The sequence below is a fragment of the Kitasatospora sp. NPDC088351 genome (assembly GCF_040685575.1).
Lineage (GTDB): Bacteria > Actinomycetota > Actinomycetes > Streptomycetales > Streptomycetaceae > Kitasatospora.
The window spans coordinates 1-46,152 of sequence record NZ_JBFBIL010000060.1 but is presented as its reverse complement, the minus strand read 5'-3'; the positions used below and the strand labels follow the sequence as shown (position 1 = coordinate 46,152).

Here is a 46,152-nt window from a genome sequence, read left to right as displayed (position 1 = left end):
TCGGGCCGGTCGAGGAGGTCGAGCACGATCTCGATCGCGCTCTGGCTCGCACCGACCACCACCACCCGCAGCCCCTTGCCGGTCTGGCGCCGCAGCCCGGACAGTCACTGTCCGGGCATCGCCCCGCTCGTCGTTGGCGAGACCGGGTGCAGGGCGCCGCCGGGTTCAGGGGGTTCTCGCAGCCGGTTCCTGGCGCGCAGTAGGGTCCGTTCCGGGAAGGGGATCAGGTGGAACGGATGCGGGTCCTGCTGTTGGACGCGGCTCCGGGCGAGTTGCTCGACCGGGAGCTGGAGCGTCTGCTGGGCCACGGGCTGGCCGTCACGCTGGACCTCCGGCGGGTGGCCGACCGGGCCGGGGCGCGGGCCGCCTGGTCGGGCCGGGTGGACTTCACCGACGTCGACGCCTTCGACGAGTCGGCGCTGATCGCCGAGACCGCCCGGGACGGACGTGGCTACCACGCGGTCAAGTCCCGCGCGGGCGTGCCGCTGCGGGCGGCCTTCCTCGCGGCGGCGACCGATCCCGCGCTGGACCACCGACTACGGGTGATCGGCCGGGCGGAGCTGGCACTGATGCGGCCCGGGTCGATCCTGCTGAACACCGCCCGGGGCGGGATCGTCGACGAGCAGGCGCTGGCCGACGCGCTGAGCGACCCGGCGCACCCGCTTGCGGCGGCGGCCGTCGACACCTTCGAACACGAGCACGCCGCCTTCGCCTCACCGCTCTTCGGCCTGCCGAACGCGCTGCTGACCCCGCATGTCGCCGGGATGACCAGGAGCGCCATGGCCACGGCCGCGATCCGCTGTGCGGATCACATCGCCGCCCTGCTCGCCGACCGCCCGGACGGTGTGCCTGTGGTGACCGGCTGACACCTGCGGTCCACCGGCGTGTCCCGGATGGTGATCGCACGGCGAGCGTGTCCCGGTGCGGGGTCGGGTGGACCGGCCGTCCGGCGTTGCGCTTCGCTACGGTGCCGCGCCGTCCGTGGCTTCGGCGCGGTCGTGCGCGGCGCGGACCGCCGAGGTGTGTGGATCGGTGCGACGGTCGTACCGCCAGAGGGCGGGCAGGGCGGCGGTGAGGACGCCGGTGGAGGCGGCGCAGGCCAGGCCGCCGGAGCGGAGAGCGGTCCGGATCCCGTAGCGGGTGGCGAGGCCGCCGGCCCGGATGTCCCCGAGGGCGGGCCCGGCGGATCCGATGAGCGTCTCCAGCCCGGCCGCGCGGCCGCGCAGTTCGTCCGGAATGGACTGGTTCCAGATCGCCGTCCGGAAGGTGTCACCGGTCCAGTTGGCGGCGCCCGCGACCAGCAGGCAGAGCAGGACCGTCCAGACGGTCGGGCTGACGGCGGCCGCGACCATGGCGGCGCCGACGAGCACGCCGGAGAGCACGACCAGTCGGCCCTGCCGGTGCACCCGCTCGGTCCATCCGCTGGTGGCCGCCGCCAGCAGGCTGCCGGCAGCGGCGGCCGAGTACAGCAGTCCCAGGGCCCAGAGGGCGTCCAGCTCCTGGGCCAGGAACGGGAAGAGCGCCGTGGGCAGGGCGAAGACGGTGGCCGCGAGGTCCACCAGGTAGGTGCCCATCAGATCGGGCCGCCGGGCGGCGTACCGCGCGCCCTCGGCGAACTCCTTCAACCGGGGTGCCTCGGCGTCGCGGGCGGACGGGATCGGTCGTACCCGGGCGAGCAGGGCGATCGAGGCCAGGAAGGTGACCAGGTCGATCAGGTAGGCGACCGGGACACCGGCGGTGGCGATCACCACCCCGGCGGCGGCCGGGGCGGCCAGCCCGGCGATGCTCCAGCGCAGGGAGAGCAGTGCGCCCGCCGCGACCAGCTGGTCGTGCGGGACCAGGCGGGGGATCATCGCTTCCACCGAGGGCTGCTGGAGCCCCTGCAGCGCGGCCGCGCAGCCCGCTGCCGCGTAGAGCGGCCAGAGCATCGGGCTGCCGAGCAGCGCGTTGACCAGCAGCAGGGCGCTCAGGACGGCCAGCGCGATCTCGGTGGTCAGGGCGACGGCGCGCCGGTCGGCGCGGTCGGCGAGCACTCCGCCGTAGAGGCCCAGCAGGACGGTCGGGACCAGTTCGACGGCGCCGACCGCGCCGACGGCGAGTGGTGAACCGGTGAGATCGGCGATCTGCAGAGGGATCGCCGTCATGGTGAAGACCGAGCCCAGCAGGGTGATCGTGCCGGAGGTCCAGGTCAGCCGGAAGTCGCGGGAGGACCGCCACGGCGCGGTGTTCGGCAGCAATCGGGACCTGTGGCGGTCCGTACCGGTGCTCATGGCGGCATCGATCCCCTCGGGGCGCCCGTCCTTATCGTTGATAAATTCCGGGGTGGAACTTAGCGGCGATAAGGTGGGGTGCCAAGCGGATAGCGGCGGACTGGAGGACGGGTTGGCACTGCAACGCGAAGAGGTGGTGCGGACCGCCTTGCGCCTCCTGAACGAGGTGGGCATCGACGGGCTCACCACACGCCGCCTCGCGCGCGAACTCGGTGTCCAGTCCCCGGCGCTGTACTGGCACTTCAAGAACAAGCGGGAACTGCTCGACCTGATGGCGGAAGCCATGCTGGCCGAGGCCCTGCCACCCGACCGCCGACCGGCTCCGGAGAACTGGCCGGACTGGATCGCCCAGGACGCGCGCGCCAAGCGCCGCGCCCTGCTCGCCTATCGCGACGGCGCCCGGGTGCACGCCGGAACTCTTCCTGCCGAGGACGAACTTCCGGCCGTCGAAGCCCAGTTGAGTGCTCTCTGTCGAGCGGGCCTGCGGCCGCGCAGTGCGCTGCGGCTGCTGCTCGCAGTCGACCGGTACATCATGGGCTGGGTCACGGAGGAACAGGCGTGGCGGCAGGACGCCGATGAGCGGGCCCGCCCGCCGTTCCCGGACGAGGCGCTGCGTGACCTGCCACTGCTGCGGGAGGCGGCTGACGTCCTGCGGATGACCGACCATGACGCCGACTTCGAGTACGGGCTGCGCATCCTCATCGAGGGGTTCCGGGTGGAGGAGGGGCGTGCTGAAGGCGCGCTGGAGTGAGGGGCCTGTGGAGTGAGGTCCTCGGGGTAGGGGGTGGGGGTTTCGGGGGTGGCGGCAGTCCGGGGTCAGGCCTTGCGGGTGCTGAGTGCGAGCGCCTCGCGCAGTCGTCCGTCCGATGCGGCGAGCAACCGGGCGGCGGTCGGTGCGTCCACGTCGGCGAGGACGACCAGGACTGCGTCCTTCGCCCTGCCGTCGGTGGCGGCCAGCGCACGCCGGACGGTCTTCTCGTCGGCGCCGGTGGCCTGGGCGACGATCCGCTCCGCCCGATCGCGCAACTTCTCGTTGCCCGCCCGGAGGTCGACCATCAGATTTCCGTATGTCTTGCCGAGGTGGACCATGACGGCCGTGGACAGCAGATTCAGCACGAGCTTCTGCGCCGTGCCCGCCTTCAGCCGGGTCGAGCCCGCCAGTACCTCGGGCCCGACCTCTACTTCGATGCCCAGCGCGGCCGCGGCCACCAGGTCCGACCCCCGGGTGCAGGCCAGCCCGAGTGTCAGGGCCCCCGTCGTGCGGGCGTGCCGGACGGCCGCCACCGCGTACGGCGTACGGCCTGATGCGGAGATGCCCACCACGGTGTCGTCCGGCGTCAGCTTGAGCTCTTCCAGGTCGGCGAGGGCGAGTTCCGGACGGTCCTCGGCGCCCTCGACGGCGGAGACCAGGGCCTGCGGGCCGCCGGCGAGCAGGCCGACCACCTGGCCGGGCGCGGTGTTGAAGGTCGGCGGGCATTCACTCGCGTCCAGCACGCCGATCCGTCCTGCCGTGCCCGCCCCCGCGTACACGAGTCGTCCGCCCCGGGTCATCCGGGCGACGACGGCGTCGACCGCGGCCGCGATCTGCTCCAGCTGTCCGGCCACGGCCTCGGGCACGCTGCGGTCCTCGCTGTTCATCAGCCGGACGAGATCGAGCGTGGCCATCAGATCGATCCCGGCCCACTCCGGCCGCACCGCCTCCGTCACCGGTAGGCGTTCTCGCTTCGCTTCGGGCAGGGGTTCCGGATCCATGCAGGCAGCCTCCCCCGTGTGTCCTCCGCCAACCCGAGCGGTTGCCGAGGGGTGTGCCATCCGGCGCGCGCAGCTATAGAGGTGGGCGGGGCGGTAGAAGGCTGGACGTGAGGCTGCCTTTGGAATCGGGAGTGACGGCGTCCCCGGTGGCTCCCGGCGAGTGTCACGCCATCCAGAAGAAGACCGCTGTCATCCGCCGTTCCTCCAGAGCAGTGCCGTAGTAGGTGGTGGCGCTGTGGATGAGGTTGGCGTGGTAGAGGAGAAGGCGGTTGAAACGGTTGGGGACGCGGACGTCCTCGGTGAAGGCATCGACGGGGACGTGCCGGGTGCCGAGTGCCTCGACCAGGTTGTTGTGCGGAGGGTTGACGATGTTTCCGCCGAGGCGGCCGCCGGGGAACTGCTGACGGTAGAAACTGGTGCCGGCCTCCTTGGGAGCGTCAGGGCTGAGATAGAGGACGGCGGCGTAGCGGCACAGCACGCGGGAGTCGGTGTGCGGGCGGGACTCCGACTCGCCGGCGCCGACGAGTTGGACGCAGTTGTGGTTGAGGGTGCCGCCACCGGGGGCGCTCTGGACCCAGAGCCGGGGCGCGCCGGTGGCCTTGCGGACCAGCGCCTCGACACGGGCCAGCTCGCCCGGCTCCAGACCGGGCATGGTGCGCAGCCCGGGCCAGCTCTCGGGACGGTAGGGGTAGCCCTCGGTCCAGTCGCCGCGAGCGAGGCAGCGCTCCCGAACGGCGTCCGGGTCGGGCAGGACGTCGTCCAGGGTCCAGTAGTCCCGGCCGGGGGTGGGTTTGCGATAGGGCAGGACCGGTAGGGCCACTCGCCTGGTGGGCTGTTGGGGCATGGGCCGACCATAGGGGGCGGGGTCGCCAACATTCTGCCGTGAGCAGGTCAACCTTTCGTCAACTGCTGCTCCTCTCCGGTGCCTTTCGGCCTCTGTGTGGGTTTCGCCGGCTTCAGGCCGGAGGTCTGATGGCGTACCGGCCGAGCGCGCTCTCCAGCTGGTCGAAGGCGCGGACGGCGGCCGGGCGGACCGCGGCAGCCACCGCGGCATGCTTCTCGCCGGCCAGGATGCGGCGGAAGACCTCGGCGAACAGTGCCCGGTGGACGGCGGCGAGCAGGCCGGCGGCGACACGGGCGGTGAAGTCGGCGGGTGGGGAGTCGGTGGCCGCGGCGAGGGCGGCGGCCAGGGCGTCCTCGCTCTGCTCGTGGATCTCGCGCAGCCGCGCGAGCAGGGTGGGGCTCTCGGTGATGGTGCGTGCGAACGACGGCCCGGAGAAGCCGAGGACGGGGTCGTGCCGGTCGATCGCGGCCAGGCACTCGCGGCGCAGCGAGGCCAGCGCCGACTCGCCCGGTGTGCGCTCGGTGACGGTTCGTGCGAGGCGGGCGGCCATCTCCTCGTGCAGGTCGAGGAGCAGGTCCTCCTTGCGCGGGAAGTGGTTGGTGACGGTCATTTTGGCCACCCCGGCGGCCGCCGCCACTTCGGCGATCGTCGTCCGGTCGAAGCCCCGCTCGATGAAGAGCCCGGTCGCGGCCCGGGAGATCGCGTCGCGCGTGCGGCGCTTGTTGAGCTCGCGCAGGTTGGGGGTGTCCTCGGTCATGGGGTGAGCGTAACGCAAGGAGTCTGGGTCGAGCACAGAAATTATGCTTGACCCAATGAGTGGGTCGGGCCTAAGTTCTATGACGTCTCGCCGTGCCATCACCTTTGAGAAGGAGCACCCATGGTCACCAAGCCCCCCGCACTCCGTCTGCTGAGCGTGCACGCCCACCCCGACGACGAATCCAGCAAGGGTGCGGCCACACTGGCCCGGTATGCCGCCGAGGGGGTGGACGTGCTGGTCGCCACCTGTACCGGTGGTGAGCGGGGAACCGTTCTCAATCCGGCGCTCGACCGTCCTGAGGTGCGCTCTGACCTCGCGCGGATCCGCCGCCGGGAGATGGCGGCCGCGCGCGAGATCCTCGGCGTGGAGCAGCGTTTCCTCGGCTTCACCGACTCGGGCCTTCCCGGCGCCGGAGAACGGCTGCCCGACGGGTGCTTCGCACGTCAGCCGGTCGCGGTCGCCGCGGAGCCGCTGGTCGCCCTGATCCGTGAGTTCCGCCCGCACGTGGTCGTCACCTATGACGAGACGGGCGGATACCCGCACCCCGACCACGTGATGGCCCACCGGGTCACCGTCGAGGCCCTCGGGGTGGCGGCCGATCCCGACCGCCATCCCGAGCTGGGGGAGCCCTGGCAGGTGGCCAAGCTCTACTACCACCTGGCGCTGTTCCGGGCCTGGTTCCAGACCCTGCACGACGCGATGACGGCGCGGGGCGTCGAGTCGGCCATGGGCGAGCTGCTCGCCGGGTGGCCCGACACCCCGCCCGCGCTCGCCATCACCACCCGGATCGCCTGCGCCGAGCAGTTCGCCGTACGGGACGCCGCGTTGCTCGCGCATGCCACCCAGATCGAGTCCGGCGCGGGATTCATGGCGCACCCGCGTGACATCGAGCGCGAGATCTGGCCGACCGAGGACTACCACCTCGCGCGGAGTCTGGTGGCGAGTCGGCTCCCCGAGACCGACCTGTTCGCAGGTCTGCGCCCCGGGGAGGCCGGCGGATGAGGGGCTTCAGCGGTCAGGGCCGCAGCCGCGAACGGTGCGTGGTGGCGCTGTCCTCGGGCGTGCCGGTGGCGCCGTGGACGGTGCGGCCGCAGGCGGTAAGGCCGGCACCACTGTTGGCGCCGCTGTCAGCACTGGCCATCGGCGAGGACGAAGTGGCCGGGGCCGGTGACTGCCCGCCAGGTGAGCGTGACCGAGTCGCTGCCGGCGGCGGTGGCGGTCAGCGTGGTGGGGCGCCGACAGAACAGCCATGGGGACTCCTGGTAGGGAGGAGTTCGATCGGATGCCGTGCCGCGTACGGGCGACGGGAGGTGCGTGACAGTCAGCCGCGCTCCGGCCACACGTCATGGCCGATGCCGCCATGGCGCGGCCACCACCGTGGTGTGGAATCGCACTTGAGTGCCGCAGGAGAACAGGGCAGGTTGATGGCATGACGACTTATGAGCTCGGTGACGAAGCGTCCCTGATGGACCAGCAGCCGCGCACGCGCACCCATCAGTGGTCGGCCGGTCCGCCGGTGTCCGCGTTCCCGCATCTCACGGGGGAGGAGATCCTGCGGGAGATGCTCGCGGGCCGGATCCAGGCGCCGGCGATCGGGAGCACCCTGGGCTTCCGTCTGGTCGAGGCGGGACCGGGTACGGCGGTGTTCGAGGGTGAGCTCGGTGACCACCTGTACAACCCGATGAACACCGTTCACGGCGGCTACCTCGCCACCCTGCTCGATTCGGCGCTCGGCTGCGCCGTGATGAGTCGGCTGCCCGCCGGTATCGGCTATACGACCACGCAGCTGAACGTCCATATGGTGCGTCCGCTGTTCGCCGATTCCGGGGCGCTGCGTTGTGAGGGTGTCGCCCTGCATGTCGGCCGGATGGTGGCGACCGCCGAGGCGCGGGTGACAGGCGTGAAGGACGGCAAACTGTACGCGCACGCCACCACCACCTGCGCGGTCCTGGCCCCGCGGCCGGCCGCCTGAGCCCACGGCCCGAGTGGTGATCGCAGGCGGGCTGTTGCCGCGCAGGCCGAGACAGAAGGGCCCCGGTCGCCACGGGCGTCCGGGGCCAGGAAGGGCGAGGGCGTCAGAGTACGGCGAGCACCCCGCACAGTGCGAGGAAGCCGCAGATACCGAAGTTGACCAACCTGTGGGAGAGGAACACTGCGGCGAACTCGCGGATCGTCGCGCTCGGCCAGTAGTAGGCGGCCGTGGGCGAGCCGAACACCTGACCGTTCACACCGGACTTACGGGCGGTCAGCGCGGCACGGAAGGCGTGGAAGTTGTTGGTGACGATCACACAGCGGTACTCGGGGTTGGCCTGCTCCATGATCACCTTGCTGTACAGCAGGTTTTCCTCGGTGGTGCGTGAGCGGTCCTCGCGCTCGATGTGCTCCTCCGGAAAACCGCGCTCAAGGAGGTAGTCGGCCATCGCATGCGACTCCGGCAGCTTCTCGTCCGGGCCCTGCCCGCCTGAGGTGATCAGCACCGGGGGGTTGCCGCGGGCGGCCTGCCTCTCGTAGACGTCGCGCCCCCGGTTCAGCCGGCTGGCCAGGAGTGGCGGCACCCGGTCGCCGCCGATCAGGCCGGAGCCGAGCACCACCACGAAGTCCACGTCCCGGCGCGGCCGGTGACGTCCGTAGAGGAAGGCGTAGCCGACGAAGCAGACGAACAGGAAGGAGATGTATCCGACCACCAGCATGGCGGTGCCCGCGAGAATGCCCAGCCGATAGGAGCGGGTGAGCAGCGCCGCGCCGAGCAGCCCGATCACCGCCAGGATGCCGAGGCCCGCGAGGAGTGAGAGCAGGTTGGCCGGCCTCCTGCCCTCCTTGCGGATCATGGTCAGTCCATTGGTGATCAGAAAGCCGATCAGCGCCAGGGTGCCGATCGTCGGCAGCAGAACGATCGCGGCCGCTGCCAGCTCGACGATCAGAGTGGGGGCCTTGCGCAGTTCGGTGAGCAGGGCCAGAGCGAGGAGGGAGACGGCTATGCCGAGCAGGACGGCGTTGCTGAACTGGCGACGGTCGCGCAAGACCCCGAACCCGCACAAGACGAAGAACAGGGCAGCTGGAGCGTAGGCGATCATGCTCGTATCGTATGGGCCCCGCAGTCGACGGATGATCCCCCTGGGAAACGGACGCTTCCGGTCTCTCAACTCTCCCCGGCCTGCTCAGCCTTGCGGGACTCCCCGGTCTCCCCGGTTCCTCCGGTCTCCCCGGCGGGCGGCGGCTGCCCAGCTCGTCCGGCCCGGCGTACGCCCGGGACCGCTGCCGTACCCGCGCAGGCCAGCATCACCAGAGCGGCGGTGACCAGCAGTGGTCCGGTGCTGCCCCAGGCGTCGGCGGCCAGCGGGGCGAGCGTGTAGCCGAGTGGCGCGGCGGCCAGCGAGAGCAGCCAGTCGTAGGAAGTGACCCTGGCCAGGACCTGTGCGGGGAACTCCTGTTGAACCACCGTCTGCCAGACCGGGCTGAGGAAGCCGAGGCCGGCCATCGCGAGCGCGTACGCGGCGACGGTGGCCGGAGCCGGGGCGGCCGCCGCGAGGGCGAGCAGTGGCAGGGCGTAGAGGGCGAGACCCAGGTTGGCCAGCAGTACCGGGCGGCGCGGCCGGACCCGTCCGGCGAGCAGTGAACCGGCGAGCATTCCGATCGCCCCGGCCTGTGTCAGCGCGATCCAGACACCGTCCCCGCCCAGCCGCTCGGTGGCGATCAGCGGGCCGAGGGTGAGCAGGACCGCGGCGGCGCCGTTCCACGTGCCATGAGCGATCAGACTGGTCCAGTACCAGTCCCGGGAACGTAGTTCGACCCATCCCTCGGCGAGATCGGTGAGGAGCGAGCGACGCTCGGCCGGGGTGTGCCGGACGGTGATCCGGGCCAGGAGTGCGGCACTGACGACGAAGGAGACGCCGTCCAGGACGAACGCCCAGCCGGCGCCCGCCGTGTACACCAGTACACCGGCCAGTGCGGGGCCGCCGAGCCGCGCTGCGCTGCTGGCGGAGGCCAGCAGTGCGTTGGCCCGCATTCGGTGCGGGCCTTCGACGGTGGCCGCGACCAGGGGGGAGGCGGTCGGCATGGCGAACGCGGAGGCGACGCCGCCGAGTGCCTCGGCGACGGCGATGTGGGTCAGGCTCGGCTCCCCGCCGAGCAGTTCGACGCCGACGAAGAGCTGCGCGGCGGCCCGGACCAGGTCGGTGGCCAGGGCCGCCACCTGCGGGTTGAAGCGGTCCCCGATCACGCCACCCAAGGGGAGCAGCAGCAGCCGCGGCACCATCGCGCAGCCCAGGACCAGGGCGAGCGCACCGGAGGAGCCGGTGGCCCGCGTGATGGCTATCGCGAGTGCGGCGGGGACGACGGCATCGCCGAGAGTGGAGATGGTCCGGCCGATGAAGAGCAGCCGAAAGCCACGGAGCCTCAGTGGGTGGTGGGTCACGCGAGCAATGTATTTCGGTGTCAAAAGTTCTGCAATGAAATATTCGGTGCCGAATATCTTGGTGGTGGTCGGCGATGCTTAGACTCGTGCCATGGAACACCCCGAGCGGCGACCGGATGAACCGCGTGACTGGACCGACGGTCACGTCGACCGCTGGCGGCCCGTCCTGCCCCACCTCGATCCCGACATCGAGGGAGCCGTCACCCGGATGAGCAAGCTCTCCCGGCACCTGGGACGCGTCCGGGAGGAGGGGGTCGCCGACTACGGCCTGCAGAAGCACGAGTTCGACACCCTCCATGTTCTCGCCGGTCGCGGTGGCCACGCCGCCCCGTCCGAACTGCGGGTCGACCTCAACCTGGCGCCCGCCTCGGTGACCGGCCGTCTGGAGGCCCTGGAACGCCGGGGGTTCGTGGTGCGCACGCCCTCCACCGAGGACCGCCGCCGGGTCGATGTCGGGCTGACCGAGGCCGGCCGGGCGGCCTGGCGGGAGGCCCTGGACGTCGTCGGCCGGGAGGAGCGCCGACTGCTCGGCGTCCTGGCGCCCGACGAGCGCCGACAGCTGTCCGACCTGCTGCGCCGGGTGCTCCTGGCGCAGGAGGCGTCCTCGGCCGAAGGCCGCCGGACGCGCCACCGTCGGGCCGGGCGGCACTCCTCCGGCCCCAACGTGGCGGACCAGGACTGATCAAGATCGCGCCGGGTCGCCCGGCGCTGCCGTCGGTGCGCGCCGTTGACAAGGCGTCACTGTTCGCGGCGGCCGGGTTCGGGTGTCGCGAACCGCTCGATCGCCTCGAAGATCGCCTGCCGCATGGCCGGGCTGCCGGTGTGGCCGGATTCCTGGATGACCGTCAACTCGGCGTCCGGCCAGGCCTTTGCCAGCGACCAGGCGGTGTACAGCGGGGAGCCGAGATCCAGCCGGCCGTGGATCAGCGCGCCCGGGATGCCGGCCAGCCTTCCGGCGTCGCGCAGGAGTTGGCCGTCCTTCAGGAAGGCGTCATGGGCGAAGTAGTGCGCGGTGATCCGGGTGAACGCCATCAGCGCGTCGTCGGGCCGGTCGGTGTACGCGTTCGGCTTGCCGAGTGACTCGTGCGCGATCACCGCGTCCTCCCAGGTCGCCCAGGACTTCGCGGCCTCGGACCGGACCGCGTCGTCCGGGCTGTTGAGCAGTCGGCTGTACGCGGCCACCAGGTTGCCGTCCTGTTCGCCGGGCGGCAGCGCGGCCCGGAACGCCTCCCAGGGACCGGGCAGCAGCCGGCCGACACCCCGGTACAGCCAGTCGATCTCTTCCGGGCGGGTCATGGTGACCCCGCAGATCACGATCTCCGACACCCGCTCGGGATGCGCCTGCGCGTACGCGAGGATCAGCGTCGAGCCCCATGAACCGCCGTACAGCAGCCAGCGGTCGATGCCCAGATGCTCGCGCAGCCGTTCCATGTCCGCGATGAGGTGCGCGGTGGTGTTGTGCGCCAGTCCGGTCGCCGGGTCGGCCGCGTGCGGCCTGCTCTGCCCGCATCCGCGCTGGTCGAACAGCACGAGGTGGTACCGCTCCGGATCGAAGTACCGCCGGTTGCCCGCGCTGAGCCCGGACCCGGGCCCGCCGTGGACCACCACGGCGGGCTTGCCCTCCGGGTTGCCGGACACCTCCCAGTGGATCTCGTTGCCGTCACCGACCTCCAGCAGCCCCTGTGCGTACGGTTCGCCGAGCGGATACAGGTCGGACATGGCGGAAGACCTCCGGGAGCGGGCGGCGGGACGCCCGTGAGGCTACCCGGGCCGCCCGAGATTTGTCGACGCCGAGGAGGGAGCGGAGCCCGGAGGCCGCGGCGTTCTCAGAGGCCGGAACCGAGGTCGAGCGCCGTGCCGAAGGAGGCGTAGCCGAGGCAGGCGAGCAGCCAGAGGCCGAGTCCGCCGGTGACGGCGGCGGAGCGGCGGCCGAGGCGGGTGCGCTGTTCCTTGGGGCGTCGGAGCCGGCGGATGCCGTGGGCCACGCCGAGTACGGCGAGCGCGGCGAAGGCACAGGACGCTGCGGGGCTGTGTCGGCGGGCCAGTTGGGCGAGGACGAAGACGGCGGCCAGGGAAGCGGTGGTGGCGACGCCCAGCACCGCGGTGCCGACCGCCTCGATCGTCAACTCGCCGAGGAGGTGGAGACAGCCTTTCGCGGCCCCGGTGGCCAGTCCGGTCTGGCCGCCCTGCACGGGCGTCGGGTCGCCGGGCATCATGGGGCCGGCCGGCGGTTCGGGCGGCGTTTGGACAGCCGACTCGGCCGGCGGTTCGGCAGTCGGACGGGCCGACGGGTCGGCTGGCGAGGGGCCGGGCTGGGCAGTCCGCGCCGTGGAGTCCTCGTGCATGGCAGTCGCCCCCGTTTCCGCATCAACCCTCTTGGGCCCGGCGATCATACAGATGATCGGATCAGCGGTGGTCTGCCGGTGGCAGCAGGGTGGCGAGTCCGTCGAGGACGCGTTCGAGGCCGAACGCGAAGCGGGCGTCCATCGAGGGTTCGGTGAGGTCGTCGGCCAGGGCGACCAGGTTGGGAAAGGCGTCCGGCGGCAGTGCCCGGAAGCGGTTCGCAGCGGCGGCGGCGATGTCCCGGCGGCTCGTTCCCGTCGTCTCGTCGGCGGAGATCGGTGACTGTTCCTGGAGCACGAAGCCCTGGACGTAGGCGCCGAGCAGATAGGTGGCCAGGGCCGCGTCGGCGTTGGAGAAGCCGGCCTCGCGCAGCCGGTCCAACTGGTCCTCCAGCAGCCGCAGCAGGTTGGGGCCGGGGGCGAGGCGGCCCGCGACGACCTTGGCGGCGTCGCGTCGGCTCAGCAGGAGTTGCCGGTAGCGCCGGCAGTACTCGCGGAACTGGCCGCGCCAGTCGCCCTCGCGCGGCGGCGGCTCGCCGCCGGCCATGATCGCGTCATTGAGGAGGTCGAGCAGTTCCTCCTTGTTGCGGACGTGCCAGTACAGCGAGGCCGCCTTGACGCCGACCTCGGCGGCGACCTTCCGCATGGACAGGCCCGCGAGGCCTTCCCGTTCCAGGACCCGCAGGGCCGCCTGGGCCAGGGTCTCTCTGGTCAGGCCGGGCTGGGTGTCGTTGTTCTCCGGCATGGATGTGTGTCGCCTCCCGCGGATCCGGAAATCCCGCTTGCAATCTAACATCGTTAGGGGCAGTCTGTGCGTGCCGGTCAGCCCCTAACGGTGTTAGGGGCCCATCTGAGGGAGAGGTTTCCGATGGAGGGGTCGAGCGCCCGACGCAAGAGGCTTGCGCTCTTGACGCTGTGCGTCACCATGTTCATGTCCATGCTGGACAACGTCATCGTCAACAACGCCCTGCCCCGGATCGGGCAGGACCTGGGGACCGGCATCAGCGGCCTTCAGTGGGTGGTCGAGGGCTACAGCCTCGTCTACGCGGGTCTGCTGCTCACCGGCGGCGCGCTCGGTGACCGGTACGGCCGTACCCGGGTCTTCCGGCTCGGCCTCGCCCTGTTCACCCTCGGCTCGGCGTGCGCGGCGCTCGCCGGGACGATCGGTGTGCTCATCGCCGCCCGCATGCTCCAGGGGGTGGGGGCCGCGCTGCTCACCCCGGGCAGCCTGGCGATCCTGGGGCACGTCTTCACCGACCAGCGGGAGCGCGCCCGGGCGATCGGTCTCTGGTCGGGCGTCTCCGCGCTCGGCCTGTCGGTCGGGCCGGTGGTCGGCGGGCCCATGGTCGAGGCGTTCGGCTGGGCCAGTGTGTTCTGGATCAACGTCCCGATCGGCGTGTGCGGGCTGCTGCTGGCGGGCCGGGTGCTGCCGGCCATCGCGCCGCGCGAGCGCCGCGTCGACCTCGCCGGGCTCGCGCTCTCCGCCGCCGGCCTGGGGGCGCTGGTCTACGCACTGATCGAAGGTCCGGCCCGGGGCTGGACCGACACCCGGGTGCTCGTCTGCGCGGTGGCGGCGGCGGTGCTGCTGGTCGCCTTCGTGCTCCTCGAACTGCGGGTGGCCGAGCCCATGCTGGAGCTCCGGCTGTTCCGTGACCGGGTGCTCGGCGGCGCCATGCTCAGCGGTTTCGTGGTCAGCTTCGGGATGTTCGGCGCGCTGTTCTTCCTGCCGCTGCTGATGCAGGACGTGCTGGGCTGGTCGCCGTCGGCCGCCGGCTATGCCGGGCTGCCGATGACCGCGATGATCGTCCTCGCGGCGCCGCTCTCCCAGCGGCTGACCACCCGTTACGGTCCCCGGCTTCCCGTGGCACTGGGCCTGACGCTGTGCGCCTTCGGCCTCGGCGGCCTCGCCCTGTACGGCGGGCAGGCCCGCTACCCCGAATACCTGTGGACCCTGTTCGCGATGGGTCTGGGCATGGGCCTGACGTTCACCCCCGTCTCCATCGCCGTCCTCCAGCGGGTCGAGCCGCCGCAGGCCGGCATGGCCTCCGCGACCATCAACACCCTGCGCGAGCTCGGCGGAGTGGTCGGCGTCGCGGTCCTGGGCGCCGTCCTGACCTACCGTCTGAACGGAGCCCTCACCGAGAACCTGGGCCGGCTCGGCATCCCGCCCGCCGCGGTCGGGCCGGCCGCCGACGCGCTGGCCGGTGCGGGCGGTGGGAGCGGTGTCCAGGGCTCCGGCGCGGCGGCCGAACTGTCGGGCCCGGTCCGGGCGGCAGTGGAGGGCGCCTTTGTCGAGGGCGTGCACCTCGCGGTGCTCTGCGGAGCGGGGGTGCTGGCCGTCACCGCCCTCCTGGTCACGGTCCTGCTCCGCCCGGCCGTCCGGCCCGCGGTGCCGGACCAGGGCGGTGAGCCGGCGTCGGCGCCGCTGACGGACGCCCGGCGCGGCTGACCGGCGCTACTGACCCGCGCCACTGACCCGCGCGGCCGGGCGAGGCTCATCGAGCGGCGTCCTCCACGGCGGTCTGGGCGGAGCGGGCCAGTTCCCGGCGGGCCGCCCACCGGGGGTGCGACGCGGAGGGGGCCTGGGCGGGGGCCTGGATCGGAGGCAGGAAGTCCACCTCCGCCACCAGCCCGCGCACCGCGACCACCCGGGCGAGCGAGGTGAGCAGACCGTCCTCGCCGACGAAGGCGGGCGCGCTGGTCGGCCGTCCGTCCGCCAGCCGGTAGCGGATCGTCACCGGCTGGACGGGGGCGCCGACCTGGACCGCGGCCTGGAAGAGGGCCGGGCGGAACCGGCCGCTCTCCCTTCCGCACCAGGTGGAGCCCTCCGGGAAGACGATCACGGGGTGGCCGGCCCGCAGCTCCCCGGCGACCGTGTCGACGGTGGCCGGGAGGGTGCGCAGCCGGTCGCGGTCGAGGAAGACGGTGCCGCCCCGGGCGATCAGCGCCCCGAGAACGGGCCAGTGCCGTACCTCGGTCTTGGCCAGCGACCGGCCGGGCCGGCCGGTCGCGATCAGCGGAATGTCCAGCCAGGAGACGTGGTTGGCGACCACGAGCACCCCGCCCCCGGCGGCGGGTGCCGGCCCGGGCCGGAGGGTGACCCCGAGCGAGCCCAGCAGGGTGCGCGCCCAGAGCCGGACCAGCCGGTCGCGTGCCGCGCGGGGGAGGGCGCGCACCGGAGGGATGAGCGCCAGGCCCGTGACCAGGACGGCCAGGCAGGCGGTCAGCCGCAGCGCCCGCCGGGGGAGGGCGACCACCGGGCCCGGCTCGGCCAGGCACGCCTCCGGGGTGCAGGGTGCGGTGGGCAGCCAGACGCTCATGAGGCCGGGTGCGCGGGCCGGGTGGCGAGCCCGGAGAGGAAGTGCCGCAGGTAGCGCGGGTCGGTGCGTTCGAGCGACAGCAGCACGTAGAGGTCGGCGGTGGCGAAGTCCGGGTCGTGCGCGGGGGCGCCGCAGACCCAGGCGCCGAGCCGCAGGTAGCCGCGGAGCAGGGCCGGCAGCGGCGCCCGCTCGGCCCGTGGCACACCGGTCGCGTCCCAGGGGCGGTGCGGGGTCACGCGGTACTCCTCGGGGGCGAGGTGCTTGGCGCTGACGGTGTCCCAGACCCGGGCCGCGGTGGCACCGCCGTCGTCCAGCGATATCGAGCAGCAGCCGCCGACCCAGGTGTTGCCGGTGTCGGCGAGGTAACGGGCGATGCCGCCCCACATCAGGTTGATGACGGCGCCGTTGCCCCGGTGGTCGGGGTGGATGCAGGAGCGGCCCAGCTCCACCAGGCCGGGACGGAGCGGCGCGAGGCCGGCCAGGTCGAACTCGCCGTCGGAGTAGAGCCGGCCGGCCCGTCGCGCGGCTTCGGGGCGCAGCAGACGGTAGGTGCCGACCACGGCGCCGTCCTCGCCCTCGCGGACCAGCAGGTGGTCGCAGTACGCGTCGAACGGGTCGACGTCCAGGCCCGGAACCGGGCTGTGCAGCACGGCGCCGAGTTCGGCGGCGAACACCTGGTGGCGAAGCCGCTGGGCGGCGCGCACGTCGTCCTCGTCCCGGGCGAGGCCGACGGTGTACCCGGCGCCCGGCTGGGGCTTGGGCTGGGGCGGCTGGAGGGCGCCCGGTCGGACCGGGCGCGGGACGGGCGCGGCTGCGGCGTGGCCGGGGGCGACTGCGGACGGAGTGTACGTGGGGACGGTGGTCATGGCGCGGACCCTCCAGGGCAGTACGGACGGAGGTGCCACGGGTCGTCGTGGCACCGGGCCCGGCTCGCACGGCTGGACGGGCGCGGCGAGCCGGTATCCGTATGTTTTTCCGAGCCGGCTGGCGTTCACGTTGCGGTTCGGCGGAGGGTAGATGTGCAACTGCTGAATGGGGCCACCCGGTATCCGTAGGACACCTGACGGGCACCCGGGGGTTGCCGCCCGCTTCCCGGCGAGGGGTGGACAAGGGGGCACTGGTGGTGCGGCGGGGGCGCGCGCCGCGTCACCAGTGCCCCTGCGGGCCTCGGGCGTCAGCCCGCGCGCCACCCCTGCGGGTCGACGCCGCCCGGAATGACGGGGGCGGGGCTGTACGGTTCGCGGGTGAGCACGAAGGAGCCCAGGTCCAGATGGCTCACCGAGCCGTCGGCGGCCCGCACCACGCGCAGTGTCTCGCCCGCGTAGTAGTTGTCGAGCCCCGTCCAGCTGCCGTCCGGCTCGGGGCGGAAGGACGAGCTCCGGCCGCCGCCGCCGGCGAGCGAGGCGAGCTCCAGGACGCGGTCGGCCTTGAGCCGCAGTGCGTGGGCGGTGGCGCCCCAGTACCACGGGCCGGTGAGCGCCAGCAGTTCCTCGTCCACGCTGGGCAACGGCCGCCAGGGCTCCGGCAGCCGCGGCTCGTGCTTCGCGGTGAGGGCGATCAACTCCGCGGCCACCAGCGGGGTGTTGGCGCCGCCGGTCGCGTTGCTCAGCGCCAGCGCGGCCAGGCCGTCCGCCTCGCTGATCCAGAGTCCGGCGGTGAACCCGGGCATCGAACCGGTGTGGCCGTACAGCACCCGGCCCTCGTGGCGGAACAGCTGCAGGCCGAGGCCGTAGGCGCCGGACCAGTCGGCGCTCTCCGGGCCGACGGCGGGCCGGCGCATCTCGGCCAGGGTGGCGGCGGCCAGCACCTTCTCGTCGCCGCCGGCCAGGAAGGCGGCCCAGCGGGCCAGGTCGGTGGCGGTGGACCAGAGCTGCCCGGCCGGGGCCATCAGACCGGTGTCGGTGAGCGGCTCGGGCAGCATGACGTCCGCCCAGGGGTGGACGGCGAAGCCGCCCGCGTGCGGGTGCTCGGGGAGCAGGGTGGTGCGGTCCATGCCGAGCGGCTCCAGCACCTCGTACCGCAGCACCTCGCCCCACGGCCTGCCGCGCAGCCGTTCCACCAGGGCGCCGAGCAGGGCGTAGCCGGGGTTGGAGTAGTGGTGGCGCCGGCCGGCCGGGTGCTTGAGCGGGGCGTCGGCCTCCAGGATGTCGTCCAGAGCCGGGCGCAGCGAGCCGTCGGTCCGCTCCCACCAGGGCCCGGGTGTCTCGGCGGCGAGACCGGCGGAGTGCGCCAGCAGCTGGGCGATGGTGGCCCCGCCCGCCGGGGTGCCGGGAAGGTGGCGTTCGAGCGGGTCGGCCAGGTCGAGCAGGCCCTCGTCGCGCAGTCGCAGCACCAGCACGGCGACGAAGGTCTTGGTCAGCGAGCCGATCCGGTACTGCACCCCGGGAGTGGGGGCATGGCCGTCGATCATGCTGCGGGCGCCGCTCCAGACCAGTCGGCCGTCCCGGACCACCGCGGCGATCAGGGACGGTGTGCGGCCTTCGGCCTGCGCCACCGCGATCCGGTGCAGCAGGGCACGGCGGGTGGCGGGGAACAGCTCGTCAGGCTGGTCGGTCATCTGATCCTCTGAATTCCTCGGCGGCATCGGGTGGTTGTGAGCGCGGCCGACGCACCGCCGGTGAATCACCGGTATGCACCGCGGTGTCACGCGCGAGCCGGACGGCGCCCCCAACCTAGCCCGGTCATCGTCTCCGCTCCACCCCTTTTCACCGGTGCCGTCCTGGAATGTCGGCTGCCCGGACCCGGACCTTCCCCACCGTTCGTCCGCCGGAGGGCAGTTGGCCCTGGACATCGGTCCAGGGCCCAACGCGCCGCTTTCCCGGCGTCAGCCGGCCGGGAGCGGTGGCAGCTCGAGGCGGTGGAGCCAGGCGTCGAGCAGAGGCCCCAGCGGGGCGTCCGTGTAGCGGGAGACGTGCGCGGTGAGGCCGGCGGTGCTGACGACACCGTGGCGGTTGAGGGTGGCCCAGTCCTTGAGCATGCGAAAGAAGGACGGGTCGCCGAGGGCCTGCCGCAGGGCGTGGACGGCGAGGCCGCCGCGCTGGTAGAGGCGGTCGTCGAACATCAGCTTCCGGCCGGGGTCGGCGAGCCGGAGGTCCTGCGGGAGCCCGGCCAGGAGGGTGTGCGCGGCGGCGGCGCGGGTGGCGGCGGTCGGGCCGCCGGCGTGCTCGGACCAGAGCCACTCCGCGTACTTGGCGAAGCCCTCGTTGAGCCAGATGTGGCTCCAGTCGGCGATGGTGAGGCTGTTGCCGAACCACTGGTGGGCCAGCTCGTGGGCGATCAGGCGCTCGCGGTCCCAGCCCCCGCCGAGGTGGTTGGTGCCGAAGGTGGCGACGCCCTGCGCCTCGACCGGGACGTCCAGCTCCTCGTCGGCGACGACCACCGCGTACTCGCCGAACGGGTACGGTCCGAAGACCTCCTCGAAGTACTCCATCATCCGCGGCTGCTGGTCGAAGCCCGCGCCGAACCCGTCCGCCAGCCGCTCCGGCAGGTAGCCGGTCTGCGGGACGGCGGGGCGCTCGGCGAACCGGACCGCCCGGTACTGGCCGATCGAGACGGTGACCAGGTAGGTCGAGGTCGGCTCGCTCTGCTCGTACACCCAGGTGGTGCTGGACGCCCGGGTCGTCCGGGTCAGCAGCCGGCCGCCGACCACCACGGTGTACGGGGACGGTGTGGTGATCGCTATCTGGTAGCCGGCCTTGTCGGCGGGCCGGTCGTTGCACGGGAACCAGGACGGCGCTCCGACGGGCTGGCTGGCCACCAGCGCGCCGTCGGTCAGCTCCTCCCAGCCGAGGCCGCCCCACGGGCTGCGCACCGGGCGGGGGTTGCCGGTGTAGTGCACCTCGACGGTGAACGCCGCACCGGCGGCGAGCGCCTTCGCCGGGCGGATCCGCAGCTTGCCGCCCCGGTGGGTGTACCGGGCGGCCCTGCCGTCGACCAGGACCCGGCCGATCCTGAACTCACCGAGGTCGAGCGCGAACTCGGCCAGGGCGACGCCCGCGACGGCGCTGAGCCGGGCGGTGCCGCCGAGTCGGTTGGGGCCGGGACGGTAGTCCAGGGCGAGTTCGTAGCGGTGGACCCGGTAGCGCGGATCCCCACTGTTGGGGAAGTAGGGGTCCGGGGCGGCGCTGGGGGCCGCCGGGGCGTGCTCAGGCTGCACGGGGCGGGGTTTCACCGGGTCGTGTGCTCCCTGTGAGATGGCGGACGTGGGGGGACGGGGGACGTGCGGGGTGTCGGGGACGCCGCCAGCGGGGCGGATGGTCATGGCGTGGTCTGCCACGCCTCGATCGGGTTGCCCAGCCACCGCGTGTCGGCGGGGACGGACTCGGCGCGCATCACCAGCGAGGCCGGGCCCAGCGTGCTGCGCGCGCCCACCGTGCTGCCGGGCAGCACGATGCCGCCCGGGCCCAGGGTGGCGCCCTCGCGGAGGATGACAGTATCCATCCGCATGATCCGGTCGTGGAAGAGGTGGGTCTGCACCACACAGCCCCGGTTGATGCTGACCCCGTCCCCGAGAGTGACCAGGTCGGCCTCCGGCAGCCAGTAGCTCTCGCACCAGACGCCCCGCCCGATGCCCGCGCCGAGCGCCCGCAGCCAGACGTTCAGCAGCGGTGTGCCGGGCACCGAGCCGACCAGCCATGGCACCGCCAGCACCTCGACGAAGGTGTCCGCGAGCTCGTTGCGCCACACGAAGCCGCTCCACAGCGGATGCTCCACCGCCCGGAACCGGCCGACCAGCAGCCACTTCGCCGCCACCGCGACCAGGCAGGCCACCCCGCCGGCCGCCAGCAGCACCAGACCGGAGAGCAGCGCGGCCACCGCCGGCGACCAGCCGTCGGCCAGCCAGGACAGCGTTGCCAGCGTCAGCGCGCCGAGCGCCCCGGACGCCAGCACCGGCAGCAGCCGGGCCACCTCGACCAGCCCGCGCGCCCAGAGCAGCCGGGCCGGCGGCTCGTAGGTGAGGCTCTGGTCGGCCTCGTCGGCCGAGCGCGGCAGGCGCATCGGCGGCATGCCCAGGTACGAGCCGCCCTTCTTCGCCTTCTTCGGCGTCGCCGACAGGACGCCCACCAGGCCGCGGGCCGGCACGGCCCGCCCGGGCGCGGTCATCCCCGAGTTGCCGAGGAAGGCGCGCTCGCCGACCTTCGCCTCGCCGAGCCGCACCCAGCCGCCGCCCAGCTCGTACGGGGCGATCAGGGTGTCGTCGGCCAGGAACGCGCCGTCCCCGACCGTGGTCAGGCTGGGCAGGGCCAGCACCGTGGACACCTCGGCGCCCCGGCCGACCTTCATCCCGAGCGCCCGCAGCCAGAACGGGGTGATCAGACCGGCGTACAGCGGGAACAGGATCTCGCGGGCCTGGTCCATCAGCTGCGTGACCGTCCAGGCCTGCCAGCCGACCCGGCCGTGCAGCGGGTGCACCCCGGGCGTCAGGCCGATGCTCAGCAGCCGTACCGCCGCCACCAGCTGCGCCGCGTACAGCAGGCCGTACGCCAGGGTGGCGGGCAGCAGGGCGAGCAGGGCGCCGCCGAGCGCGGTGCCGAGGCCGTCGCCGGGGTGGACGAAGCGGGCGAGCACCGCGAGCGCGGCCAGCGCGGGCAGCACCGGCTGCAGGCTGAGCGCCGTGCCGCTGACCCCGTAGAGCACGGCCCAGCGGACCTGGCGCGCCGGGCGTTCCTTGGGCCAGGCCCGTTCGGCACGGCCCAGTTTGACGGCGGGTGCGCCGCCCCAGCGCTGGCCGGTCGGGACCTGTGCGGTCACGCTGGAGCCGGCCACCACCTGGGCGCGCTTGCCGACCCTGGCACCGGGGAGCAGCGTCGAGCGCGTCCCGACCACGGCGCCGGAGCCGACCTTGATCTGGCCGACCTCCAGACGGTCGCCGTCCAGCCAGTAGCCGCAGAGGTCCACCTCGGCCTCCACCGCACAGCCCCGGCCCAGCTTGAGCATGCCGGTGATCGGCGGCAGCGAGTGCAGGTCCACCTCCGGGCCGACCCTGGCGCCGAGCGCCCGCGCGTAGCGCACCAGCCAGGCCCCGGAGAGCCCGGTGGCGCCGCTCATCTCGGCGAGCCGTTCGGCCGTCCAGAGCCGCAGATGGGTGCCGCCGCCGCGCGGATAGCTGCCCGGTCGCAGACCGCGCAGCAGCAGCCGGGCGCCGCCGGCCGCGATCGCCAGCCGGCCCGCCGGGGTGTACAGGGCGAGTGCGCCCGCGCCCACCGCCCACCAGGACGCGGTCGGCGCCCACGGGTAGTCGCCGAGGTGGGTGAGGACGTTGCCGAGCGCCAGCAGCGCGACCGTCCAGCGCAGTCCGACCACGGTGAACAGCGGGATCAGCAGGAGCAGCTGGAGCAGTTTGGCCCTGGTCGGCACCAGGGCGATGGTGCGGGTCTCGCCGCTGTCGGCCGCCGTGCGCTCCAGGTGGCGGGCGAGCTTGCGCAGCGTCGGCTGCTGGTAGATGTCCAGCACCGCGGCGCTCGGGTAGCGGGCGCGCAGCAGGGTGGTGAGCCGGGCCGCTGCCAGACTGCCGCCGCCGATGGCGAAGAAGTCGTCGCGCGGGCCGCTCACCGGCACGCCCAGGATCTCGCTCCACTGCTCGGCCAGCCAGGCCTCGGTGCCGTACAGCTGCTCGGTCGGCCCGGCGGTCTCCAGGCCGGGCAGCGGCCAGGGCAGGGCGTTGCGGTCGACCTTGCCGGAGGTACGGGTGGGCAGCGAGTCGACGGGCGCGAGGAGCGGCACCAGGGCGGCCGGGAGCTCGGCGCGCAGCCGTTCGACGGCCTGTTCGCGGTCCCAGCCGTCCTTGGTGACCAGGTAGCCGACGAGCAGCTGGTTGCCGCCGCGCGCGGTGCGGACGGCGGCCGCCGCCCCGGCCACGCCGGGCAGGGCCTGGAGTGCCGCGTCGACCTCGCCCAGTTCGATCCGGCGGCCGCCGAGCTTGATCTGCTCGTCGGTGCGGCCGAGGAAGAGCAGGCCCGCCGGATCGGCCTGGACGAGGTCGCCGCTGCGGTAGGCGCGGTCCCAGCCGAGCGAGGGCAGCGGTGCGTACTTCTCGGTGTCCTTGACCGGGTCCAGGTAGCGGGCCAGGCCGACGCCGCCGATCACCAGCTGGCCGGTGCCGCCCGGCGTGACCGGGGTGCCCGCCTCGTCGACCACGGCGAGGTCCCAGCCGTCCAGCGGCAGGCCGATCCGGACCGGACCCCCGCCCGTCAGCAGCGCCGCGCAGGCCACCACGGTGGCCTCGGTCGGGCCGTAGGTGTTCCAGACCTCGCGGCCTTCGGTGACCAGGCGCTGCACCAGCTCGGGCGGGCAGGCCTCGCCGCCGAAGATCAGCAGCCGGACCTCGTTCAGCGCCTCGGCGGGCCAGAGCGCGGCCAGGGTCGGGACGGTGGAGACCACGGTGATCTCCTGCTCGGCGAGCCAGGGGCCGAGGTCGGCGCCGCTGCGGACCTGGGAGCGGGGGACGGGCACCAGGCAGGCGCCGTAGCGCCAGGCGAGCCACATCTCCTCGCAGGAGGCGTCGAAGGCGACGGAGAGGCCGGCCATCACGCGGTCGCCGGGGCCGATCGGCTCGTCCTGGAGGAACAGCGCGGCCTCGGCGTCCACGAAGGCGGCGGCGTTTCGGTGGGTGACGGCGACGCCCTTGGGGCGGCCGGTGGAGCCCGAGGTGAAGATGATCCAGGCGTCGTCGGAGGGGTCCGGACGGCCGGGGCCGACGGGATGCTGGTGCTCTCCGGTCACGGTCAGCGCGCGTTCGGCGCCGAGCACGGCGGCGACCGCGGCCTCCTCGAAGACCAGCTGTGCGCGTTCGTCCGGGTCCTCGGCGTCGACGGGCACGTAGGCGGCGCCGGCGGCCAGGACGGCGAGGATGGAGACGTAGAGGTCGTTGGTGCCGGACGGGACGCGGACGCCGACCCGGTCGCCCGGGCCGACCCCGGCGGCGGCCAGCCGCCGGCGCACCTGCTCGACCTCGGCGGCGAGCGCGCGGTAGCTGAGCACGGTGTGACCGTCGTCCAGGGCCGGCTCGTTCGGGTGGGCGCGGACGGTGGCGTCGAGGACGTCGACCAGGGTGCGCGGGGCGGCGGCCGGGCGGCCGGGGAAAAGGGCCTGCGGTACCGGTGGGTGCTGGTTCGTCCGGCTCGGTTCAGCGGTCATGGCAGTCCGTGCGCTCCTTGTCCTCGCCCCGTCCCGACCGATGTCCGGTCCCTGGGGGCGGTGGGGGCACTCGTCTGACGGGTGACCCCACTCCGGGGCCGGAACGGGCAACCCGACCGATGCTAGTCCTGGGTGGTGAGGGCCGTACTGCCTGACACTCCACCCAACTTGCTCTGGAATGACTGAATCTGACTGTTTGTCAGTCAATAACTGAGCCTCCGTTGAGTCGACATGACGGCTCATCAGTAGAATTGACGGATCGTCAGTTCAGTTTTTCGGCAGTGATCCACGCCACACCGGATTCGCGCTCCCTCCGGGTGGCGGGCCCGCCTTCCGGGGCCGTGCTCGGATCTGTCCGGCCGTTCGTCGGGCCCGCCGTGGTGTGCGGAGGGGTCAGTGGAACCGGTCCAGGTGCTCGCGGAGGAACGCCTCCAGGGTGCGCGGGGCGCGGCCGGTCAGCCGGGTGGCGATGTCGTCGGGGACCTCCGGCCTGGCCGCCGCGAGCTGCTGGATCTCCACGACATGGGCGGCCAGCCAGTCCGGCATGCCGGCCCGCTGGACGAGGTGCGCGTGCAGCTCCCCGGGTGCCAGGTCGAGATAGCGCACCGGCCGGCCGAGCAGCTGGCTCAGCAGCCCGGCGAGTTCCGGGTGGCTGTACGCCCGCCCGCCGGTCAGGTGGTACGTCCCGCCGGCGATCTCCGGCCGGGTGAGTGCGGCGGCGGCCACGTCGCCGATGTCCCGGCAGTCGACGTAGTTGCACGGGGCGTCTCCCATCGCGCCGTGCATCAGGCCGGCCGCCGCTATGCCGGGTGCCAGGAGCAGCAGCTTCTGCATGAAGGCGTACGGACGCAGGATCGTCGCCGTGACGCCCGAGGCCCGCAGGTGTTCCTCGATCCGGTGGTGGCCGCGCGAGACGGCGACGGGGGAGTCCGGCTCGGCGGCGGGCGCGGAGATCTTGACGATGTGCTGCACGCCGCCGGCCACGGCCAGGTCGATGGCCCGCAGTTCGTGTTCGACCTGCTGGGGCCCGTTCGCCATGGTGAGGAACAGCTGGCGGGCGCCCTTGAAGGCCTCGCACAGGGAGCCCTGGTCCCCGGCGTCGGCGAACACCGGCTCGACCAGTCGGCGGGTGTGGTCGGTGAGGCCGGCCGCGAGGCGGCCCGGGTCGCGGCCGAGTGCGCGGCTCGGCACGCCGAGTTCGGCGAGACTCCGGAGTGCGGCGCCGCCGGTGGCGCCGGTGGCGCCCATGATGACGATCATGTCGTCTGCCTTTCGAGTGGGGCTGAAATGGATCCGGATCGGATCCGGAAGGGGCCCGGAGGGTGCGGTCGGTGGGGTCAGTGCTGCCGGCGGCGGTGTGCGCGGGTGCCGCGCCAGCGCCAGGTGATCATGGTGGCGGCGATCGCCGCCGACACCGGCAGGTCGAAGCGGAGCCGCCCGGGCCACGGGCTTGCGGCCAGGGCCGGGATCCCGGGCAGCCAGTGCGCGCCGGACCAGCCGAGCAGCAGTCCGAGCGCCGCGGCGCCGAGCCCGAACCCGGCCGCCAGCAGGATGCGCGGCACCCGCACGGTCCAGGAGCGCGCCGGGCGGCGGCGCAGTCGCGAGCCGACCAGGGCTGCGACCGCGGCCGAGGTGCCGGCGATGGTGGTGCCGGCCGCGATCATCAGCTCCGGTCGGCGGGTCGCGATCCCGCCGATCCCGGCCATCACGGCGGGCATGGCGTAGGCGACCAGGACCTCGCGCCAGAGCACGAAGGGGGGTGGTGTGCCGGGGGCTTCGGCGGGGCCTTCGGTGAGCGTGTCCTGCCGTCGGGGCATGGGGGTCTCCTCGCCAGGTGATTAGGTGGCTAAGTATTTGTGTTTAGGTGGCTAACTATTGGGGCGTGAGAAGGGCGGGCCGCCTGTCGTGCGCAAGGCGGCCCCCCCGGGCCGGGTCGGGCCGGGTCGGCGTCAGTCGGCGGTCAGGGCGTTCATGCCCTCGACCAGCCGGGCCAGCAGGCCGAGAAAGACCGTGCGCTCCTCGACCGAGAGCCCGCCGACCATGGCCTGCATCCGCTCGAAGTGCTCCGGTGCCATGTCCCGCAGGCGCTGGGCGCCGCGGGTCGTCAGCATCACCACGTTGCCCCGGCCGTCATCGGTGGACGGTCGGCGGGCGACCAGGCCCTCGCGTTCGAGTCCGTCGACCAGCCCGGTCACGGTCGCCCGCGAGACGCCGAGACTGGCCGCCAGCTGGGAGGGTGACTTCTCTCCGTTGTGGTCCTCCAGGTCGGCCAGCAGCCGGTAGCGGCCGGTGGACAGGCCGAAGCGGGAGAAGTGTGCCTCTCCGGCCTGGCCGAGCCGGGCGCCCGCCGCCATCAGCCGCACCGCGACCAGTACCGCCTGCGGGTCGGCCGTCAGGCCGTAGCGGGCGATCTGTCGTCGTGCCTGGTCGAGCGTGGGTGCGCCGCTTTCGGCCGGGTGCTGCTCCATGGGAGTAATATGGCGCCTAATCAGTTGATCGGTCAAGCCTGGGCGATGGGTGTCGTTCGAAGCCGCTGTGGTCCGCCCCGGCAAGGGCGGACCACAGCGGCTCCGGTGCAGTCCCAAGGGGGGCCTGTCCGTGCTCGTCAGGCGCGGGTCGTGCTCGGGATGATCCGCGGCGGTGTCCAGTCGGCGTGCCGCAGAACCGTACGGATCATCACGCCGGGTGGGGTGAACCGGATCGCCGCGTTGCGCGCGGCGACGGCCAGCGGATGGGCGAGCTGCTGTCCCGTCCGGCCCGCCCGGCGCGCGTCGCGGGCCACCGTTCGGCTGCGCGGGCGCCGCTCGTCGTAACGCGCGAGAGCCGCCTCCACCGTCGGCGCCGAGCCGAGCGCGGCGGCCAGGGTCACCGCGTCCTCCAGTGCCTGGCACGCGCCCTGGCCGAGGTGGGGCGTCATGGCGTGTGCCGCGTCGCCGAGCAGCGCGACCCGGCCCACCGCGAACGAGGGCGGCGGCGTGACCAGTTCGTTGACGTCGTGGTGCAGGACAGCCTCCGGGCGGGCGGCGCCCGCTGCGCGGTGCTTCGAGGAGGGGCGTACCGTACCGCCGTGCAACTGATCGAGATCTCCGACCTGATCGTCGCCCACGACCCGCGCACCCGCGAGCGGCTGCCCGTCCGGCGTGCCGATGTCGTCGAGCGGCTGCGGCGAACCGGGCAGCACCGCGCGGCCAGGATCGCCGAGGGCCTGCCCGCGGCCGGCGGAATCCTCGACCCGGCCGCCGTCGACCGCCGACTGGTGGCCGTCCACACCGAACTCCAGCGCCTCAGCGAGGAACTGCGCCTCGGCGACCGGCTCGCCGCCCTGCTGCGCCCGCTGCTCGACGCCGTCCGCCAGACCCGGCCGGGACCGGTACGGATCGTCGACATCGGCTGCGGCCTCGGCTACCTCGTCCGGTGGATCGCCGCCACCGGCGTCCTCGGACCGGACGTCGAACTGCTCGGCGTCGACCTCAACGCCGCCCTGGTCGCCGAGGCCGAACGGCTCGCCCGCGCCGAACACCTGCCCTGCCGCTTCGTCCACGGTGACGCCTTCCAACTCGACGAACCCGGCACGGTGTACGTCTCCACCGGGCTGCTCCACCACTTCCGCGACGCCGACCTCGACGCCTTCTTCGCCGCCCAGGGCCGGCCCGGTACGGTCGCCTTCTGCCACTACGACATCGCCGCCACCGGCCTCGCCCCGATCGGCGCCTGGGTGTTCCACCGAGCCCGCATGCGCGACCCCCTCGGACGCCACGACGGCGTGGCGTCCGCCCGCCGCGCCCATGACGACGCCACCCTGCTGCGTGCCGCCGCCCACGCCCGAGGCCTCGTCCCGCTGCTCTACGAGCCGCGCGGCCACAGCAACCCGTTCTGCACGACCCTGCGTCCGGTGCTCGGCGTGCTTCCCGAACTCGTCGCCCCACTGAGCGCCGCCCTGGACCGGAACGCCCGCCGCCTCGTCGGAGCCGCCGGGTGAGTGCCGTCCTGCTTCTCCTCCTCGGCCTCCTCGACGCGGCCTTCGCCGGCTTCCGCGCCTCCAACGGGCGCGACGGCCGGATCCGCCGTGCCGCCGGCAACCGCCGGGCCGCCCTGCGCGGTCTCGCTCACGGCGCGCCTGGCCTGCTCGCGGCGGCCGCCGTCGCCGGGGCGGTCCTGCTCGGGTCGGACGACCCGGCGGCCCGCTACCGCGAACTCGACGAGGCGGGCCTGCGAATGCTCGTGGTCTACGGGCCGTACAGCGCCCTGGTCCTGGGCAGCCTGGCCTGCTACCTGGTCGGACCGTTCCGGCTCAGCACCCTTGCCATGATCATCGGTCTTGGCCCGCTCACCCTGTTGCGCCCGCCGGTCGTCGTCGCCGGTGCGGTGGCGGCCGCCTGGCAGAGCCTTCCGGCGGCCGTGGTCGCTCTCACGGCGGGCGTCGCCGTTCTTCTGGTGGAGCCCGTCGTCCACCGCCGCTGGTACACCGAGCCGCTCTGACGGTCACTCCGGCGCCGTGTCCGGTCTCGGTTCTGACGTCCGAGCGGCGTCGAGCCTGCGGCGGGTACGGGGGCGGGGCTGGATTCGGGGCCTGCCCGGTGGTGTCTGTGGTGCCCAGGGGGTGGTCGGGTCGGCGGGTATGACGCCGCATGGCTTCCTCCTCGGTGGCTGGTCCCGAGCTTCTGCTCGACCGGGTGACGGGACATTAAGCGGTGCCACTGACAATGCGGCGGGGAAGGCGCTTCGGAAGATTCCAAGAAAAGGACGTACTGTCACATTAATTCGTATAGGGATTCCCTTGCTCAAACGCCCGTGCTAGCGTGCGGCCGTCAGCTTCTCAGAGTCGAGAAAGTGGGGTCCTGGCATGGGGCAAGAGTTCTCCCGTCGTGGATTCCTCGGCAGCGCCGGAATGGCCACGGTCGGGGTTTCCGGCGCCTCGCTGGGCCTGGCGGACGTCACCGCCGCCGCCGAGGTGGCGGCGGTGCCCGAGGGGCAGTCCGTGCTGCCGGACGACTCTCGCTACCAGACGCTCAGTCAGGGCTTCAACCAGCGCTGGGGCAGCCGGCCCGCCTACATCCGGCTGGTGGGAAACGAGGCGGACGCGGTGGCGGAGCTGAGGGCGGCGCTCGACAGCGGTCTGCGGCCGACGATCCGGGGCGGCGGGCACTGTTACGAGGGGTTCGTCGACAATGACAAGGGCGTCATTCTCGACCTCAGCACCATGCGCGGCGTCCGCGCGGCGAGGGACAAGTTCGGCAGGCCGAGTTACTGCGTGGAGGGCGGTGCCACCAACTGGGACATCTACACCACCCTCTTCCGCAAGCACGGTGTCACGCTGCCCGCCGGCTCGTGCTACTCGGTCGGTGCCGGCGGCCACATCTGCGGGGGCGGGTACGGGGTCCTGTCCCGGCGGCACGGGTTGACGGTCGACCACCTGGTCCAGGTCGACGTGGTGACCGTCCGGGGCGGCACGGTCGAGGTGGCCAGGGCCCACCGGGACGACGGCGAGGGCTCGCCGGAGAAGGATCTCTTCTGGGCGCACACCGGAGGTGGTGGCGGGAACTTCGGGGTGGTCCTGCGCTACCACTTTGCCCGGAACATCCCAAGGCCGCCGCCGAGGGTCTGGCTGAGCAGCGTCGCCTGGCCCTGGGAGGACTTGGTGAACCGCCCTGAGGATTTCCGCACACTGCTGGACAACTTCGGCGCGTTCCTGATGGAGCACAGTGGAAAGGAGGAGCAGGTCTATCAGGGGTTGTTCTCCATTCTCATGCTCACCCACCGGTCGAACGGGAACGTCGTTCTGTTCAGCCAGTGGGACGAGGACGATCCGGCGCCATTGGAGGAATTCCTGGCCGCCATGGAAAGGGGGATCAGGACCAGATCGGTCGTTCAGACCCACGTCGCCGGAGGACTTTTCCTGCCCTATCCGGACAAGCGCCGTCAGATGCCGTGGTTCCAGGCCACCATGACGCTCAACTCATCCGGTGACAACCAACGAGGCAAGTACAAGTCGGCCTACCATCGCCGACCCTTCACCACTGCCCAGATCGGGGCCTTCTGGGCAGGTCTGACGAGGGACGTCCCGGGCGTCGACCTCGGGCGGACGCTGGTGCAGATCGACTCCTACGGCTGCAAGGTGAACGACCGGCTGCCTGCGGACACCGCCGTGCCGCAGCGGGACTCGATCATGAAGCTGCAGTACCAGACGTACTGGACGGACCCGGCCCATGACGCCGCCCACCTGGGCTACCTCAGGGGCCTTTACCGGGACGTCTACCGGGAGACCGGTGGCATCCCGGAGATCGGTGCCGACACCGATGGTGCCTATGTCAACTACCCGGACGTCGATCTCGGCCTGGCCGGCCAGGCCGACCCCGCCTACCAGCGCCTCTACTACAAGGAGAACTACGCCCGGCTGCAGCGGACCAAGAAGATCTGGGACGAGGGGGAGGTGTTCCATCACGCGCAGTCGATCACGCTGCCGAAGCCCTGACCGTCCGCATACTTCGCTGGGGCTGGGGCTGGGGCTGGGGCTGGGGCTGGGGCCGGGGCCGGGGCCGGGGCCGGGGCCGGGAGTCCGGGCTGGGTCGGCGCATCCGGTACGGCCGGGATGCGGACACTGCCGCCGGGGCGCAGGGTCGAGGTATGAGCGGAGTGATCGTGCTGGTCGAGCTGGAGTCGGCCACGGAGGTGCTGGACGCGGGAGAGGTCGACGTGGGTGCCCGGGTGCGCTGGGTGCACGCGGCGCCCTCCGATCCGGATGTACCGGAGGACCCGGGGCCACTCACATTCTGCGGAATCGACACCGGTGACCTCGAACGGGAGCCGTACCGGCCGACCGGACCGGGCCGGCCCTGGTACCCGCCGTCGCAGCGGACTCGGCGGTGCCGGGCGTGCGAGGCGGCACTCAGGGCCCGCTGACCGCGGCCCGCCCGACCGCGACCGAATCTGCGGTGTGGTGCGGCAGGGCAGGGCATGGCGCGGCACGACGCAGTACGGCCGTGGCCCGTCCTCCGGACTGACCCGACCGACTGGGTCGACCGACCGACCGACCGACCGGGTCGGCCGGACAGGCCAGGGCCGAAGTGACCTCCCGGGGCCGCTCCGCGCGGGGTTGGGCTTCGACCGTGGGGCACGCTCCTGCCGGGCCGGGCCGGGCCGGGCCGGGCCGCGGCAGCCGAGGCCGCTCGGTGTCTCCGGCGTGGTCACGCGATCAGGAGGCCCCCTCGATGAGTCGGCCGTCGCGGAGCTCGACCACCCGGTCGGCCAGCTCGATCAGGTTCTGGTCGTGGGTCGCGACCAGAACGGTGACGCCCTCGCTGCGGACGACCGCGCGCAGCAGCTGCATGATCGAGCGGCCGGTCTCGGAGTCCAGCTGCCCGGTGGGCTCGTCCGCGATGATCAGGTCCGGTTCGTTGGCGAGCGCGCGGGCGATGGCGACGCGCTGCTGCTGCCCGCCGGACAGCTCGCCCGGGCGCTGGTTGGCGTGGTCCGCGAGGCCGACCAGCGCCAGCAGGGTGTGGGCGCGCTCCTCGCGCTGCGCGGCCGGGATCTTGCGCAACCGCATCGGCACCCCGACGTTCTCGGCGGCGGTGAGTACCGGGAGCAGGCCGAAGGACTGGAACACGAACCCGATCCGGTCCCGGCGCAGCGCGAGCCTTCCGTCTTCGTCCAGGCCGGCCATGTCGGTGCCGTCCAGGCTGATGGTGCCGCTGGTCGGGGCGTCCAGCCCGCCGACCAGGTTGAGCAGGGTGGTCTTGCCCGAGCCCGACCGCCCCTTCAGGGCGGTGAGTTCGCCGCGCCCGATGGTGCACGAGACGCCACGCAGCGCGTGCACGGTTCGCTCCCCGGTGCCGAAACTGTGCCAGAGGTCGGTGACGGTCACCATGGGAGCGGTGACGGTGCCGACCGGTTGCTGCGTCATACGGCGGCCCCCTGGATGTGTTCCTCGGCTCTGCGGTCCGAGGTGTGGTGTGAGGTGTGATGCCTGGATGGTTTCAGGCGTATTGCATGATGTGTCCATGGCGTATTGACGGTGTGTCATGCGGGCTAACGTCGTCAATGCCGAGAATTTGCTCACTACTTACATGTTTCGCGCAAGTCCCTTCCGTTCTTGCAGTGAATCTGACAGCATCGTCCGCTATCCGGTGATCAAGCGCCGGTGATCACTGCCTCGGTGCGTGACAGGCATTCATCCCTGGCCGGAATCTGTCCGGAACAGGCAGCCGCGCGGAACCGGGACGAACCAGGGGGAGGAACGGGATGCTCGGCTTTGTCGTGCGCCGTCTGCGCGGGCGACTGTCGTTGGCCGCCGCTGTCCTGGTCACCATGCTGATCACCACGGCGGTGCTCACCGCGCTGGTGGCGTTCAACAGCACGGTCGGCGAAGCGGGCCTGCGCCAGGCGCTGCAAGGGGCTGGCCGCAACAGGGCCAACGTGCTGGTCACCAGCGAACACGGCCTCGACGGGCGGGCCAAGGACGACGAGGCGATCGGCGTCTACGGCGGCAGGCTCTTCGGCGACTTCCCGGTCCACACCGAGAGCCTCACCCGCAGCCGCTCGTACGGACTCCCGAGCAACGGCACCCCCCGGCCGGCCGACACCGCCGGGACGCCGTCGGGCACCGGTGGCCAGCCGGACCTCACCCTGTTCGCCAGCCTCGACCACGAGCACGTCCGACTGGTCGCCGGCAGCTGGCCCGCCGCCGGGCAGGGGAATGTCCAGACGGTCGTCCCGCAGACCGCGCTGGCCCGGCTCGGCCTCACCGCCGACGCCCTGCCCGCCGAGGTCCGGCTCGACGACCGCTACGGCGGCCCGCCGCTCACCGTCCGTGTCACCGGCGTCTACCGCGCCACCGACACCGCCGACCCGTACTGGGGGCTCGATCCTCTGGGCGGGCGTGAGATCCAGGCGGGCGGCTTCACCACCTACGGTCCGCTGCTGGTCGACGACAGCGCCTTCACCGCCGCCGGCGTCGTGCAGGACGGCCGCAGCTGGCTGCTCAGCCCGGACCTCGCCGGCATCAGCGCTTCCGAAGCTGCCGCCCTCCGTGACCGGGCCACTCTCCTCGCCGACCAGTACAAGGGCACCACCGGCCTCCAGATCAAGAGCGAACTACCCACTCTGCTGACTGAATTGGAGTCCAGCGCCCTCGTCGCCCGCTCCACTCTGATGATCGGTGCCCTGCAGCTGAGCGTGCTCGCGGCCGCGGTTCTCCTTCTGGTCGTCCATCTGATGGCAACCCGGCAGGAGAGCGAGAACGCCCTGCTGGCGGCCCGCGGTGCCTCCAGCGTCCGTCTCAGTGTCTTCACCGCCACCGAGTCGCTGCTGCTCGCCCTGCCCGCAGCGCTGCTCGCGCCCCTGTTCGCTCCGCTCCTGCTGCGCGCCCTCGCCAGCTACGGGCCGCTCGCCCGGGTACCCCTCGACACCGGCGTGAGCCCTGCGCTCTGGCCGCTCGCGGCCGCCTGCGCCCTCGCCTGCGTCCTGCTCACCATCACACCCGCCCTGTTGCGCGGCGCCGGCCGCGCAGTGCTGCGCCGCGCGGGACGGCGCCAGACGGCCGTCACCAACGCGGTCCGCTCCGGCGCCGACCTCGCGCTGCTCGTCCTGGCGGGCCTCGCCTACCAGCAGCTCAGCCAGTACAGCGGCGGGCTGTCGACGGACGCCTCGGGCCGACTCGGTCTCGACCCCGTCCTGATCGCCGCCCCCACCCTGGCCCTCTGCGCCGGCACCCTGCTGGTACTGCGGCTGCTGCCGTTCGCCGCCCGGCTCGGCAGCCGACTGGCCGCCCGTGGCCGCGGTCTGGCACCAGCCCTGGTCGGCTGGCAGCTGGCCCGCCGCCCCGGCCGGGCCACCGGCCCCGTCCTGTTGCTGGTGCTGTCCGTCTCCACCGGTGTGCTGGCGCTCGGCCAGCACAGCACCTGGTCCGCCTCCCAGCACGACCAGGCCTCCTTCGCCACCGCCGACGGCCTGCGGATATCCGCCTCGGAGACGGCCCCGATGGGACAGGGCGGCCGTTACGGCTCCCTGCCCGGAGGCGACCGGCTGATACCCGTGACCCGCGAGGAGCGGAGGCTGCCCGACGGCAGCACCGGGCACCTGCTCGCCCTGGACGCCGCCGGGTTCGCCGACCGCGTCCCGGTCCGTTCCGACCTGCTCGACGGGAAGAGCCGCCAGGAGGTGTTCGCCCCGCTCGCCGAGCCCGCGCCCACCGGGCCACAGGCCGGTCTGCCGCTGCCCGGCCACCCGCTGCGTATCGAGGCTGACATCAACATCAGCCCGAGCAAGCCGTCGGACGAACACCCGCAGCTCTGGGCGCTGATCCGCGACCGCTTCGGCAGCACCTACCGCATCATGCTGTCCGGCGTTCCCGCCGACGGCGACGCCAAGGTCACCGCGGACCTCACCGCGCTCACCGACGCCCCGCTCGGCTCCGCCGCAGCGCCGCTCACCCTGTCCGGCGTGGTCGTCGGGTTCGACGCGCAGTACGGCGGTGCGCTCCACGGCAAGCTGACCGTCCGCCGGATCGCCGTCGCCGACACCGCGACCGGCCCGGCCACGGTGGTTCCCGTACCGGCCGACCTGACCTGGAGCGCCAGCGCCTTCGTCCAGGACGGCCCTCCCCTCTCCGCCGTCCTGCCCACGGAGACCGGCGGCCAGCAGCTGTTCAAGCTCGAGTACGTGCCGGGCAGCCTGTCCGCCCGCAGCCAGCGCGTCACCGTCGTTCCCGCCGGTGCCCCCGCTCCGGTGGAGGTCCCAGGCGTCGCCACCCACGCCTATCTGGCCGCCGTCGGCTCGGCCGTCGGCGAAACCATCCGCGTTCCCCTCGGCAGCGCCGACCTGCCGGTCAAGATCACCGCCGCGGTCGAGGCGCTGCCCGTGGCGGGCACAACGGCGCTTGCCGTCGACCTCGCCACCGCCGGCCGCTTCCTCGCCGCCGGGGGCAAGGAACTGCCGGGACCCACCGAGTGGTGGCTGCCCGCCACCGGCCCGGACGACCGGACACCTGGCGAGGCCGCCGCCGTGCTGCGGACCACCCCCGGTGCACAGAACCTGCAGCTGCGGGACGAGGTGGCCGACGATCTGCTCAGCGACCCGCTCAGCGCCGCCCCGCAGAGCGCGCTCGCCGCCATCGCCCTGGTCACCGCCGTCCTCGCCTCGATCGGCTACGCCGCCGCCTCGGCCGCCTCCGCCCGCGAGCGCTCCGGCGAGTTCGCGGTGCTGCTCGCCATCGGCACACCCCGGCGGTGGCTGCGACGGACGGCCGCCGCCGAACAGGCCCTGCTGGTGGGACTCGGAAGCGTCGTCGGCCTCGGCCTCGGCGCCCTGATCGTCCAGCTGATCGTCCCGCTCGTGGTGCTCACCCCCGCGGCCCGCAGGCCGGTGCCCGAAGTCCTGGTCGACCTGCCGTTCGGCTGGGCCGTGCTGCTCGCGGGCGCGATCACCGCCGTTCCCCTGTTGTCGGCCTTCGTCAGCGGACGCCGTCGTCGAGACGTGGCCGCCCGGCTGCGGCACGTGGAGGAGATGTGACCAGCCCGGCCGGTACCGGCGCGCCCGCCCCCGCCGACGCCCACCCGAAGACCGACTACCGCCCCGCGCCCTGGGTGCGCACCCGGCTGCGTTCGGCGCCGCTCGCCGCACTGCTCATGGCGGCGCTCGCCTTCGGCACCGTTTTTCTGGCCGTCGCGTTCCCACGAGTGCTCGACCGGGGGAACGACGACGCGCTGCGCGAGTTGCTGCGCAGCCGCGGCCCGGGCTGGACCAGCATGGTCGCCACCTCGAACCACCGTTTCGGCACGGCGGACCTCGACCAGGTGGCGGTGAAGCTGGCCGCCCGCACGGGAAAGACGTTTCACTACGAGTCGAGCGGCCTGGTCTACGGCGTGCGCAGCAACACGACACGCCCGCTGGTCAATCCCGGACTCGCCAAGATCGACGAGGCGGCGACCAAGCTCAACCTGCTCTATCTGAACGGCCTCACCGAGCACGCCACCCTGGCGTCGGGCCGATGGCCCGGCGGGGGCACCGAGACCGGACCGGTCCCGATCGCACTCAGCACCAACGCCGCCGCCACGATCGGCGCCAAGCTCGGCGACATCCTCGAGACCGGCGGCCCCGAGGAACCCCAGGCCGAGGTGGTCGGCCTGTACACCCCCAACGACCTGCACGACCCCTACTGGACCGATCTGTCCTGCGCCGAAGCCGCCTGCCTGTCCACCAAGGGCGGCTGGCAGACCGCCGGTGTCGTCGGCGGTGACGCTCTGTCCCGGATCGAGGTGTGGGGGTACGGAGCGGTGGACTTCTGGCGGATGCCCGTCGACACCGCCGCCCTGCGCGCCGATCTGCTGCCCGAGACCAACGCGGAGGTCGCCTCCTTCCTGGCCGGCCCCACCGGCGTGGGGCTGGCCGTCTACACCGGCCGACAGGACCTGGCCATCAACTCCACGTTGCCCCAGCTGTTCAAGCAGGCCACCGCCCAGCAGGCCGCCGCCGCTCCGGTCGCCGCGATCGGCCCGGCCGGCCTGGCCGGAGTCGCCGCCGTGGTGCTCTGCCTGGCCGCCGCTCTCACCGCCGACCGGCGCGCCGCCGAACTACGGCTGCTCCAGGCCCGCGGCGGATCGCGCGGAGGTGTGCTGCTGCGTCTGCTCGGTGAGGGCGCGGTGGTCCTCCTGCCCGCCGCGGCGGTCGCGACGGCGCTCGCCCTCGTACTGTTTCCCACCCCGCGCTGGACCGGCGCCGTCCTCGCGGGCCTCGCCACCACCCTGCTCGCCCTGCTGAGCTTCCCGGTCCGCGCGTCCGTGCTCTGGTCCGCGCCGCGTGCCCTCGGAGGACGGCGCCGGCTGGTCGCCGAGTCCGCCGTCCTGGCCGTCACCGTCGCGGCCGTGCTGGCGGTCCGGCGACACGGGGTCGCCCCGCCCGGGGAGGGCCTGGACCCGCTGCTGGTCGCCGCTCCGCTGCTGCTCGCCCTGACCGGCGGACTGCTGCTCGCCCGGCTCCAGCCGCTGCTGGTCGGAGCGCTCGCCCGGCTGGCCGGCCGTCGCCCCGGGCTCGTCGGATTCCTCGGTCTGGCCCGCGCCGCCCGTGGCACCGGCGGCCGCACGGGCCCCCCGATGCTGCCGCTGCTCGCGCTGCTGCTCGCGGTCACCACCGCGGGCTTCGGGGCCACCGTGCTGGACACGATCGACAGCGGACGGCTGCGTTCCGCCCGGATCGCCACCGGCGGCGACGCCTCCCTCGCCGTACCGATCGGCGTCAACCTGTCGCCCGGCTTCCTTGCGGCGGCGGCCGCGCTGCCCGGAGTGCGGACGGCCGTGCCCGCCTACACCGAGTCCGAGGGCTTCCTCCTCGGTACCGGTGACGGGTCCACCCGGACCACCGTGGTGGTCGTCGAGCCCGAGGCGTACGCCGAGCTGTCCCGCACCGTCGGGCGCGGCGAGTTCGACCCGGCCGTGCTCGCGGGCGGAACCGGCGGCGCCGACTCGCCCGTTCCGGCCCTCTTCAGCACCGAACTCGCGAAGAAGGGCATGGACGGTAACCACCGTCTGCGCCTGCCCAACGGTGGCGAACTCGTCACCACCGCGGCAGGAACGGTCGACGGCACGCCCGCGCTCCCGGGCCTGGGCCGACGGTTCGTCGTGCTGCCGGCCGGACCGGCGGTCGCACGGGTTCCCGAACTCGGCCACCTGAATGTCTGGCTCGCCACGGGCGACGTGGACGAGCGGCAGCTGAAGGGACTGGTGCGCACGCTGGCGGCCTCGATCAAGGAGGGCGCCGCGGCCGCGGCGGACTGGTCCCAGGCGGTGGCGCCTGCCTCGTCGCCCACCTCCGGTTCTGCCAAGCCGTCGGTGCCCGCGTCGTCCGCGCCGGCCCCGGCGTCCACGTCGGCGTCCTCCGCGTCCGCCCCGGCCCCCGCGAGCGCCGACCCCGACGCCGTACCCAACGGCTACCTGGTGAAGACCAGCGCGACCGTGGCCGCCGAACTCGCCGCCGACCCGCTCCAGCGCTCGGCGAGCCGGCTGTTCTGGGTCGCCGTGATCGGCGCCGCCGCCTTCGCCCTCCTCGCCGTGCTGCTGACGCTGCTTCGCGCCGCCCCCGAACGCGTCGCCCTGCTCGCCAGGCTGCGCACCATGGGCCTGCGGCCCCGGCAGGGTCTGGCGTTGATCGTCGCCGAGACACTGCCGCAGACCCTGGTCGCCGCCTTCGGCGGCGGACTGGTCGCCCTGGCCGCGGTCGCCCTGCTCGGGTCGGCGTTCGATCTGTCGGTGCTGATCGGCGCGGACGTCCCGGTCGGCCTGCGGCTCACCGTGATGCCCGTTCTGGTGCAGACACTCGGCCTGGCCGCCCTGGTGTCCGTCGGCGTACTGGCCGAGGCGTTCGTCTCCGGCCGGCGCCAGATCACCACCGAACTGCGGGCGGGGGACCAGCGGTGACCACCACCCCGGAGACGCCATACCCGGACGGTACGGGAATCAGCTCGCGGCAACCGCGACCAGGAGTGCGCCCAGGCGCAGCGGTGACAGGAGACCAGTGGTGAACAGCGCCCCCCAGACCCGGCCGGACGGCCAGACCCCCACCTTTCAGGAGCTCCAGGACCAGGCACGCGCAGCCGCGGCACCGAAGGCGTACGGCGCGGGCGCGGCCATCGTCTGCGACCGTCTGGTCCGTATCTTCAGCGCCGAGGGAATCGAGGTGCAGGCGCTCCAGGGGCTGGAGCTGACCATCCGGCAGGGCGACCTGGTGGCTCTGGTCGGTGCCTCCGGCAGCGGCAAGTCGACCCTGCTCACCATTCTGGCCGGGCTCGACGTCCCGACCGCCGGCAGCGCGGCCGTGGCCGGCTGCGAGCTGCTGGACATGTCCCCCCGTGAACGCCTGCGCTACCGCCGTGAGGTGGTCGGCTTCATCTGGCAGCAGACCGCCCGCAACCTGATGCCCTTCCTCACCGCCGCCGAGAACGTCGCGCTGCCGATGCAGCTGCGCGGCCGCCGGGGCGGGCCGGGCGGGGCGAAGCAGCAGGCCGCCCGGGTGGCGGAGCTGCTGGAGGCGCTGGAGATCGGCCAGCTCGCCCACCGCCGCCCCGCCGAGCTCTCCGGCGGACAGCAGCAGCGGGTCGCCATCGCCGTGGCGATGGCCAACAACCCGCCCGTCCTGCTCGCCGACGAGCCGACCGGCGAGCTCGACTCGGAGACCGCGGCCACCATCTTCGAGGCGTTCCGCACCGTCAACCGTGAACTCGGCACCACCGTCGTCATCGTCACCCACGACCCGATGGTGGCGGGTGAGGTGCGTCGCACGGTCGCCATCCGGGACGGCCGGACCAGCAGCGAGGTGCTGCGCCGCACCATCACCGACGAACACGGCGAGGAGTCGATCAACGAGCGCGAGTACGTGATGCTGGACCGCACCGGCCGGGTGCAGCTGCCGGTCAAGTTCCTGGAGGCGCTCGGCATGGAGCACCGGGTCGCCGTCGATCTGGCCGCCGACCACATCGCCGTCAGCCCGGACGACCTGGCCGGCCACGGAGCGGACGGGCCCTGAGACGGGCAGCCGCCGGTACGGGCGTGCGGCACTGATGCGGCGGGCGGCGGGCGGACGGCCCTGGGCATCCTCGGGGCGGGTGGCGATGGGATGCTGAGGCCGACGTTCCGGGTGAGAGGTGCCGCATGAGCAGCCGAGTGAGGGTGCTGAGGAAGCAGAACCGGCTCAGCCTGGAGGCGCTGGCGGCGCGGGTCGGGGTGACCAAGAGCTACCTCTCCAAGGTGGAGCGCGGTCTCAGCGACCCGTCGATCTCGACCGCGCTGAAGCTCGCGCACGCGTTGAACGTCGATGTCAGCCGGCTGTTCTCGGACGAGGTGGAGCCCGAGCTGGTCACCGTGGTCCGGGCCGGCGAACGGACACCGATGGCGGACGGGGCCGGCCCCGGCGCCCCGCGCTACGAGGGCATCGCGACCGGCCTCAGCGGCAAGCGGATGGTGCCGTTCATGATGTACCCGCCGATCGAGCCGGCCGACTCGCCGTTCAAGTCCCATGCGGGTGAGGAGTTCTTCTTCGTCCATGCCGGGACGGCCGAGCTGGGGTTACCCGAACGGACCGTCCGGCTCGGCCCGGGCGACAGCGTCTACCTCAACTCGGCGCTCCCGCACCGCTGCCGGAGCACCGGCGCCGAGCCGGCCGCGATCCTGGTGGTGATCCACGACGATCCGGCCGGCCCGGCGGACCGGGTGCCGACGCTGCCCTGACCACCCGTCAGCGTGCGGTCGTCGGCAGCAGGCCGGCCTTGATTGTGGCGGGGGTCCCGCCGCGAACCGGGCGCGTCGTGCGTAGTAGCCGAAGGAGGCCTGGCCGCGCTTGGGCGTGGAGATCCCTCCTTCGTGCGGGAACGCCGGGGAGCGGTGCGCCGCAGGGCGTGCGGCGTCGCCGGTGCCGCACGCCGAAGCACGTGAGGAGACGTTGTCTACTTCAGGACACCTTGTGTTCTTGCGTCGAGCCGTCAACTACCGTCGCCCGTACGCTGGATCAGTCCGCTGTGCTCGGCCTCCTCCCGGAAGTCGTCCCGGGGCGCGCCCCGGTCGCCGCGGTCACGGCGGTCGCCCCTCGCCGCGGCGGTGCAGAGGGCGAAGACGAGCAGGGCGCCGGCCGCCACGGCGAGGATGCCGAGCGCGGTCAGGACGCGAAGCCAGGTCACGGAGGGCGCCTCCCGGGGGCGGTGCAAGGGAGCGTCGCCGGGAATATCGGCAGACCGGCCCGCACGGTCGAGTGTCCACGGACGGCTCCGCGGAACGCCCGCCGCACGGGGGAGCGCGCACGCGGGCGGGCGAAGCGCCAGAGGCGCGCGAAGCCTCACCGCGCGCCCCTGAGGTGCCCGCCGGCGGCCGCCGGTTCTCTAGGGCTTGTCGCCCGCCGTCGCCGCGCCTCCGACCTGCGCCCGCAACGCCGCGAGGTCCGGCTTCCCGGTCTCGCTCAACGGAATGCCCGGCAGGACCAGGATCGTCGACGGATCACAGAGCGGCCCGCTGCGTTCGAGCACCCACCGGTGCAACTCGGCCGCCGTGACCGTCGCCCCGGGCTCCGTGGTCACGGCCGCGTGCACCCGCTCCAGCCGGTCCCGGCCGGTGGTGGAGAACATCACCGCCTGGCGCACCCGAGGGTGCGCCAGCAGCGGCTGCTCGACATCCCGGGGAAACACGTTGTGCGCGTCCACGACCGCCATCGCCTCCCGTCGACCGGTCACCGTCAGATACCCGGCCGCGTCCAGGAAGCCCAGGTCGCCGGTGTGCAGCCAGCCGTTTCGCAGCACCCGCGCCGTCAGCTCCGGATTGCGCCAGTACCCCGACATCGCCGTCGGAGTCCGTGCGCAGATCTCCCCGGTCCGGCCGGGCGGCAGCGGCCGGCCCTCCTCGTCCAGGATCCGTACCTCGGTGTCCGGGAAGGGGCGTCCGGCGGTGGTCAGCAGCCCCGGGGCGAGATGTTCGTCCGGCGTGAGCCGGGTGACCGGCCCGCACTCCGTCAGGCTGTACGTCTGGTGCAGCACCCGCCCGATCCGGCGGGTCGCCTCCGCCAGCCGCTCCGGCGACGGCAGGCAGCCGGTGTACGTGACCCGGCGCAGACTGCCGAGGTCGGTCCGGCCCAGCCCGGGGTGGTCCAGCACCTGGTAGAGCAGATGCGGCGGCAGGTACGCCCGCGACACCCGGTACCGCTCGACCGCCGCCAGTACCGCCCCCGCCGCGAACCCGTCCTGCAGCACCACCGAGCCGCCCGCCGCCAGCGCCAGATCCGCCGTGGTGCCGCCCCCGTGGCAGAGCGCCGTGCAGAGCAGGAAGGCGGACGCGGCCACCAGCGGCGGCCGGGGCGGACGGGCGAAGTGGCGCAGCACGCCCTTCGGCCGCCCGGTCGAACCGCCGGTGAACCGCACCGCCATGACGTCGCCCGGCCGGTATCCGGGCGCCAGCGGCGCCGGCGAGAGCGGCGCCGCCAGCCCCAGCAGATCCTCCCCGAGCGGGGTCGGGCCCAGCGCCAGCAGGACCGCCCCGGGCAGCGCCCCGGCGATCCGGCCCGCCGCCGCGCCGAACCGGTCCGGGTCGAAGACCAGCGCGGCCGTCTGCGCCTCCTCGGCCATCGCGACCTGGTCCGCCACCGGGCGGTCCGTGTACAGCATCGCCACCCGGCAGCCGATCTGGTTCGCCGCCAGCCGCACCAGCACCGCTTCCGGCCGGTTCCCGGACAGGACCGTCACCCCGTCACCGGGCCCGAGGCCGACGGCGAGCAGCGCCCGCGCCGTCCGGTACACGTCGTCCAGACACTCCTGCGCCGTCAGTGCCCGCTCCCCGTACCGGATCGCCACCCGCCCCGGATCCCGCGCCAGTCCCTCCAGCACCATTCCGGTGAGCGTCGCCGCCCCGGATCCCGCGCCCGCGTCCGGCCCGGCCGTTCCCAGCGTCCCCGTCACGTCACGCCCTCCACCGATCCCGATACGCCATGCCGACTCCGGCTCCCGCACCGATGCCGACGCCATTGCCCGAACGCCAAATTCTGACGGTCCATCACATCGGCGCCCACCCTAGGGCACTCGGTGGCGGGGTCCGGACCGGCTGCTCCCCGGTCCGGCGGCAGTTGTTATCGTTCCGGGTCGGGCACGGACGGGGATGAGTGAGCACAATGGACAGGCCGACCACGCGGGGCGGGCAGACCGCGGTACGCCAGGGCGCGCAGGCGCGGGGCGCGGAACAGGGGGCGCAGGCCGGGATGGAGCCGCGAGGCCTGGTCGACCTGCGGGGCGCTGCCGGGGCGCCGTTCACCGCCCACTACCCGGCGGACGCCGTCGTGGTCGTCTCGGGCCTCCCCGGCAGCGGCAAGAGCACCCTGCTGCACCGTTGGTCCGCCCAGGCTCCCGGGGCGGCCACCGTCGACCCGCGCGCCGTCCACGAGGCCTGTGAGGCGGTGATGCCCGCCCGCCTGCCGTACGCGGTCTACCGGCCGTGGGCCCGCCTGGAGCACTTCCGCCTGCTGCGCGCCACCGTCCGGCGGGGCGGGCCGCTGCTGGTCCACGACTGCGGCAGCCGCGCGTGGATGCGCCGCTGGCTCTCCCGTACGGCCGCCCGGCAGGGGCGGACGCTGCACCTCGTCCTGCTCGACGTCGGCGCCGAGACCGCCCTCGCCGGCCAGCGGGAGCGCGGTCGCTGGGCCTCGCGCCGGGCCTTCGCCCGCCATCGCCGAGGGCTCGACCGCCTCCTGGCGGCGTTCACCCGGCACGCTCGCGGCGCCGCCCCCGCACCCGCGCCGGAGGCCGTCTCCGTCCTCCTGCTCGACCGCGTCTCCCGCGAACGTGCCGCCGCCATCCGGTTCGGCCCGGCCCCGCGGGACGGGTGAGGCGGCGTCGGCCCACCGGGTGGGCCCGGTCGACGCCCGTGACGGGCCGGGGTTCCGTACGGGGGAGACTGGGGCAGGAGTGACACGCGAAGCTGATCCGCACGCAGAGAGGTTGTCCCGCATGCCCGGCAGCATCACCACCGAGAGCCCCTGGTTCCGCCGCTTCCATCCTGTCGACACCGCGCCCGCCCGGCTCGTCTGCTTTCCGCACGCGGGCGGGTCGGCGAGCTACTTCCTCGACTACTCCGCCGCGCTCTCGCCGTACGCCGATGTGCTCGCCGTCCAGTACCCCGGCCGGCAGAACCGGTTCGGCGAGCCGGGGATCGACTCGGTGGACGTCCTGGCGGAGCGGGTGTACGAGGCACTGCTGCCCTGGGCGGACCGGCCGCTGACGTTCTTCGGGCACAGCATGGGCGCGGCCGTCGCCTTCGAGGTCGCCCGCTGCTTCGCCCGGGACGGTGCGCCGGGACCGGTGCGGCTCGTCGTCTCCGGCGGTCGTGCGCCCTCCCGGCCCCGGGACTCGGCCGTCCACCGGCTGCCGGACGCCGAACTGCTCGCGGAGCTGGCCAGGCTGGGCGGCACCGACGAACGGGTGCTGGCCGACCCGGAGTTGCGTCTGATCATCCTGCCGTCGCTGCGCAGCGACTACACCGCCATCGAGACGTACCGGTGCGCGCCGGACGCCGTGGTGCCGCAGCCGATCACCGCCCTGGTCGGGGACGCGGATCCGCGGGCCACCCTCGACGAGGTCCGTGACTGGGCCCGGCACACCACCGCCGCCTTCGACCTGAAGGTCTTCCCCGGCGGTCACTTCTACCTGGCCGACCAGCGGCCCGCCGTGCTGGACGTGCTGGCCGCCCACCTCGGCGGCTGACCGGGTCTCGGGGAGGGCGGGGAGCCGGGGGCCGGCGCCGGGGCCGGCCGGGGTGGTCGGCCCCGGCCGACATCGAAAGTTGACACGTTTGTGACAAGCGGTCGCGCGTAAAGCCTTCCCCAAGTGTGCCGCTTTCTGGCATGTTGCGTTCAACCCCGTGCGTACCCCCTCGCGCACGGGTTGATCGGAGGACGCACATGTCACCCCTGATATCCCGGCGGCTCGGCCGACCGGTCGCCGCGCTCGCCTTCCTCACCGCCGTGGCGCTGGCCGCTTCCGGGTCGCTCGCCACCGCCGCCCCCACAACTCCCGGCGGTTCCAAGGGCGCTGTCGTCGCCTCCGCGGTCACCGCTCCGGGCGCCGCCGCCGGCTGGGTGGCGGGGACCCGGGCCTACCTGGTCATCGGCGCGCCGGGCGACACCACCGCCGCCAAGGCCGCGGTCACCGCCAACGGCGGCACGGTCTTCGCGAGTTACGACGCGATCGGCGTGGTCGTCGCCCACTCGGCGTCCGCCTCGTTCGCCGTCACCCTGCGCGGTGTCGCCGGCATCCAGCAGGTCGGAGCGACCCGGACCTCCGACGTTCCGGCGGACGCCTACAACCCGGCGCTGCCCGCCAACCCCGCGCAGGCGACGACCACGCTCACCGAGTCCAACCGCTGGGACATGACCCAGATCAAGGCCGACCGGGCGTGGGCCGTGACGACCGGTTCGCCCACCGTCAAGGTCGGGGTGCTGGACACCGGCGTGGACGACCAGCACCAGGACCTCGCGCCGAACTTCGACGCGGCCGACTCGGTGTCCTGCGCGTACGGGAAGCCGGACACCCGTACCGGGGCCTGGCGGGACGTCGACACCCACGGCACACACGTCGCGGGCACCATAGCGGCGGCGAAGAACGGCAAGGGCGTCGTCGGCGTCGCACCGGGCGTGAAGATCGCGTCGGTGCGGATAGCCGAACCGAGCAGCACCCTGTTCTTCGCCGAGAACACCGTCTGCGGCTTCGTCTGGGCCGGTGACCACGGCTTCAAGGTGACCAACAACAGCTACTACACCGACCCGTGGGCCTTCAACTGCCCGAACGACCCCGATCAGGCGGCCATCATCGAGGGCGTCAGGCGCGCCCAGGAGTACGCCGAGGGCAAGGGCTCGCTGCAGGTCGCGGCGGCCGGGAACTCCAACTACGACCTCGCCAACAAGACCACCGACACCACGAGCCCCAACGACTCGGCCCCGGTCACCCGGACCATCACCAACGCCTGCCTGGACATCCCGACCGAACTCCGGGCGTGGTGACCGTCGCCGCGATGGGCAGCGGCAGCGTCAAGGCCTCCTACTCGAACTACGGCAAGGGCGTCATCGACATCGCGGCACCCGGCGGGGACGGTGCCAACGGCGTCTACTCCACGCTGCCCGGCGGCCGTTACGGGACCAAGAGCGGCACCTCGATGGCCTCACCGCACGTCACCGGCGTCGCCGCGCTGATCGCGAGCACCAACCCGGCCCTCACCCCGGCCGACATCCGGGCCCGCCTCGCCGCCCAGGCCGCCGATGTGGCCTGCCCGGTCTCCGACAGCCGTTGCACCGGCACCACCGCGAACAACGCGTTCTTCGGCGAGGGCCAGGTGGACGCGTTGAAGGCGGTCGGCGGCAGTACTCCGACGCCCGGCGCCTACTTCGAGAACCTGAACGACGTCGCGATCGGCGACAACACCACGGTGGAGAGCCCGATCACGGTGTCGGGCGTCAGCGGCAACGCCCCCGCGGCCCTCAAGGTCGGCGTGGACATCAAGCACACCTACCGCGGCGACCTGGTGATCTCCCTGGTCGCCCCCAACGGCACCGTCTACCTCCTGGAGGACTTCCCGAACGGCGACAGCGCCGCCAACGTCGCCAGGACGTACACCGTGAACGCCTCCGCGAGCGTGGCGGCCGGCATCTGGAAGCTGCGGGTGCGCGACGGCGCCTCGGGTGACGCCGGCACGATCGACGCCTGGAACCTCACCTTCTAGCCTCCGTGTTTCGGTTCGCGTCGGCTGATCTGGGGTGATCCCTGTGTCGAAGGTCGCGGGGCTGCCGTCGGATGTTGGGCATGCCGAGGGC

General features: G+C 73.2%; 38 protein-coding genes and 2 pseudogenes. 18 read left to right on the top strand and 22 right to left on the bottom strand.

Annotated elements, in window-relative coordinates; all coding sequences use genetic code 11:
* Both AB0P06_RS30545 and AB0P06_RS30540 read left to right on the top strand, forming a co-directional pair.
* Positions 1–203 (top strand): hypothetical protein (locus tag AB0P06_RS30545; protein ID WP_363613015.1); only part of this gene is annotated, 203 nt, incomplete at its 5' end.
* A 33-nt stretch (positions 204–236) separates the two neighbouring features.
* Positions 237–866, top strand: a complete 630-nt coding sequence (locus AB0P06_RS30540) for an NAD(P)-dependent oxidoreductase (protein ID WP_363613017.1) — start codon at positions 237–239, stop codon at positions 864–866.
* A gap of 96 nt (positions 867–962) precedes the next feature.
* On the opposite strand, the gene AB0P06_RS30535 is transcribed toward AB0P06_RS30540, so the two are convergent.
* Positions 963–2,270 (bottom strand): MFS transporter, encoded by a 1,308-nt coding sequence (locus AB0P06_RS30535; protein WP_363613013.1) that lies wholly within the window; start codon positions 2,268–2,270, stop codon positions 963–965.
* Positions 2,271–2,382: 112 nt separating this feature from the next.
* On the opposite strand from AB0P06_RS30535, the gene AB0P06_RS30530 reads away from it, so the two are divergent.
* Positions 2,383–3,021, top strand: a complete 639-nt coding sequence (locus tag AB0P06_RS30530) for a TetR/AcrR family transcriptional regulator C-terminal domain-containing protein (RefSeq protein ID WP_363613011.1) — start codon at positions 2,383–2,385, stop codon at positions 3,019–3,021.
* A 65-nt stretch (positions 3,022–3,086) separates the two neighbouring features.
* Here the strand turns inward: AB0P06_RS30530 and murQ are convergent, their stop codons facing one another.
* The 3 genes from murQ to AB0P06_RS30515 all read right to left on the bottom strand — a co-directional run bounded on the left by murQ (position 3,087) and on the right by AB0P06_RS30515 (position 5,623).
* The gene (gene murQ / locus AB0P06_RS30525) at positions 3,087–4,022 is read right to left on the bottom strand and encodes an N-acetylmuramic acid 6-phosphate etherase (RefSeq protein WP_363613010.1); all 936 of its coding nucleotides are present in this window, start codon (positions 4,020–4,022) and stop codon (positions 3,087–3,089) included.
* 163 nt (positions 4,023–4,185) lie between these two features.
* Positions 4,186–4,866 carry a DUF6445 family protein gene (locus tag AB0P06_RS30520; protein ID WP_363613008.1) on the bottom strand — a complete coding sequence of 227 codons (681 nt, stop codon included), beginning with the start codon at positions 4,864–4,866 and terminating at the stop codon, positions 4,186–4,188.
* 112 nt (positions 4,867–4,978) lie between these two features.
* On the bottom strand, positions 4,979–5,623 hold the full coding sequence (locus tag AB0P06_RS30515) for a TetR/AcrR family transcriptional regulator (RefSeq protein WP_363613006.1): 645 nt from the start codon (positions 5,621–5,623) through the stop codon (positions 4,979–4,981).
* A 120-nt stretch (positions 5,624–5,743) separates the two neighbouring features.
* Between AB0P06_RS30515 and mca the strand changes: the two genes are divergently transcribed.
* On the top strand, positions 5,744–6,625 hold the full coding sequence (gene mca / locus AB0P06_RS30510; protein WP_363613004.1) for a mycothiol conjugate amidase Mca: 882 nt from the start codon (positions 5,744–5,746) through the stop codon (positions 6,623–6,625).
* A 13-nt stretch (positions 6,626–6,638) separates the two neighbouring features.
* On the opposite strand, the gene AB0P06_RS30505 is transcribed toward mca, so the two are convergent.
* The gene (locus AB0P06_RS30505; RefSeq protein WP_363613002.1) at positions 6,639–6,764 is read right to left on the bottom strand and encodes a hypothetical protein; all 126 of its coding nucleotides are present in this window, start codon (positions 6,762–6,764) and stop codon (positions 6,639–6,641) included.
* A gap of 324 nt (positions 6,765–7,088) precedes the next feature.
* On the opposite strand from AB0P06_RS30505, the gene AB0P06_RS30500 reads away from it, so the two are divergent.
* Complete coding sequence (locus tag AB0P06_RS30500; protein ID WP_363613000.1) at positions 7,089–7,595, top strand: PaaI family thioesterase; 507 nt, start codon at positions 7,089–7,091, stop codon at positions 7,593–7,595.
* A 103-nt stretch (positions 7,596–7,698) separates the two neighbouring features.
* Here the strand turns inward: AB0P06_RS30500 and AB0P06_RS30495 are convergent, their stop codons facing one another.
* Both AB0P06_RS30495 and AB0P06_RS30490 read right to left on the bottom strand, forming a co-directional pair.
* Positions 7,699–8,697, bottom strand: coding sequence for a YdcF family protein (locus AB0P06_RS30495; protein WP_363612998.1), 999 nt, complete (start codon positions 8,695–8,697; stop codon positions 7,699–7,701).
* Between the two features lie 65 nt (positions 8,698–8,762).
* Positions 8,763–10,037, bottom strand: coding sequence for an MFS transporter (locus AB0P06_RS30490; protein ID WP_363612996.1), 1,275 nt, complete (start codon positions 10,035–10,037; stop codon positions 8,763–8,765).
* A 91-nt stretch (positions 10,038–10,128) separates the two neighbouring features.
* Here AB0P06_RS30490 and AB0P06_RS30485 point away from each other — a divergent pair, with 91 nt between their 5' ends.
* Entirely contained in the window at positions 10,129–10,719 is a 591-nt protein-coding gene (locus AB0P06_RS30485) for a MarR family transcriptional regulator (protein ID WP_363612994.1), read from the top strand.
* A 56-nt stretch (positions 10,720–10,775) separates the two neighbouring features.
* Here the strand turns inward: AB0P06_RS30485 and pip are convergent, their stop codons facing one another.
* From pip to AB0P06_RS30470, 3 genes are all read right to left on the bottom strand, one after another.
* Positions 10,776–11,756: a prolyl aminopeptidase gene (gene pip / locus AB0P06_RS30480; RefSeq protein ID WP_363612992.1), complete on the bottom strand. Its 981-nt coding sequence runs from the start codon at positions 11,754–11,756 to the stop codon at positions 10,776–10,778.
* Positions 11,757–11,863: 107 nt separating this feature from the next.
* Positions 11,864–12,253: a hypothetical protein gene (locus AB0P06_RS30475; RefSeq protein WP_363612990.1), complete on the bottom strand. Its 390-nt coding sequence runs from the start codon at positions 12,251–12,253 to the stop codon at positions 11,864–11,866.
* Between the two features lie 190 nt (positions 12,254–12,443).
* Complete coding sequence (locus AB0P06_RS30470; protein ID WP_363612988.1) at positions 12,444–13,124, bottom strand: TetR/AcrR family transcriptional regulator C-terminal domain-containing protein; 681 nt, start codon at positions 13,122–13,124, stop codon at positions 12,444–12,446.
* 162 nt (positions 13,125–13,286) lie between these two features.
* On the opposite strand from AB0P06_RS30470, the gene AB0P06_RS30465 reads away from it, so the two are divergent.
* Complete coding sequence (locus AB0P06_RS30465) at positions 13,287–14,828, top strand: MFS transporter (RefSeq protein ID WP_363612986.1); 1,542 nt, start codon at positions 13,287–13,289, stop codon at positions 14,826–14,828.
* A gap of 46 nt (positions 14,829–14,874) precedes the next feature.
* Here the strand turns inward: AB0P06_RS30465 and AB0P06_RS30460 are convergent, their stop codons facing one another.
* The 9 genes and pseudogenes from AB0P06_RS30460 to AB0P06_RS30420 form a co-directional block, all read right to left on the bottom strand.
* Positions 14,875–15,699 (bottom strand): lysophospholipid acyltransferase family protein, encoded by an 825-nt coding sequence (locus AB0P06_RS30460; protein ID WP_363612984.1) that lies wholly within the window; start codon positions 15,697–15,699, stop codon positions 14,875–14,877.
* Positions 15,696–16,565, bottom strand: a complete 870-nt coding sequence (locus AB0P06_RS30455; protein WP_363612982.1) for a GNAT family N-acyltransferase — start codon at positions 16,563–16,565, stop codon at positions 15,696–15,698. Before AB0P06_RS30455 ends, AB0P06_RS30460 begins: the two co-directional genes overlap by 4 nt.
* A gap of 308 nt (positions 16,566–16,873) precedes the next feature.
* Positions 16,874–18,256: a serine hydrolase domain-containing protein gene (locus AB0P06_RS30450; RefSeq protein WP_363612980.1), complete on the bottom strand. Its 1,383-nt coding sequence runs from the start codon at positions 18,254–18,256 to the stop codon at positions 16,874–16,876.
* 267 nt (positions 18,257–18,523) lie between these two features.
* Entirely contained in the window at positions 18,524–19,855 is a 1,332-nt protein-coding gene (locus AB0P06_RS30445; protein WP_363612978.1) for a M1 family metallopeptidase, read from the bottom strand.
* 101 nt (positions 19,856–19,956) lie between these two features.
* Positions 19,957–23,835, bottom strand: a complete 3,879-nt coding sequence (locus AB0P06_RS30440; protein WP_363612976.1) for a Pls/PosA family non-ribosomal peptide synthetase — start codon at positions 23,833–23,835, stop codon at positions 19,957–19,959.
* 393 nt (positions 23,836–24,228) lie between these two features.
* Positions 24,229–25,095, bottom strand: coding sequence for an NmrA family NAD(P)-binding protein (locus tag AB0P06_RS30435; protein WP_363612974.1), 867 nt, complete (start codon positions 25,093–25,095; stop codon positions 24,229–24,231).
* A gap of 77 nt (positions 25,096–25,172) precedes the next feature.
* Positions 25,173–25,652 (bottom strand): hypothetical protein, encoded by a 480-nt coding sequence (locus AB0P06_RS30430; RefSeq protein ID WP_363612972.1) that lies wholly within the window; start codon positions 25,650–25,652, stop codon positions 25,173–25,175.
* A gap of 132 nt (positions 25,653–25,784) precedes the next feature.
* A complete protein-coding gene (locus AB0P06_RS30425; RefSeq protein WP_363612970.1) occupies positions 25,785–26,303 on the bottom strand; it encodes a MarR family transcriptional regulator in 519 nt (172 codons plus the stop codon).
* 137 nt (positions 26,304–26,440) lie between these two features.
* A pseudogene (locus AB0P06_RS30420) lies at positions 26,441–26,854 on the bottom strand (FAD-dependent monooxygenase); the annotation flags it as partial.
* Positions 26,855–26,902: 48 nt separating this feature from the next.
* Here AB0P06_RS30420 and AB0P06_RS30415 point away from each other — a divergent pair.
* From AB0P06_RS30415 to AB0P06_RS30400, 4 genes are all read left to right on the top strand, one after another.
* Positions 26,903–27,814, top strand: a complete 912-nt coding sequence (locus tag AB0P06_RS30415) for a class I SAM-dependent methyltransferase (RefSeq protein ID WP_363612968.1) — start codon at positions 26,903–26,905, stop codon at positions 27,812–27,814.
* Positions 27,811–28,314 (top strand): hypothetical protein, encoded by a 504-nt coding sequence (locus tag AB0P06_RS30410; RefSeq protein WP_363612966.1) that lies wholly within the window; start codon positions 27,811–27,813, stop codon positions 28,312–28,314. Before AB0P06_RS30415 ends, AB0P06_RS30410 begins: the two co-directional genes overlap by 4 nt.
* A 364-nt stretch (positions 28,315–28,678) precedes the next feature.
* Complete coding sequence (locus AB0P06_RS30405; protein WP_363612964.1) at positions 28,679–30,307, top strand: FAD-binding protein; 1,629 nt, start codon at positions 28,679–28,681, stop codon at positions 30,305–30,307.
* Positions 30,308–30,459: 152 nt separating this feature from the next.
* On the top strand, positions 30,460–30,735 hold the full coding sequence (locus tag AB0P06_RS30400) for a hypothetical protein (RefSeq protein ID WP_363612962.1): 276 nt from the start codon (positions 30,460–30,462) through the stop codon (positions 30,733–30,735).
* A 292-nt stretch (positions 30,736–31,027) separates the two neighbouring features.
* Here AB0P06_RS30400 and AB0P06_RS30395 read toward each other — a convergent pair whose 3' ends face one another.
* Positions 31,028–31,738 carry an ABC transporter ATP-binding protein gene (locus tag AB0P06_RS30395; protein WP_363612960.1) on the bottom strand — a complete coding sequence of 237 codons (711 nt, stop codon included), beginning with the start codon at positions 31,736–31,738 and terminating at the stop codon, positions 31,028–31,030.
* Positions 31,739–32,076: 338 nt separating this feature from the next.
* Here AB0P06_RS30395 and AB0P06_RS30390 point away from each other — a divergent pair, with 338 nt between their 5' ends.
* The 4 genes from AB0P06_RS30390 to AB0P06_RS30375 all read left to right on the top strand — a co-directional run bounded on the left by AB0P06_RS30390 (position 32,077) and on the right by AB0P06_RS30375 (position 40,049).
* Complete coding sequence (locus AB0P06_RS30390) at positions 32,077–35,343, top strand: ABC transporter permease (RefSeq protein ID WP_363612958.1); 3,267 nt, start codon at positions 32,077–32,079, stop codon at positions 35,341–35,343.
* A complete protein-coding gene (locus tag AB0P06_RS30385; protein WP_363612956.1) occupies positions 35,340–38,243 on the top strand; it encodes a hypothetical protein in 2,904 nt (967 codons plus the stop codon). Before AB0P06_RS30390 ends, AB0P06_RS30385 begins: the two co-directional genes overlap by 4 nt.
* 100 nt (positions 38,244–38,343) lie before the next feature.
* Entirely contained in the window at positions 38,344–39,348 is a 1,005-nt protein-coding gene (locus tag AB0P06_RS30380) for an ABC transporter ATP-binding protein (RefSeq protein WP_363612954.1), read from the top strand.
* 125 nt (positions 39,349–39,473) lie between these two features.
* Positions 39,474–40,049 (top strand): XRE family transcriptional regulator, encoded by a 576-nt coding sequence (locus AB0P06_RS30375; protein ID WP_363612952.1) that lies wholly within the window; start codon positions 39,474–39,476, stop codon positions 40,047–40,049.
* A gap of 251 nt (positions 40,050–40,300) precedes the next feature.
* Here AB0P06_RS30375 and AB0P06_RS30370 read toward each other — a convergent pair whose 3' ends face one another.
* Together AB0P06_RS30370 and AB0P06_RS30365 are read right to left on the bottom strand one after the other, a co-directional pair.
* The gene (locus tag AB0P06_RS30370) at positions 40,301–40,495 is read right to left on the bottom strand and encodes a hypothetical protein (protein WP_363612950.1); all 195 of its coding nucleotides are present in this window, start codon (positions 40,493–40,495) and stop codon (positions 40,301–40,303) included.
* Positions 40,496–40,693: 198 nt separating this feature from the next.
* Positions 40,694–42,256, bottom strand: a complete 1,563-nt coding sequence (locus tag AB0P06_RS30365) for an AMP-binding protein (protein ID WP_363612948.1) — start codon at positions 42,254–42,256, stop codon at positions 40,694–40,696.
* A gap of 209 nt (positions 42,257–42,465) precedes the next feature.
* Between AB0P06_RS30365 and AB0P06_RS30360 the strand changes: the two genes are divergently transcribed.
* The 3 genes and pseudogenes from AB0P06_RS30360 to AB0P06_RS30350 all read left to right on the top strand — a co-directional run bounded on the left by AB0P06_RS30360 (position 42,466) and on the right by AB0P06_RS30350 (position 46,061).
* Complete coding sequence (locus AB0P06_RS30360; protein WP_363612946.1) at positions 42,466–43,176, top strand: AAA family ATPase; 711 nt, start codon at positions 42,466–42,468, stop codon at positions 43,174–43,176.
* A 121-nt stretch (positions 43,177–43,297) separates the two neighbouring features.
* Positions 43,298–44,050 carry an alpha/beta fold hydrolase gene (locus tag AB0P06_RS30355; protein WP_363612944.1) on the top strand — a complete coding sequence of 251 codons (753 nt, stop codon included), beginning with the start codon at positions 43,298–43,300 and terminating at the stop codon, positions 44,048–44,050.
* 197 nt (positions 44,051–44,247) lie between these two features.
* Positions 44,248–46,061 (top strand): annotated as a pseudogene (locus AB0P06_RS30350) (S8 family serine peptidase).
* Positions 46,062–46,152 lie beyond the last annotated feature (91 nt).

Excerpts from the sequence above, each read along its gene's own strand:
- mca (WP_363613004.1), top strand. The coding sequence starts at position 5,744 with ATGGTCACCAAGCCCCCCGCACTCCGTCTGCTGAGCGTGCACGCCCAC.
- AB0P06_RS30515 (WP_363613006.1), bottom strand. The coding sequence starts at position 5,623 with ATGACCGAGGACACCCCCAACCTGCGCGAGCTCAACAAGCGCCGCACG.
- AB0P06_RS30470 (WP_363612988.1), bottom strand. The coding sequence starts at position 13,124 with ATGCCGGAGAACAACGACACCCAGCCCGGCCTGACCAGAGAGACCCTG.
- AB0P06_RS30425 (WP_363612970.1), bottom strand. The coding sequence starts at position 26,303 with ATGGAGCAGCACCCGGCCGAAAGCGGCGCACCCACGCTCGACCAGGCA.
- AB0P06_RS30535 (WP_363613013.1), bottom strand. The coding sequence starts at position 2,270 with ATGAGCACCGGTACGGACCGCCACAGGTCCCGATTGCTGCCGAACACC.
- AB0P06_RS30450 (WP_363612980.1), bottom strand. The coding sequence starts at position 18,256 with ATGACCGACCAGCCTGACGAGCTGTTCCCCGCCACCCGCCGTGCCCTG.
- AB0P06_RS30520 (WP_363613008.1), bottom strand. The coding sequence starts at position 4,866 with ATGCCCCAACAGCCCACCAGGCGAGTGGCCCTACCGGTCCTGCCCTAT.
- AB0P06_RS30405 (WP_363612964.1), top strand. The coding sequence starts at position 28,679 with ATGGGGCAAGAGTTCTCCCGTCGTGGATTCCTCGGCAGCGCCGGAATG.
- AB0P06_RS30500 (WP_363613000.1), top strand. The coding sequence starts at position 7,089 with ATGGACCAGCAGCCGCGCACGCGCACCCATCAGTGGTCGGCCGGTCCG.
- AB0P06_RS30485 (WP_363612994.1), top strand. The coding sequence starts at position 10,129 with ATGGAACACCCCGAGCGGCGACCGGATGAACCGCGTGACTGGACCGAC.
- murQ (WP_363613010.1), bottom strand. The coding sequence starts at position 4,022 with ATGGATCCGGAACCCCTGCCCGAAGCGAAGCGAGAACGCCTACCGGTG.
- AB0P06_RS30440 (WP_363612976.1), bottom strand. The coding sequence starts at position 23,835 with ATGACCGCTGAACCGAGCCGGACGAACCAGCACCCACCGGTACCGCAG.
- AB0P06_RS30460 (WP_363612984.1), bottom strand. The coding sequence starts at position 15,699 with ATGAGCGTCTGGCTGCCCACCGCACCCTGCACCCCGGAGGCGTGCCTG.
- AB0P06_RS30435 (WP_363612974.1), bottom strand. The coding sequence starts at position 25,095 with ATGATCGTCATCATGGGCGCCACCGGCGCCACCGGCGGCGCCGCACTC.
- AB0P06_RS30390 (WP_363612958.1), top strand. The coding sequence starts at position 32,077 with ATGCTCGGCTTTGTCGTGCGCCGTCTGCGCGGGCGACTGTCGTTGGCC.
- AB0P06_RS30475 (WP_363612990.1), bottom strand. The coding sequence starts at position 12,253 with ATGATGCCCGGCGACCCGACGCCCGTGCAGGGCGGCCAGACCGGACTG.
- AB0P06_RS30360 (WP_363612946.1), top strand. The coding sequence starts at position 42,466 with ATGGACAGGCCGACCACGCGGGGCGGGCAGACCGCGGTACGCCAGGGC.
- AB0P06_RS30495 (WP_363612998.1), bottom strand. The coding sequence starts at position 8,697 with ATGATCGCCTACGCTCCAGCTGCCCTGTTCTTCGTCTTGTGCGGGTTC.
- AB0P06_RS30455 (WP_363612982.1), bottom strand. The coding sequence starts at position 16,565 with ATGACCACCGTCCCCACGTACACTCCGTCCGCAGTCGCCCCCGGCCAC.
- AB0P06_RS30540 (WP_363613017.1), top strand. The coding sequence starts at position 237 with ATGCGGGTCCTGCTGTTGGACGCGGCTCCGGGCGAGTTGCTCGACCGG.
- AB0P06_RS30395 (WP_363612960.1), bottom strand. The coding sequence starts at position 31,738 with ATGACGCAGCAACCGGTCGGCACCGTCACCGCTCCCATGGTGACCGTC.
- AB0P06_RS30355 (WP_363612944.1), top strand. The coding sequence starts at position 43,298 with ATGCCCGGCAGCATCACCACCGAGAGCCCCTGGTTCCGCCGCTTCCAT.
- AB0P06_RS30505 (WP_363613002.1), bottom strand. The coding sequence starts at position 6,764 with ATGGCCAGTGCTGACAGCGGCGCCAACAGTGGTGCCGGCCTTACCGCC.
- AB0P06_RS30400 (WP_363612962.1), top strand. The coding sequence starts at position 30,460 with ATGAGCGGAGTGATCGTGCTGGTCGAGCTGGAGTCGGCCACGGAGGTG.
- AB0P06_RS30430 (WP_363612972.1), bottom strand. The coding sequence starts at position 25,652 with ATGCCCCGACGGCAGGACACGCTCACCGAAGGCCCCGCCGAAGCCCCC.
- pip (WP_363612992.1), bottom strand. The coding sequence starts at position 11,756 with ATGTCCGACCTGTATCCGCTCGGCGAACCGTACGCACAGGGGCTGCTG.
- AB0P06_RS30375 (WP_363612952.1), top strand. The coding sequence starts at position 39,474 with ATGAGCAGCCGAGTGAGGGTGCTGAGGAAGCAGAACCGGCTCAGCCTG.